The 57671-nt window shown below is 40.3% G+C and carries 38 protein-coding genes and 1 tRNA gene (2 of these 39 cut by a window edge); 10 read left to right on the top strand and 29 right to left on the bottom strand.

Annotated elements, in window-relative coordinates:
* Both HMPREF9455_RS17135 and HMPREF9455_RS17130 read right to left on the bottom strand, forming a co-directional pair.
* A protein-coding gene (locus HMPREF9455_RS17135; protein ID WP_006801003.1) for a glycoside hydrolase family 2 TIM barrel-domain containing protein crosses the window boundary here: on the bottom strand, positions 1-660 show its start. 1836 nt of this gene lie to the left of the window's left edge; the window shows 660 of its 2496 coding nt (coding positions 1-660); the start codon lies at positions 658-660; its stop codon lies beyond the left edge, outside the window.
* A gap of 645 nt (positions 661-1305) precedes the next feature.
* Complete coding sequence (locus HMPREF9455_RS17130; RefSeq protein WP_006801002.1) at positions 1306-5364, bottom strand: hybrid sensor histidine kinase/response regulator transcription factor; 4059 nt, start codon at positions 5362-5364, stop codon at positions 1306-1308.
* A 340-nt stretch (positions 5365-5704) separates the two neighbouring features.
* On the opposite strand from HMPREF9455_RS17130, the gene HMPREF9455_RS17125 reads away from it, so the two are divergent.
* From HMPREF9455_RS17125 to HMPREF9455_RS17110, 4 genes are all read left to right on the top strand, one after another.
* On the top strand, positions 5705-7171 hold the full coding sequence (locus HMPREF9455_RS17125) for a hypothetical protein (protein WP_006801001.1): 1467 nt from the start codon (positions 5705-5707) through the stop codon (positions 7169-7171).
* A 36-nt stretch (positions 7172-7207) separates the two neighbouring features.
* Entirely contained in the window at positions 7208-10246 is a 3039-nt protein-coding gene (locus HMPREF9455_RS17120) for a SusC/RagA family TonB-linked outer membrane protein (protein WP_006801000.1), read from the top strand.
* Between the two features lie 13 nt (positions 10247-10259).
* Positions 10260-11837, top strand: coding sequence for a RagB/SusD family nutrient uptake outer membrane protein (locus HMPREF9455_RS17115; RefSeq protein ID WP_006800999.1), 1578 nt, complete (start codon positions 10260-10262; stop codon positions 11835-11837).
* A 95-nt stretch (positions 11838-11932) separates the two neighbouring features.
* Entirely contained in the window at positions 11933-13546 is a 1614-nt protein-coding gene (locus tag HMPREF9455_RS17110; RefSeq protein WP_006800998.1) for a glycoside hydrolase, read from the top strand.
* A 110-nt stretch (positions 13547-13656) separates the two neighbouring features.
* Here the strand turns inward: HMPREF9455_RS17110 and HMPREF9455_RS17105 are convergent, their stop codons facing one another.
* The 10 genes from HMPREF9455_RS17105 to dxs all read right to left on the bottom strand — a co-directional run bounded on the left by HMPREF9455_RS17105 (position 13657) and on the right by dxs (position 25605).
* Positions 13657-13962 (bottom strand): hypothetical protein, encoded by a 306-nt coding sequence (locus HMPREF9455_RS17105; RefSeq protein WP_006800997.1) that lies wholly within the window; start codon positions 13960-13962, stop codon positions 13657-13659.
* A gap of 327 nt (positions 13963-14289) precedes the next feature.
* Positions 14290-14363, bottom strand: a tRNA-Ile gene (locus HMPREF9455_RS17100).
* 115 nt (positions 14364-14478) lie between these two features.
* On the bottom strand, positions 14479-15186 hold the full coding sequence (locus HMPREF9455_RS17095; RefSeq protein WP_006800996.1) for a CDP-alcohol phosphatidyltransferase family protein: 708 nt from the start codon (positions 15184-15186) through the stop codon (positions 14479-14481).
* Between the two features lie 4 nt (positions 15187-15190).
* Positions 15191-15853, bottom strand: a complete 663-nt coding sequence (locus HMPREF9455_RS17090; protein WP_006800995.1) for a phosphatidylserine decarboxylase family protein — start codon at positions 15851-15853, stop codon at positions 15191-15193.
* 153 nt (positions 15854-16006) lie between these two features.
* Positions 16007-16945, bottom strand: coding sequence for a ribose-phosphate pyrophosphokinase (locus HMPREF9455_RS17085; protein WP_006800994.1), 939 nt, complete (start codon positions 16943-16945; stop codon positions 16007-16009).
* Positions 16946-17209: 264 nt separating this feature from the next.
* Positions 17210-18904, bottom strand: a complete 1695-nt coding sequence (locus tag HMPREF9455_RS17080; RefSeq protein WP_006800993.1) for an alpha-amylase family glycosyl hydrolase — start codon at positions 18902-18904, stop codon at positions 17210-17212.
* A gap of 724 nt (positions 18905-19628) precedes the next feature.
* The gene (locus tag HMPREF9455_RS17075; protein ID WP_006800992.1) at positions 19629-20711 is read right to left on the bottom strand and encodes a CapA family protein; all 1083 of its coding nucleotides are present in this window, start codon (positions 20709-20711) and stop codon (positions 19629-19631) included.
* Between the two features lie 17 nt (positions 20712-20728).
* Entirely contained in the window at positions 20729-22186 is a 1458-nt protein-coding gene (locus tag HMPREF9455_RS17070; protein ID WP_006800991.1) for a TrkH family potassium uptake protein, read from the bottom strand.
* Positions 22187-22196: 10 nt separating this feature from the next.
* Positions 22197-23534, bottom strand: a complete 1338-nt coding sequence (trkA, locus tag HMPREF9455_RS17065) for a Trk system potassium transporter TrkA (protein ID WP_006800990.1) — start codon at positions 23532-23534, stop codon at positions 22197-22199.
* A gap of 127 nt (positions 23535-23661) precedes the next feature.
* The gene (gene dxs / locus HMPREF9455_RS17060) at positions 23662-25605 is read right to left on the bottom strand and encodes a 1-deoxy-D-xylulose-5-phosphate synthase (protein WP_006800989.1); all 1944 of its coding nucleotides are present in this window, start codon (positions 25603-25605) and stop codon (positions 23662-23664) included.
* Between the two features lie 398 nt (positions 25606-26003).
* On the opposite strand from dxs, the gene HMPREF9455_RS17055 reads away from it, so the two are divergent.
* From HMPREF9455_RS17055 to HMPREF9455_RS17030, 6 genes are all read left to right on the top strand, one after another.
* A complete protein-coding gene (locus HMPREF9455_RS17055) occupies positions 26004-28397 on the top strand; it encodes a TonB-dependent receptor (RefSeq protein WP_006800988.1) in 2394 nt (797 codons plus the stop codon).
* A gap of 229 nt (positions 28398-28626) precedes the next feature.
* Positions 28627-29751, top strand: coding sequence for a PepSY-associated TM helix domain-containing protein (locus HMPREF9455_RS17050; protein ID WP_006800987.1), 1125 nt, complete (start codon positions 28627-28629; stop codon positions 29749-29751).
* An 81-nt stretch (positions 29752-29832) separates the two neighbouring features.
* On the top strand, positions 29833-32691 hold the full coding sequence (locus HMPREF9455_RS17045) for a glycoside hydrolase family 2 protein (protein WP_006800986.1): 2859 nt from the start codon (positions 29833-29835) through the stop codon (positions 32689-32691).
* 507 nt (positions 32692-33198) lie between these two features.
* Positions 33199-35511 carry a TonB-dependent receptor gene (locus HMPREF9455_RS17040; protein ID WP_006800985.1) on the top strand — a complete coding sequence of 771 codons (2313 nt, stop codon included), beginning with the start codon at positions 33199-33201 and terminating at the stop codon, positions 35509-35511.
* Between the two features lie 5 nt (positions 35512-35516).
* Positions 35517-36338 (top strand): DUF4249 domain-containing protein, encoded by an 822-nt coding sequence (locus HMPREF9455_RS17035; protein WP_006800984.1) that lies wholly within the window; start codon positions 35517-35519, stop codon positions 36336-36338.
* A 134-nt stretch (positions 36339-36472) separates the two neighbouring features.
* Positions 36473-36706, top strand: a complete 234-nt coding sequence (locus HMPREF9455_RS17030; protein ID WP_006800983.1) for a DUF4834 family protein — start codon at positions 36473-36475, stop codon at positions 36704-36706.
* 3 nt (positions 36707-36709) lie between these two features.
* Here HMPREF9455_RS17030 and HMPREF9455_RS17025 read toward each other — a convergent pair whose 3' ends face one another.
* From HMPREF9455_RS17025 to HMPREF9455_RS16945, 17 genes are all read right to left on the bottom strand, one after another.
* On the bottom strand, positions 36710-37495 hold the full coding sequence (locus HMPREF9455_RS17025; RefSeq protein WP_006800982.1) for a polysaccharide deacetylase family protein: 786 nt from the start codon (positions 37493-37495) through the stop codon (positions 36710-36712).
* Positions 37492-38430 (bottom strand): glycosyltransferase family 2 protein, encoded by a 939-nt coding sequence (locus tag HMPREF9455_RS17020; protein WP_006800981.1) that lies wholly within the window; start codon positions 38428-38430, stop codon positions 37492-37494. Before HMPREF9455_RS17020 ends, HMPREF9455_RS17025 begins: the two co-directional genes overlap by 4 nt.
* Positions 38431-38586: 156 nt before the next feature.
* Positions 38587-39939, bottom strand: a complete 1353-nt coding sequence (locus tag HMPREF9455_RS17015; protein WP_006800980.1) for a DUF4026 domain-containing protein — start codon at positions 39937-39939, stop codon at positions 38587-38589.
* A 170-nt stretch (positions 39940-40109) separates the two neighbouring features.
* Positions 40110-41099 carry a tryptophan--tRNA ligase gene (gene trpS / locus HMPREF9455_RS17010; RefSeq protein WP_006800979.1) on the bottom strand — a complete coding sequence of 330 codons (990 nt, stop codon included), beginning with the start codon at positions 41097-41099 and terminating at the stop codon, positions 40110-40112.
* A gap of 653 nt (positions 41100-41752) precedes the next feature.
* Positions 41753-44851 carry an efflux RND transporter permease subunit gene (locus tag HMPREF9455_RS17005; RefSeq protein ID WP_006800978.1) on the bottom strand — a complete coding sequence of 1033 codons (3099 nt, stop codon included), beginning with the start codon at positions 44849-44851 and terminating at the stop codon, positions 41753-41755.
* A gap of 3 nt (positions 44852-44854) precedes the next feature.
* Complete coding sequence (locus HMPREF9455_RS17000) at positions 44855-45943, bottom strand: efflux RND transporter periplasmic adaptor subunit (RefSeq protein WP_006800977.1); 1089 nt, start codon at positions 45941-45943, stop codon at positions 44855-44857.
* 4 nt (positions 45944-45947) lie between these two features.
* A complete protein-coding gene (locus HMPREF9455_RS16995; RefSeq protein WP_044216618.1) occupies positions 45948-47240 on the bottom strand; it encodes a TolC family protein in 1293 nt (430 codons plus the stop codon).
* Positions 47241-47353: 113 nt separating this feature from the next.
* Positions 47354-48043 (bottom strand): ComF family protein, encoded by a 690-nt coding sequence (locus tag HMPREF9455_RS16990; protein WP_006800975.1) that lies wholly within the window; start codon positions 48041-48043, stop codon positions 47354-47356.
* Positions 48024-48509: a regulatory protein RecX gene (locus tag HMPREF9455_RS16985; protein ID WP_006800974.1), complete on the bottom strand. Its 486-nt coding sequence runs from the start codon at positions 48507-48509 to the stop codon at positions 48024-48026. The genes HMPREF9455_RS16990 and HMPREF9455_RS16985 overlap by 20 nt, the downstream gene beginning before the upstream one ends.
* A 5-nt stretch (positions 48510-48514) precedes the next feature.
* A complete protein-coding gene (prmC, locus tag HMPREF9455_RS16980) occupies positions 48515-49372 on the bottom strand; it encodes a peptide chain release factor N(5)-glutamine methyltransferase (protein ID WP_245532203.1) in 858 nt (285 codons plus the stop codon).
* The gene (gene hflX, locus HMPREF9455_RS16975) at positions 49347-50573 is read right to left on the bottom strand and encodes a GTPase HflX (RefSeq protein WP_006800972.1); all 1227 of its coding nucleotides are present in this window, start codon (positions 50571-50573) and stop codon (positions 49347-49349) included. The genes prmC and hflX overlap by 26 nt, the downstream gene beginning before the upstream one ends.
* A gap of 23 nt (positions 50574-50596) precedes the next feature.
* Positions 50597-52624, bottom strand: a complete 2028-nt coding sequence (locus HMPREF9455_RS16970; RefSeq protein ID WP_006800971.1) for a glycoside hydrolase domain-containing protein — start codon at positions 52622-52624, stop codon at positions 50597-50599.
* Positions 52625-52809: 185 nt separating this feature from the next.
* On the bottom strand, positions 52810-53169 hold the full coding sequence (rplS, locus tag HMPREF9455_RS16965) for a 50S ribosomal protein L19 (RefSeq protein WP_006800970.1): 360 nt from the start codon (positions 53167-53169) through the stop codon (positions 52810-52812).
* Positions 53170-53325: 156 nt separating this feature from the next.
* A complete protein-coding gene (locus HMPREF9455_RS16960; RefSeq protein WP_006800969.1) occupies positions 53326-54042 on the bottom strand; it encodes a hypothetical protein in 717 nt (238 codons plus the stop codon).
* A 5-nt stretch (positions 54043-54047) separates the two neighbouring features.
* Entirely contained in the window at positions 54048-54725 is a 678-nt protein-coding gene (locus tag HMPREF9455_RS16955; protein ID WP_044216616.1) for a M15 family metallopeptidase, read from the bottom strand.
* Positions 54715-55569, bottom strand: coding sequence for a hypothetical protein (locus HMPREF9455_RS16950; RefSeq protein ID WP_006800967.1), 855 nt, complete (start codon positions 55567-55569; stop codon positions 54715-54717). Before HMPREF9455_RS16950 ends, HMPREF9455_RS16955 begins: the two co-directional genes overlap by 11 nt.
* Positions 55541-57671: the 3' portion of a serine hydrolase domain-containing protein gene (locus HMPREF9455_RS16945; RefSeq protein ID WP_006800966.1), read on the bottom strand. The gene runs 944 nt beyond the window's last position; only the last 2131 of its 3075 coding nucleotides appear in the window; its start codon lies off the right edge, out of view — the gene reads right to left on this strand; it ends in the stop codon at positions 55541-55543. Before HMPREF9455_RS16945 ends, HMPREF9455_RS16950 begins: the two co-directional genes overlap by 29 nt.

The raw sequence follows: 57671 nt of genomic DNA, 5'->3' as shown, positions 1-57671 counted from the left end.
AATAGTCAGATTCGCATCTTTCACTGTAGAATTATCCATTTCCACAGACACAGATACAACGGCTTGTTTCTTAGTCACTGATTTAGGATATGCAAATACACCCCATTGTGCAATATGCAGAGGATTGGCATATACCATCCATACATTACGATAGATACCCGAACCGGTGTACCAGCGTGAGTCTGCCGACTGGCTATGATCTGCACGAACAGCTATTACATTATCTTCCCCATATTTAATGTAGGGAGTGGCATCGTACATAAAAGAGACATAACCATTCGGACGTTTGCCTAACGACTGTCCATTGATGAACACTTCGCTGCGATTGTACACTCCTTCGAAGTACAAGTATACTTTTTCCCCTTGTTTCGATTGGGGTACGTTGATTGTCTTGCGATACCAGCCTATACCTCCGGGCAAGTAACCCGTGGCACTGGCAAGTGTAGGACTGAGCTGACCTTTCACACTCCAGTCATGGGGTAAGTCGACAGTTTTCCATCTTTTGTCATCCAACGACGGAGTCTGGCCGTCTTTGACATCATTTAAAGTAAATTTCCAGTTGGAGTTAATCTTCTCCGGTTCACCGAAACTTACCTGACCAGCTAGCGATAACGTCAGCAGGCATAGAACGGCACTCGAAAGTAATCTTGATAATTTCATGATATATTAAATTTGTTAATTTCTGCGTTAACAAAAATACAATATATGACAGAATGCAATGGGGTATAGATAGGGCAAAATAGGATAGTAAATGAGTCATATATTATAAATCCGGTTGTTCGGATAAGAAATAGACGAAAAGCAAATACAGAAAACAATGAAAAATTAATAATTGGCTTTACAGTTAACAGTAAGCAGTCATCAGTTAACAACTTGTTTCTTGTCTACTCGTATCTCATATAACTTTCAACTTACTACTTGTTAAAAAGTAACAAAGGTAACGCATTTTTAGCTATTAGCTGATAGCTGTTAGCCGATAGCTTATGTACAAAACCTGACAAACCTGACGACTTTTTACACAATTTTTATTGTCACTTTTTCTTCTAAAAACTCCGTGCTACTCCGTTTACTCTGTGGTTAAAAATAAAAGGTAACAAAGGTTACACCTTTTTCAGTAAACAGTAAACAGTTAGCAGTAAACAATTTGTGTTTGTCTACTCGTATCTCATATAACTTTCAACTTAGTACTTAAAACTTATTACTTATACCAATACTTCAAAGAACAACAAGCTATCACCTAAAGGCTAACAGCTACATACATAGATAAACTTTCCGCGAAAAGATAAAACTTTCTTTACCCCCCGATTACTTTCTGTTCATTATCTGTTTTATATACTCGGAGGGTACCAATCCAAATTCTTCTTTAAAGCATTGACGGAAATAAGTAACACTGTTCATCCCTACCATATAGGATATTTCGGAGATAGTATATTTCCCTGTGAGAAGAAGTTGTTCTGCATTTCGTATTCTTACTTTTCTTATAAATTCGTTCGCAGACATGCCCGTCAGGGCTTTTACTTTTCGGTATAGAGTGGAATGGCTCATGTTCATTTTGTCCGCTATAAACGCAACATCTACATTGTCCGAATCCAGATTCTGCTCAATAATGGACGTTACTTTTTCTATAAACTCATTATCTATTTTGCTTATAGAGTCTATTATGATGGCATTCTTGTTTGCTGTATTATTATTTATCAATTCTGCGACCTTTCGTCTGGCTTCCAACAGATTGGTTACACGGCTATGCAGCAGGCTGGCACTGAACGGTTTTGTTATATACGACTCTACTCCAATATTATATCCTTCCGTCCGGTCCTGAATAGAATCCTTGGCAGTAAGCAGTATGATTGGTATATGACTTGTACGCACATCTTCCTTTAATATTCTGCTTAGTTCGAATCCATCCATTTCAGGCATCATGATATCGCTGATAATAATATCCGGAATATGAGTATATGCCTCTTTTAAGCCTTTCTTCCCGTTCGACGCAGTATATACTTTGTATTGCTCTGATAAGGAGTTATGGATATAATCCCTGATATCGTCATTGTCTTCGATAACCAGAATCACCTGCTTGGTATCTGTCGGCTCTGATTTTACAATCTCTCCGTTTTCTTCTATGACATCTTTGGTCGTTTTGTCCATATGTAAAGCATCCGGATAAGTATTATCCGTTACTATCCTGAAACGGAAAGACGTCCCTTCACCGGGTTTGCTTTCGACAGATATTTCTCCCTGATGTATGAAAGCAAGATTATGCACAAGAGCCAAACCGATACCTGTACCCGATACTTGCTGTTCCCTTTCGGCCTGATAATACCTGTCAAATATTTTAGGGATTGATTCCGGAGGAATACCCCTGCCTGTGTCTCTGACCTCTATTTCGGTATAGTTTACACCACTATTCTCTACGGATCTCAATATAAGGGAGATGCTACCTTTTTGGGTATATTTGAATGCGTTGGACAACAGGTTCTCCAGGATAGTCGTTATCACATCGGAATCGAAGAAAACATCTACATTTAGCGTTTCTATACTGATATTGAAAGAGATCCGTTTGTTCGTATTGAGTTCTTTATACTTCAGCCCCACTTCATGTACCAATTGAGAAATATCGCTTTTGTAGACACTTAGCCTTTTATTTTGGGTTTCTGTTTTTCGGAATTCCAGTATCTGGTTTATAAGGCTCAACAGCCGTGTAGCACTTCTGTATATGGCTGATATTTTGGATGAGTGCTTTTCCGGCAAGCCCGGATCACCATGCAGGTCTTCCAAAGGGCCTAGTATGAGAGTCAGAGGAGTACGCAGTTCATGAGTTATATTTGTAAAAAAACGAAGTCTTTCATTATTTAATTCCTGTTCTTGAAGATGGTTTTTCTTTTCCAGAGTGAGAGAATTTTCCAGATCAAGTTTACGTTTATAGAAACGGAGAATAAGAATTACTATACAAAATATCGTTATAATATACAGCGCTTTAGCCCACCATGTAAGCCACAATGGCGGATTGATATTAATTGTCAGAGAGGTAATATTCTCCGACCATTCCTGATTCTTAACCCGCGATTTGATTAACAGTTCGTATGTACCGGGAGGGATGTTGCGGAACGTTACGGAGTTTTCTCCCTGTGTATTATACCACAAATCCTCCAACCCTTTGAGCATATAAGTATAGTCTACCAGATGATTGAGAGAATAATCCAATACATTGAATGATATATTGAATGTATTTTGATTATAGTTTAATTCGATCTCGGATGTAACAGGTATATCCGTATCATTATCCGATATTTTCAACTGGTCGCTATATATCTTGAAACTGGTAATGGCTGTAGGAGGTAAATCTATTTGGGTAGGCACAGCCTCAGGTTTGAAATAACAAACTCCGTTTTGTGAACCGAAGAAAATTGTTCCTTTAGAATCTTTTGTTACCGAACCACTCATAAAATCACCGAGGGGAACCCCATTGTAATGATTGTAATTGTCAAATTTATTATTACTGTGTATAAAACGGCTGATTCCGCCATTGGTACTAATCCATATGTTACCATCCTTGTCTTCGGTAATGGCGCGTATATGGCTGTTTATCAGCCCGTCCTTTTCGTCAAAAACGGTATATTCATCCATTTTATCGGGAGATTTAAAATAGACAAGTCCTTCTCCCGTTGCTACCCACATCTGCCCTTTTGCGTCTTTATATATATGATCTACAGTATTGGACGGAAAGCCCCGGTCAGTCTTCAGAGTTTTGATGACTTTCAGATTCTTGTCAAGAATAGCCAGCCCTTCACCGAAAAAGCCGATCCATATTTGCCCTTTGTTGTCTCTCGATATGGCACGTACGAGATTATTGGGCAGTTCGGAATTTTCGGTAGAGAACAATTGCCGTTTTTGTGTGACTATATTATATTGATACAATCCATACGTGCACCCGATCCACATATTCTTTTCATTGTCTTCATAAAAACACCTGACATCTGTATTCTTTCCATCTATCATAAATTCAGAAACAGCCTTGCTTTGCGAATCAAATATATTCACACCTCCCCGGAAGGTGCCGAACCATAAGTTATTTTTAGAATCCCTGATCGCGGCTAATATAGCATCATCAGTTATTTTATTAGTCTTTTTATCAAAAATATGGGTTCTTTCTCCATTTTCAAAAACATTGATTCCCCCGCCATCGGTACCTATCCATACACGGTCTTTCTCGTCAGTGCATATCCCCCATGCTATCGGGTTATTTAAAGAATTATTCAGGGTTTGTATAGGTGAGTATGACCATGTATCGAAAAAAGGTGAGTAATGGCTGATGAAGTTTATCCCGCCTCCATATGTCGCAAACCAGGAATTATTGAAAGAGTCCTGATAAATGCACCGGATTGTCGGATTCGAGAATCCTTTGCTATCGTCCCGGTAAGTTATATTGCTGAAAGAAACATGCTGAGGTGTCAGGAACATGCTTTGCCTTATATCGAGGATACTTACCCCGCCTTTTTCTGTTCCTACCCATAATTTTCCGTCGCTGAGCTGATTAATGGTATATATGTAGTTCGAGATCAGGGAAGCCTTGTTTTGGGGGTCGTGGCTGAATACAATAAACGATTCTTTCTCCGTATTAAAAAGGGCCAGTCCATTGTTCGTCCCTATCCATACATTATCATTCTTATCTACATAGATAGTCTTTACTTCATCGCCGGGCAAACTTTCCTTATCATCCGGATTATGTCTGAAATTCCTTATCTTCTTGTCTTTCAATGATAGTATGCTCAGCCCGGACGATACATGTCCGATATATAAAAATCCCTTATTGTCTTCATTTACAGACCAGACATTATCATTGACCATCCCGGGAACCGTAGACTGATTATAGTGTTCGAACGTCTTATTCTTTTTGTTAAAATATTCGACACCTCTGTAATATGTCGACAGCCATAGGTTTCCGTCTTTAGAGTTGGTTATATCGGTAATGTCGTTTGTTATAATTCCCGATGGATTGACGGCGTCATGTTTATAATGGGTAAATGTTTCAGTATTAGAATCAAACGCATTCAGCCCTTCCCGTTGTGTTGCGATCCAGACTATATCATCATATTTGTCGGCATACACTTTATTCAGTTCGTTCCCGCTTATACTGTTACTTCCTTCAATGTTATTTTTCTTATAAACTTTACATCTATTTCCATCAAACCTATTCAATCCGGATTCGGTTGCAAACCATAAAAACCCCCTCTTGTCCTGTGTAATGCTCACAATATAATTGCTTGAAACACCATGTTCTATCCCCAGCGTTTTTATCGTATAAAGCTGAGCATAAGATGATAAAAATGACGAAAGAATAAGAAATAGTAATAAAAACGATCTCATACGGTTTATCAGACTTTGACTATTGATATCCAAATGTAATAATAATCTGATAATATAGATACCCTAATTAAGCATTGACCGATTTAGCATTCATTAATGATTAGTTTGCGTTCACATCTGTAGTCGATCAATATATACATTTGCTACGGGAATGTGGTGCTGGTACAATTAGAACAACCACTAACTGCGGTTTTAATTGTATTCTTCAAAAAATAAGCTATAGAAAATATTTAATACAACGTATTTTATTTGTAACTGACTATTGATATTGCAGATACAGAAATAACAAATAGGTCTGAGACCTTAAATTAAAAAATTTCATAAACTAAAATCTGATTTCATGAAAACAAAAAAGTGTATTAGCTTGCTGTTGATCCTTCTATTTCTATTGAATGGATGTAGCGATGATGATGGCTATTCCGATGTAGATGGGTTACCTCCTACAATTGTTATGGGCTCTTCGAATATAAAGACAGAACCCGGCAGAGAAATTACAATCAAAGCAAAAGTAGAAGATAAAGACGGGCTTCGCTCCATCAATCTGAAAAATGCGGCATTCAATCTGGATAAAACTATAGACCTTACATTAGACAGTATTGTATATTCTTTCGACCTGAACTATAAATACAAGATAGTAAAAGGCCTGGAAGGAGACAATTTCCAATTGGATGTTACCGCTACCGACCGGGGCGGACGTACCACTACAGAAACTGTACTGGTTACCATGGACGGGGATTTTACAAATCCTGTATTTACCGTATCTCCGGATGCAGCCATAACTGTTCTGTTGAAAACAGAAACACGATTGAACGTTAAATTTACAGCAGAAGATGATAAGGCATTGGATCTGGTAACAATAAACATACCTGAAATCAATTATTCGAGAGAAATCACAACCTTCACAAATTCAGGCAAGACTCTTGAATTTAATGACCCTATAACATTACCTTCGGCAGTAGCCACATATAACCTGACATTAAAAGCTGTTGACAAAGCAGGGCTGGAAACTAGCAAGACCAGTGTGATCACTGTATCGGAAATGCCGGACTTCCCTAAGATGTACCTTGCGGATGTAGCGACTGTAGCCGAGTTGAACAGTGATGTATTTGGTGTGCCTATGCGTATAGAGCGTACTGCCGCTTATGAATATAAAGCGAATTATTATTGCCAGAAAGCAGGTACTGAGATTTTCTTCTTACCTCAAAAAAGCGATTTCACTCCGATTTGTTTCGGTATCGATCCTGCCGATAACACAAAATTGACTGATGATCCCGATATTGCAGAACCTATCGTGTTAACTCAGGCGAATGTATATTATGAAATTACATTTAATGTAAAAACCGCTATTTACAAAGTCAAGACCTATGCGATTGCTGATGCGGTTGATCCTGTCCCTCATAAATTCGGTTCTATCAGTCTGGATACTTGGGGTGATGGCGGAAGCTGGCTTCAGGAGTTCTATTTTGGTTATATGACTTCCAACCCGAGAGAAGTAAGCCGGTTTACACAGGATGCGACCAATCCGCACCTCTATTACCTGGCTAATCCATTGTCTTTGGAAGCAGGACAGAAAATGAATTTTGTTTTCCACAACTGGCACTCTGATGGATGGTGGAACTATTGCTCATGGCGAGTAGATAATTCGGACGAACCGGAAATATTCAATTATTATGGCGACTATAAGAACCCTGCATGGACCAAGCCTAACGGTGCTGATAACTGGGCGAAACCGACAGTAAAACAAACAGGTTCTTATAAATTATATTTTGACGCTCATTTGGGAAGAGCTAAACTTGTCCGCGAGTAAATATAAACAGAAGTAAAAAAACATAAACAAATACTTATGAAAAAATATCTGATAATTCTATTACTAACCTTGCCTCTGTGTCTTATGGCACAGACCAGAGTTACACTTAGGGGAAAAGTTACGGCTGCCGGCAATGAGCCTCTTATTGGCGTCACTGTAATGGAAAAAGGCACAACCAATGGAACAATGACAGACATAGATGGTAATTATACGTTGTTGAATGTTCCGGAAAATGCTACGATTGTATACTCCATGATCGGCCTTATAACCAAGGAAGTGAAGATGGACAAAGGCGGGGTTATAAATGTTGTGATGGAAGATAATACAAAGATGCTCGACGATGTAGTGGTTATCGGTTATGGCGTGGTGAAGAAAAGCGACCTAACCAGCTCAATAACTACCGTAAAAGGAGAAGCATTAAAGAACATGACATCAGGAAATGCCTTATATTCCATGCAGGGTAAAGCCAACGGTGTGCAGATCACCGGTTCGGGTGGCCCGGGAGACAACCCGCGCGTGATAATCCGCGGTGTGACTACAATAAACGGTTCCGATCCGCTGTATGTAGTAGACAATGTACCTTTGGGGCAAGGAGCGAATATAAATTTCCTGAACCAAAATGATATAGAAAGTATAGAAGTATTGAAAGACGCCTCAGCCGCAGCAATCTACGGTACCAGAGGTTCTAATGGGGTAATTTTGATTACTACAAAAAAAGGATCGGAAGGAAAAACTAAATTCCAGGCCAGCGCATCTTTAGGAATGCAAACCCTGAACAAACCCGATATGGCTAATGCCGCTACTTATGAGAAAGTATTTAAAGAACGTTTCGAAAACGACAAAGCTAAAGGCGGAAGTAATGCACCCTGGGATGTTGCCGGTATCGGTTCATTCTCTGATACGGATTGGTGGGATCAGGTAGTTAACGATGTGGCATATACCCAATCATATAACTTTAGCTTTCAGGGAGGAACAGATAAATTTGTTTACAGTGGTAGTTTGGGATATTTCCGCCAGAATTCTCAGTTCGACGTTGGTTACTGGGAACGTATTACAGGTAGATTCAACACAGAATACAAATTCAACAGTGTTGTAAAGGCTGGAATAGATTTTGCCCCACGTTACGAGAACTGGACAGATACGCCTAACCTGTTCGATGCCGTTATGCGCATGGACCCGACAACACCTGTATATAGAGCCAGAGAAAACTGGGGTATAAATGAGTACAGCAATTATGCCCGTTCTTACCACAATCAGGTTTGGAATCCGGCAGGAAGCGTTGCCCGTCAGAACAAGCACAGCAATGAATACGGGCTGATGATGAATCCGTATCTGAGTATTGAGCCGATAAAAGGATTGATTGCCCGCACTCAATTCAGTGTAAATGCGCGCTTCAGAATGACCGATAATTATACTCCTCAGTTCCATATTCATGATCTTGAACAAAGTCAACAGAGCAAAATCGAACGGAATTCAAATCATTGGGTAGATTGGACGTGGACCAATACATTGAATTACATGCGTACATTCAATGAAAAACATAATCTAACCCTGATGGGTGGCTTCACTATGGAGAAGTCTGCAGAATATTGGTTGACAGGCTCTAGAGAAGCAGTACCAAACAATCATCCGAATCTTCAGTATGTAAAGGCAGGAACATTAAACCCTCAGGCAGACGGAACTGATGTATACAAATCCTATATATCTTATTTAGGACGTGTAATGTATAACTATGATAGCCGCTATTATCTTACTGCTTCGGTTCGTACCGACGGATCTTCCAGATTCCCAAAAGGAAATAAATATGCCACATTCCCTGCTGCTTCTGTGGCATGGAGAGTATCGGAAGAAGGATTCATGAAAAACCAGAATGTACTATCAAATCTGAAAGTCCGTGCAGGATGGGGACGTGTAGGAAATGATATTATAGACCTAAATGCTTACCTGAACCTGATCGATAAAGCTGATTATGTTTTCGGCTCCGACCGCTATATAGGAACCTCTGTCAGCTCTGTAGGCAATACGATGTTGAAATGGGAGATTGTAGAAGACTATAATCTGGGAATAGACGCAGGCTTTTTAGATAACCGTCTGGATATTACAGCTGATATTTTTCTGAAAAAATCGAAGGATATGTTGATCCAGAAACAAAATCTGATGGTAACAGGTTATCCGATGTGGAATGCCGAAATGTGGTCTAATATTGGTAGTATGGAAGCCAAAGGTTGGGAATTATCGGTGAATTGGAAAGACCAGATGAGAGACTTTAATTATGAAGTTGGAGTAAACCTTTCCGGTGTAAAAAATATCGCTAAAGGTTTCGGTCTTACTACAGAATACTTAAGGGGAGGGTTCTTTAATGAATACATTATAAAGAACGAAGTCGGAGGAGAGATCAGCCGCTTCTACGGCTATGTCGCAGATGGCATTTTCCAGAATTGGACAGAGATTAACAGTCATACCAGCAACACAGGAGAATTGCTTCAGCCGGATGCTGTTCCGGGAGATATCCGTTTCAAAGATTTGAATAATGATGGTGTATTCAACGAAAAAGATAAAACATATATAGGCAGCGCTTTCCCTGATCTGATGGTTGGTTTGAACATCCGTTTGGGATATAAAAACTTTGATCTGGTATCTAACTTCTACGGTACTATCGGAAACGATATATACAACAGTGCCAAGGGTGGTTTTTATGCGGGAACCGAAGGACAGAATGTATTTGCAGACGCATACGATAAAGCATGGAGAGGTGAAGGTACAAGCAACTATTACCCTCGTCTTTCATACACTGACGCTAACCTGAATTACCGCAGGGTTTCTTCATTCTTCGTTGAAGATGGATCATACTTCCGTTGCAAATTACTGCAGATAGGTTATACCCTGCCAACAAAAATGACCAAAGGATTAGGTATACGCCTTTCAGCATCAGCTCAAAACCTGTTTACTATTACCAGCTACTCAGGAATGGATCCGGAGCGCGCAGCTTTGGGTAGTGCATTGGAAGCCGGTATTGATAATCTGGGTTATCCTAACCCTCGCACATTCCTATTCGGTCTTAATATTAACTTTTAATCAGTAGCAAACAATGAAAAATATATTAAAAATATTTATTGGCGGGGCTCTAATACTTTCATTGGGAAGTTGTTCCGACTTTCTCGACAGACCTGTATTAGGACAGGAAAATCTCGATACATACTTCCAAACGGAAGAAGAGTGCCTGAAGGAGGTAGCCGGATGTTACCAAGCCATATTCTTCGACGACTGGTGGCAGGTTCAGGCTCCTTATGTAGGATTCGATATGTGTACAGACGACCTTTGGTTGGGTAATACAACCCAGTCGCAGAGTGACTGGCTTAGAATGGGTCATTACGGAAACCCTAAATTTGACGGGCCTATATCAAATTTCTGGCAATACCGTTATAAAGGTATATTGAGATGTAATATCGTTATAAACAGGGTTGCAGATTCTCCTATTAAAAATGAGACTCTCCGCAAAAGAATGATAGCTGAAGCTAAATTTCTCCGTGCGTTCTACTATTTCGATTTGGTGAAGAATTATGGAGGAGTACCTATAGTGTTGGATATGCTAATGCCCGAACAAGTACACGGTATTCAACGCAAAAGTATCGATGAAACTTATACTCAGATAGAGCAGGATCTGAAAGATGCGATAGCCGGATTGCCTCAAAAAAGCGAGTATAGCTCATCAGACCTTGGCAGGGCTACAAAAGGCGCAGCGATGGGATATCTGGGTAAAGCTTACTTATACCAAGGCAAATATAGCGAAGCCGAAAGCATATTAGGAGACTTGATAGATACTCAGGAATATGATTTGTGTACCAACTTTAAGGATGTATGGTCTATCGATCATAACAATAGCGTGGAATCACTTTTCGAAGTACAATTCAATTCCGATATCAGCTACAACTTAGGAGGCAGGCTGCCTGTGTTTACCGGTTCTCGTGACGATTCGGGATGGTCTTGGGGATTACCGACCAGTAATCTGGAAAAAGCATTTTTGGACGCAGGAGATACAGAGCGCCTTCGCTGGACTATTGTAAAGAATGGAGACGATGTACCGGGAGACGATTCCGATGAAGCTAAAGATTATTTGATAACTCCATCTAAACATAAATCGGCACGTATAAACAGAAAGTATTATATTCCTCACGCTCAGCGCACTACCCCATATGACGCTAATCATAACAATTTAAATCACAGATTGCTTCGTTTTGCAGATGTTTTATTAATGTATGCTGAAGCAGCAAATGAAGAAGGACATGATGAAAACGCCCGTAAAGCACTGAAAAGAGTACGCGACCGTGTAGAATTACCGGAAGTAACATCATCGGGTACTGCCCTTAGAGATGCGATAAGACTGGAGAGACGTCTGGAATTAGCTCTTGAAAATCATCGTTTGTATGATCTTCGCCGCTGGACGGACGACAACGGTAAAAAGGCCATCTGCAATGTATTTGGTCAGAACGGGACTTTTGTAAGATATAATCTATATGAATCTACGGATGAGTATGAGTTGACAAATCAGACGGAGAATAGTAATAAAGGAATAACATTCCAGGAAAACAGGGATTTATTATTTCCTATTCCTAATACTGAAGTTCTTTTGTCGGAAGGAAGTATTGCGCAAAACCCTAATTTCTGATTTATATATCAGACAAAAATAGTGTGCTCTTGATTCTTTATAATTTCAAATAAAGAGCACACTATTATATCTTTAATTTATTAATTAATGACATCATGAAGATTATAAAGCTGTTTTTATTTATGTGTCTGTTTCTATCATGCATTTCATGTAATGATGATCCAACCCCAACCATTGCGCCGGACACCGGAGCAGGTGAAGAAACGGAAGAAGGCAATGAAAATGTTACCATATCGCTCAGTACGACATATCAGACTATCGAAAGTTTTGCGGCTTCCGATTGCTGGGCACCTAACTATATAGGTACCTATTGGACGGAGACAGAGAAAGAGGATATTGCAAAATTATTATTCTCGAATAATATAACAGGAGGTAAGCCGGATGGCATCGGATTGTCCGGGTGGCGTTTCAATCTGGGAGGAGGTACTGCGCAACAGGGTGCAGCCAGTGGTATAGAAGATGCCACCAGACGGGCCGAATCGTTTATGAACCCGACAGATGGAACATTAGACTGGACAAAGCAAGCCGGGCAACAATACTTCCTCGAAAAAGCAAAGAGCTATGGTTGCGAACAGTTTGTAATGTTCAGTAATACTCCTCCGGTATATCTTACCCGTAATGGAAAAGGCTTTTCTGCATCGGGAGCATATTCCAATCTGAAAGACGATGCTTATGACGACTTTGCCAATTATATTGTTTCTGCAATAGATTATTTCAAGACCAATAAGGGAATCGACTTTGATTATATAAGTCCGGTAAACGAGCCTCAATACAACTGGGAAAGCGGACAGGAAGGTTCAGGCTGGCAAAACAGTGAAATTAAGAAACTTTCTGTAGAACTTAATAATGCCATAGAGAACAAAGGGCTTAATACAAAGATATTATTGGCAGAAGCTGCCGCCTGGAATTATTTATATGAAACCGATAATGATAACGGAAGAAAGAATGTGATATATAATTTGTTCGACAATGCATCATCAAGCTATGTAGGAGATTTGAAGCATGTAGCTCCTATTGTTGCCGGTCATAGTTATTGGACCGATGGTAACTGGGAAAACCTTGTAAATGTAAGAACCACCGTTGGAACGAAAGCCAGTGCCGCCGGACTGAAAGTTTACCAGACTGAATGGAGCATGCTTGGCGACGGATACAGCAGCAGTGAGTTTGTTGGTTTCGACAATGCTTCATATATGGATATAGCCTTGTATATGTCGAAGGTTATACATTGCGACCTTGTATATGCCAATGTTTCCTCATGGTCTTATTGGACAAGTATCGACCTCGAGCGTTGGAGCCATAAGAATAGATTTTTGTTGATAAAAGTGACCCCTGCTGGAGGCGATTATGGCGATATTACCCAAAGCGGGACTCATGCCGCAACTAAAACATTATGGGTGCTTGGTAACTATAGTTTGTTTATCCGTCCTGACTATAAACGCGTAGAACTAGAGATGAAGAATACATCAAAAGAATTATTCGGAAGTGCATATGTTTCGCCGGATGGAAAGAAAGTGGTGGCAGTGTACACTAATTTATCTGCAAACCGGTATGACGTGAGAGCCAAGTTGGCTAATGCGGAAATAGAATCGATAAAAACATATACGACCAGTCAGACTCAGGATTTGGAGGAAGAAAGTGTTAAAGATACGGGTAATTCTATTTTTGTAACACCGAACTCTGTTCTAACAGTGGTTTATAACTTAAAGTAAATAATAACCAATATAATAAATCTGACTTCATTGGGAATGATTCTATATCAGAATATTATTTCCCCAATGAAGTCAGATTATTTTGATACAGACTTTTCCCTTCGATAGAATTATATATTAAAAACAAATTTTCGGATAAACTCGTCTCCTTCCCATTCTTCCTTACATTTTACATGTATACCTAATATTTGCAGCAGGCGTTTTAGTTCATTGCCCATAGAATCTATATAAATCAGGCTGATCTCCTTTATCTTTAACAGCTTCGAAAAGCTACCGGTGTCGCTACTCCTTAGCTTTATACTCTCATAACCGGATACTTTATCGTTTTCCAACCTGAATACATTTACTTGCATATTCTCTTTTATTTCCTTCCCGGGTGTCCCTTTATCTGTTATTATTGCAATAGTCTTAATCATATCCTGTGTAAATTATTAAATCGTGCTTATTATTACAGACGTTTTAGCGTCCGATAATATTTTAAAGTTGTTGCTTTTTTAATAATATTTTCTTTTATCAGGCTCTATTTCTAAATGAATCTAATAAAAGCATAACAATTACTGCTAGTTTTTTAGTGCAACGCAGGGATTTTGAAAGACGGTTAGCGAGAGATAATGAATTGTTTGATAGAGTCAGGAAAGGGTTTGTAGTATGGTTTACCTCGCCCCTTGAAAACCTAGTAAATTCAGCAAAATTCAGGCAATAAAAAAGACTTACATTTTACTGCAAGTCTTTCATTTTCTATGTGGTCCCACCTGGGCTTGAACCAGGGACCCCCTGATTATGAGTCAGATGCTCTAACCAACTGAGCTATAGGACCTGATTTTCGGCGGTTATCCCGAAATCGGTTGCAATATTACTGCTTTTTACTGAAACCAGCAAACTTTTGAGCAAAAAATGCGATGAAAAATACATCTAAAATAAATACCACAGCCTTATTCCGCTTGTTTCCGGCTGTTAATGATTGACATAGCTATATATAGCAATATCCCTCCGGCAATCCCCAATATTCCAATATAAGCGACCAAAGCGATCATAAACACGATCAGAAAGTACCGATATTCGTTTCCTTTAAACTTTATGCTTTTTACTTTCAGAGAAAACATAGGAATCTCGGAGACCATCAGTGATGAGAAAACCAATATAGCTGCCAAAACGGTATACATCAACAAAGGTGTGATCATTGGAGCATCGTGAGTGAGTCCATAACAAAAACTTACCCAGAACATGGCATTCGCGGGTGTATTCAGACCTATAAAAGAGTCTGACTGGCGTTTGTCTATATTAAACTTAGCTAACCTCAACCCGGAAAAGACAGCCAGTAAAAAAGCCATATATGGCAGATATTCTATAATAACCGGATTTTGAGAAATGCGAATAGTATTCTCCGATAAGAAGTGAAATACAGCCATGCTTGGCGCCACACCGAAGCTAACCATATCGGCCAGTGAATCCAACTCCTTTCCCATAGGAGAGTATGCTTTCAGTAAGCGGGCCGAGAAACCGTCACAGAAGTCAAAGAAAGCAGCTACTATAACCCATACAACAACCCATGTATATTCTCCCTGAAAGGCCATCACTGTGGCAATACAACCGGAAAATAAATTAAAGGAAGTAAATACATTAGGGATATGTCTTTTCATTTTGTTATTTGAATTTAGCGATAACAGTTTGGTTACCTGTTACCTTCTGGTCCATTTCTACTAATATCTCGGTCCCTAAAGGAAGGTATACATCCACCCTGGAACCTAATTTAATGAAACCTAGATGCTCATCAATATGGGCGATTTCTCCTACTTGCGCATATGTAACAATACGGCGGGCCATGGCTCCTGCAACCTGGCGCAAAAGTATCTGGTGGCGGCCGTCCTCGGTTTCCATAACAACGGTCGAACGTTCATTTTCCGTACTCGATTTTGGCAGATAAGCAGCCATAAAGCGGCCGTCATGATGCTTAGACATCAGTACTTTTCCATTTATCGGATACCAATTCGCATGAACATTGAACGGTGACATAAAAATGGAAACAATTATTCGCTTATCTTTAAAATACTCACCTTCGTATACTTCTTCTATAGCTACAATTTTCCCATCTGCCGAAGCAACAATAATATCATCCGTATTTCCGGTGAATCGCCGATATGGACTTCTATAAAAGTTTAACACAATAAGGAAGAGAACGAGAGATACCCCTCCCACAAGATAAGATAGAACGGAATGATGAAAAAAATACCACAAAGCTCCATTTAGCAGAACCAATATGATAAGGTATGTTGTTAAAACGCCGCGTCCTTCGTGATGAACTTTCATTATTGTATTTTGTAAAACAATTTTATTGTAAGTTGCAAAAGTATCTTTATTTGATGATATATACAAATTTGCTATCCGAATTTTAGGGCAAACAAAAAGAGAGATTAGCTAATCTCCCTTTCTTTTAAGATTTATTAATCAGCCTTAAAGTAATTATAACACGTATAAGGAACTGATAGATTCGTTCGACAGTACACGTCGTATAGCATTAGCAAAGACATCGGCTACCGATAAAATAACAACTTTTTCGCACTTCTTAGAATAAGGAATACTATCGGTAAATACCATTTCGGTAAGCCCTGACTGATCCACACGTTCCGAAGCAGGGTCAGACATCACCGCATGACTGGCAATAGCACGTACCGAGCGTGCTCCGCTGGCCATCATAATATCCGCAGCTTTGGTTATTGTTCCTGCAGTATCCACAATATCGTCCACAAGCAAGACATCCATGCCTGCAACATCTCCGATGATCTGCATTTCTGATATTTCATTCGCTTTTTTGCGCAGTTTGTAGCAAATAACCATAGGCATGCCGAAATATTTGGCATATGAACTGGCACGCTTAGTACCTCCTACATCGGGAGTCGCAATAACAAGGTTTTCGCGATCCAATGTTTTGATGTAGTCTACAAATATTGCCGAGGCATATAAATGGTCGACCGGAACATTGAAAAATCCCTGTATCTGATCAGCATGTAAATCCATAGTTATCAGTCGGCTTATACCTGATGCAGCAAGCATGTCTGCAATAAGTTTGGCTCCTATAGATACACGGGGCTTGTCTTTACGATCCTGTCTGGCCCACCCAAAATAAGGGATGACTGCGATAATAGAATGTGCAGATGCTCTTTTGGCTGCATCTATCATCAATAAAAGTTCCATAAGATTATCCGAAGACGGAAATGTAGATTGTACAAGAAATACCTGACAACCCCTGATCGACTCCTCATAAGAGACAGAAAATTCGCCGTCAGCGAAGCGCTCGATGTTCATTTTACCAAGAGGACATCCTAAACTTGTACAGATTTTTTCAGCTAAATAACGGGATTTTGTTCCCGAAAAAATTTTGAAAGGTACACTACTTTCCATTGTTTCGTTAATCTTTTAATAAATATAGGTTATTGTTTTTGTAATAAGCCGTAAAATTAGCAAAAACAAATCACTCTAACGAGTAGTAACTGCTTAAATTTTACCGAAATTATATCTTATAAAACCTTTATACTTCTCCCTCTTCCTTTTCCCGCCACTTTTAGGCACTTATTCTTTTGGGTAATCATTAATCCGATAAGAAAAATACAAAAATCCATCTCAAACCAGAGTTCAGAAAGATATTCATACAGTCTTAACAGCGGTCTATTGTCCGACAGAAAATTTGATTATCATCCCCGAGCAGGCCTCCACATTAATATACAGGGCTTTATCCCAGCGCGAACTTAGTGGAATATTCTTCTTTGAAAATAATTCCTTTGCACTCTTTATTCTCTGCGGTTCAATACCCATATAGCCGAATGCTTCTGACGGAATATGCACTGATATTTCCGATGCATACGGCGCAAAATTAGCAACCACCAGTATAAATTCTTTTTTACATGAGCGAAGAAACGCATATTGTTTTGTGGAATCAAATTCCGGATTTTCATAATTATGATACATCAGGTCGAAGAATTTACCCGAACTGATACTTTCTTCTTCTCTCGCTATTTGTATTAGCTGGAGATAGAATTTGCGCAATTTCACTTGCCCCTGTGTCAGATTTCCGTTGCCAAAGGAACCGTTATTCCTCCATTTCCGCACAGAATCTACCGACCAGTAATCGAAAATGGTAGTTCGCCCGTCGAGCCCGCTGAAACCTTCTTTGTCCATACCGCGCTCACCCAACTCCTGCCCAAAATATATCATCACCGGATTGGTGTACATAGTAGCTGCCGTAATCATACCCGGTATAGCTTTGAATGCATCTCCGGCAAAAAAATCGGATGCTATACGCTGTTCGTCGTGGTTTTCAAGGAAATTTAGCATCTTTGGTTGTAAGTCCCCGATACGTTGCCAGCAAAAAGTAATTTCAGAGGCCGGCTTATATCCGCAGATAACATCGCGAAGTGTGTCATACAGATCGACTTTGTCATACAGATAGTCGAATAAACCCCAGTGCACATAATTGTGATATTGCGCAGGATTATACACCTCTGCAATAAAAATCAGTGATTTGTTTTTTGCCTTGACTTTAGGAATAACCCAGTTCCAGAACTCTACCGGAACCATTTCTGCCATATCGCAGCGAAATCCGTCAACACCTTTCGACGTCCAGTACAGTAGTATATCCTGCATCTTTAGCCATGTATCAGGAACAGGCATAAAACAATTGGTTTTACCATGATTATAATCCACACCGTAATTGAGTTTTACGGTTTCATACCAATCATTGATTCCGGGTTTATTTGTAAAACAATCATTTCCTGTCGCTTTTGCCGGATATTCCACGTAAGCGTCCTCTCCCTGCTGAACAGGAAACTGCAATTCGAGTTTTTGATTTGGTATATAATAAAAATTATTATCAGGGTCGAATGCAATTGTGGGATTATCATTCTCTCCGAAGTCTTTTACTTTCGGGGGTTTGGCATCCGAGTGATATTGGCGTGCAACATGATTTGGCACAAAATCTATTATCACTTTCATACCGTTTTTGTGTGTCCTGTCTACCAGATCTTCAAATTCAGCTATTCTGTCTTCAACCACATCTGCCAGATCGGGCGAAACATCATAATAGTCGCGTATTGCATAAGGAGACCCTGCATTACCTTTTATTACGTCCGGATTATCTTTAGATATGCCATGTGCAGAATAATCTGTTTTGGAAGCATGCTCCAATATCCCTGTGTACCATATATGGGTAAATCCCATTTTTTTTATCTCTTTCAGTGCCTTGTTGTCGAAGGCGGAAAATTTGCCTGCTCCGTTCTCTTCCAGTGTACCGTTTTCTTTGTTTATGTCTTTATTATTTCCGAATAGTCTGGGAAGTACCTGGTAAATAAATAGTTTTTCCTTCATTTTTGTGTATTTTGAGATACAAATATCCGAATTTTTTATCCAATAATATCATGTTCAGAGCAAATTGGCATTGTAAACGCACGAAAATTGGCAGCAATAACCACCATCAAAATTCACATTTATTAACTACATAGTATTAAAACCTGACACATCTGACAACTTTTTCTTTGTTTCACCTTGTCGTTTTCACTTTCGTTAACCACATATAGTTAAAAGGTAACACGGAAAACAATTAAGAATTAAGAATTAAGAATGAATAATTAATAATTAGCTTGTCTTACAGAGCAAAGCGAAGCATCTCGTCAGTAAACAGTTAGCAACTTGTATCTCGCGTCTTGTCGACTCGTATCTCATATAACTTTCAACTTATTACTTTCAACTTACTACTTGTTAAAAGGTAATAAAGGTAACGCATTTTTAGTTATTAGCTGATAGCTGTTAGCCGATAGCTTATGTACAAAACCTGACAAACCTGACGACTTTTTACACAATTTTTATTGTCACTTTTTCTTCTAAAAACTCCGTGCTACTCCGTTTACTCTGTGGTTAAAAATAAAAGGTAACAAAGGTTACACCTTTTCATTCATTTGCTAATCTGCTAATTTACAAATCTGCTGATTCATTTTTTCAAAGAGCCGCAAGCTAACAGCTAAAGACTATCAGCTTACCTATATAGATAAACTTTTTCAAAATGATTAAGATTCAGCACAGTATATCGTAAATCCTAATCCTTCTTCCATAGGCTCTCAATTGCATTCTTCGCATTGGTTGCAAAAGCCTTCATCTTAAGGAATGACACCTCTCCGAGTTTCTCTCGCCCCAGCTCATTATCAAAAGAGGCTACGGGGAGCAGTTCGAAAAAGGATGGAGTATCCTTGTCTTTCATCAATTTATTGACCCATACAAGAGAGTACGAACAGGAGTTTATTCTGACAGGATCATTCCCGTCTTTGCTTATATCTATCTTTACCATCATGCCACCTGTTGTATTTACAGGTTTCATGGCAGAGATAAGATTCCCCATCGAATACACGACAACATTCTTTATCTCATCGCCTTCTTTTTGTATATCTATAGGTTGCACCACATGTGGATGGCCGCCGATAACGAGGCGTACCCCATTGTTGACAAGAAAATCGGCAAGTTCTTTTTGCTCTTTATTGTGTTTCAGTACATATTCGATACCCCAATGCATATTGGCTATGATGATATCCGCTTTCATTATCTTAGCCTGTTCAATATCCTTCAGTATCTGTTTTTTATCGATATAATTGACAATATTGGGTTTTGTTACAGTATATCCGTTTGTATCATAGGTATAGTTTAACATAGCGATACGGATACCGTTCTTAATCATCATCAGGGGGTAGTATAAGTCCCGTTTTTCTTCATTGGCAAAAACCCCTGTATGCTTCACCTTTATCGAATCCAGCATTGTGATAGTACGTTCCAGTCCCTTCTTGCCTTTATCCAGAATATGATTGTTCGACAAGAGAAATATATCGAATCCGGCATCTTTCAATGCGTACGCATACTCGTCGGGAGAGCCAAACCGGGGATAACCCGTATATCTTTCACCGGGTAACGTGGTTTCCAGATTGACAACCGCGATATCCGCGTGTCTGATCTCATCTGTTACATACCGGAAATATGGAGAATAGTCATAGCCTTCACCTGTCTTCGCCACATCGAGTTGCCCTTTATGCTGCATGGCATCTCCGGCAAAGAGGAAGCTGACTTTTTGTTCTTGCGCAATAGCGGTGCAGGCAAAGAATATTACGGCCAGAAGAGTGTAGTGTTTTTTCATTTATATAGAATCGGTTATTATCTTCTCCAGAAAGCAGGCATAAATAAAGAAAGTACCGTAAACAATTCCAGACGACCTGTTAGCATCAGAAAGCAAAGATACCATTTCGAAGCCGTAGGCACATCTGAAAAATGCCCGTTATGGCCTATCTCAGCCAATCCGCCACCGACATTCCCTATACAGGAAATAGCAGCCCCCAGTGAATTCTCGAATTCCATACCTGACAAAGACAGGAGCAGGCAACTGATGATGAGTATCCCCAGATAAAGGAATATAAAGGCCAGTACTTTTGTGACAATATCGATGGATATCACCCGGTCGTTGAGACGGATGGGGAGTATGGCATTCGGGTGCACTTGCCGTTTAAATTCATTGATGGAGTTCTTAAAAAGGATAATGATACGCACTATCTTGATACCGCCCGCAGTGGAACCGGCACATGCCCCGAAAAGCATAAAGATTACTACTACAAACTGATAGAATGCTCCCCAATTCATGAAGTTCTCCGTAGAAAAACAGGTAGTTGTAAGTATAGAAACGACCTGAAACAGAGATGTGCGGAATGTTCTTTCCACACCTTCTATCTTTCCCGAAGAATATAGTCCGACAGCGATTATGGATACAAAGATAAGGATGATCAGAACATACCATTTAAACTCCTCATTCCTGAGGAGTTTTTTCGGATCGCCTTTCATAAAGAAGTAAATGAGAGGGAAGTTGATACCGCCTATAAACATAAATATGGTAATAACATACTCTATGTAAGCAGAATTCCAGTAAGCGATACTATCCTGTTTAGTAGAAAATCCGGCAGTAGATATAGTGGTGAAAGCGTGGCAGACAGAGTCAAATATATTCATCGGGCCCAACCACAGCAATAGGACAAGTATACCTGTAAGGAATATATAGACCATCCATAGCCGCTTGGCTATCTGAGAGATACGCGGGCGAAAACGGTCATACCCGATCCCCGTAACCTCAGCATCGTACAACACTGAAGCATTGCCTCCCATGGGTAAAATAGTGGCAACGAAGACCACAATACCCAGCCCTCCCATCCATTGGGTTATACTCCTCCAAAAAAGCAGGCCTTTGGGCATGCTCTCTATATCGGTAAGTATCGTCGCACCCGTTGCCGTAAAACCGGATATTGTTTCAAAATAAGCATTGCTGATGCTCGGTATTGCTCCACTAAAGTAGAATGGTAGCATACCAAAGGCTGAAAGGACGATCCACGACATGGCTACCATCAGAAAACTCTCACGTTTTCCTATCGGTTTAACATAGTCTTCGGTCCCGGATAAGCGAAGGAATACGCCTGCAAAGAAAGTTATCGTAGAACTTATCAAAATCGCATCGCCTGCTATTTCATGCGAATAGTACGAAACAACAGTTGCCGCCATCATAAACAGAGACTCTATGATGAGTAAGAAACCTATAGTTTTTAATACAAAACGATAATTGAAATTGCTCATTAGATATTGATTAATGGAATAGCTTTTCTGCTTCGCGCAACGAATCTTCGAGACAGAAAACCACTACATGGTCGTAAGGCTCGATCATGGTCTCCCCGTCAATCATCATTGGTTCTCCATTGCGAATCAGTCCTCCCAAAGTCACATTCTTGGGCAATATAATTTTTTTTACTTCTTTCTTGGTTATCCGTGAATTTGGCCGGGCTATTATTTCAGCGACATCGGCATTGGCTACAGTCAAAGATTTCACATTGGATACGTCTGCGCTGAGCAGGAAACGGTAAATATTGCTCACGGTAATAAGCTTCTTGTTGATAATACTGCCGATATCCAGATTTTCAGCCATCGAGATATAATCCATGTTCTCTATCTCTGCCACTGTCTTTCTCACGCCAAAACGTTTTGCTGCCATACAAGCCAGAATATTGGCTTCTGAATTTCCTGTAACAGCAATAAAGGCATCTATATCTTTTATACCTTCCTGTAAAAGGAATTCGGCATTACGTCCGTCGTTATGGTAGACGGTTACATTCTTCGGCAGTTTTTCCAGCAGCTGATAGGATTTTTCCTTATCTGATTCCAGTAGCTTTATATTAGTGGAGTCGGGTAAATATTGACAGGTACGGATAGCGATGCGGCTACCGCCCATTATCATCACGTTTTTTACATCAAAGGTAGCTTTACCCGCAATTTTAGGCAAATCGCCTATATTGTCTTTGGTGACGGTGAAAAAGACAATGTCACCGGACAGCACCTGGTCACTGCCTTTGGGTATGATGGTTATATTTTTTCGCTTGATGGCTACGATATGAAATATCTTATCTTCCTGTCCCAATTCATACAGATGCTTGTTTACAAGTTCGGAATTATCCCGGACTTTAATTCCGGCCAGAATAATATTGCCATCGCAGAGCTCTATCCACTGGCGCACCCACGGGCGCTTCAGAGCTGAAACGATTTCTTTGGCAGCCAGCATTTCGGGATAGACCATCGAATTCACCCCCAGTTTACCAAAGAACTCTTTATTTTTGGGTAAAAGATATTCATAATTATCTATCCGGGCGAACGTTTTCTTTGCCCCCATATTCGAGGCCAACATGCACGCTGTGATATTGACAGACTCATCGGGTGTAACCGCTATGAACAGATCGGCTTCTTCAACATCCACTTCTGTGAGGTCTTTTAGTGATGTGCACGATCCGGCCATAGTCATCATTTCCAAATTTGTATTTGAGAAATTGAGCTTATCTTTATCGGTATCCATCAGTACAATATCCTGATTTTCTACCGATAGTAGTTTTGCCAAATGTGTGCCCACTGCTCCTGCTCCTGCGATTACAATTCTCATAGACATATTATCTATTTAAAGTCTCAGACCTGTTTGACCCGCCTTCGCGTCGTCGATTGTTAATTGTTACTTTTTTATTTATAACAACAAGAGTTAGTTATAATAAAATTGCATTAAATACTTTCTCTTACTTATATATATCCACATGTTGCTGAGGTACGACATTATACCGGATTAATGTTTCGTGCATACGTTTTGCCAATCCCGGAGCGTCTATTTCACAAAGCTTATTCAACTCTTTTATTGAACCATGAGTTACAAACTCATCAGGCAAACCTACACGCGTAACATTTATATTATGATAATTATTCTCCGAAAAATATTCAAGCACAGCGCTGCCCAAGCCTCCGTTTTCGACGCCATTCTCAATGGTCATAACATTCTCATAGTTCTCGGCTACTTCTTTCAGTAATGCTTTATCTATTGGTTTCAGGAATATCATATCGTAATGGGCAATGGAATATCCCTCACCTTCTATCACAGCTATAGCTTCTCTGGCTGCATTCCCGATAGGTCCTATTGTGAGTACTGCGAGATCTTTACCGTTTTTCAGTTTTCGACCTTTACCTATTTCCAGTTTCTCCATTTTGCATTCCCAATCGCATAATACGCCCTGCCCTCTCGGGTAACGTATGACGAATGGCCCATCATAACCATAAGCTGCCGTAAACATCAAATGGCGAAGATAATGCTCATTGTATGGCGAGGCAATCACAAGATTCGGAATACAACGCATATATGCAAGATCGAATGCCCCGTGATGAGTAGGTCCGTCCTCTCCTACCAGCCCAGCTCTGTCGAGACACATTACCATATGCAGATTTTGCAAGGCAACATCGTGTATCACCTGATCATAAGCCCGCTGCATAAATGATGAGTATATATTACAAAATGGCAGAAGACCTTCTTTTGCCAGTCCGGCGGAATAAGTTACGGCATGGGCTTCGGCAATGCCGACATCGAAAGCCCTGTCGGGAAACTCCTTCATCATATACGTCATGGAGCAACCTGTTGGCATAGCCGGTGTAATACCTACTATTTTTTCATCCTGCTGCGCCAGTTCTACAAGTGTATGGCCGAATACATCCTGAAATAGTTGCGGCTGGTCTTTCGATTTTACAACAATCCGCTCTCCGGTTTCTTTATCGAACTTACCGGGCGCATGCCATACTGTAGCGGATACTTCCGCTGGTTTGAAGCCCTTTCCTTTTACAGTATGTATATGCAACATTTTAGGGCCTTTCAGATCTTTAATGTTCTGTAAAATACGCACCAAACCACGTAAATCATGTCCGTCCACGGGGCCAAAATAACGGATATTAAATCCTTCAAAAAGATTATGCTGTTTAGTCAGTAGAGACTTGAGGCTATTGTTGAAACGGAGGATAAAGTTCTTGCCTTTTTCCGTAATGAGGTTCCCTTTCTTAAATTTCTGATAAACATCATTCCTCACGCGGTTATAAGCCGGAGAGGTTGTCATCTTTACCAGATAATCCCGTATTCCGCCCACATTATCATCGATAGCCATATCATTATCGTTAAGGATAATAAGTATATCGTTAGGCTGGGAATTTGCATTATTCAATGCCTCGAAAGCCAATCCTCCGGTCATGGAACCATCACCGATAACTGCTACCACGTGCCTGTCCTCCTTTTTCAGGGCCGAAGCCACAGCCATACCTAATGCCGCTGAAATAGAATTGGATGCGTGTCCGGCTATAAAAGCATCGTATTCGCTTTCTTTCGGATTGGGAAATCCGGCTAAGCCTCCAAACTGGCGGTTGGTATGAAATCTATCTTTTCTCCCTGTGAGTATTTTATGGCTATAAGCCTGATGTCCGACATCCCAAACGATACGGTCGTACGGGGTGTTATATACATAGTGGAGGGCTACGGTTAACTCTACTGTACCCAGACTGGAACCGAAGTGCCCCGGATTATTGCTTAGTTGGTCGATAATAAAATTCCTCAAATCGGAGCAAAGAGTTTCCAACTCTTCGATGCTCAGGTTTTTCATGTCGGAGGGGTAATTTATCTTCTCTAGTATTGATATATCGTTTTGTTCACTCATAATAGTTTTCTTCAAATATAGAACCACCCTTTTATGGGTATAATAAACAGGCAAATATATAAAACAAATAGCATTTATATGTTAAGTTGCATGCAATTTAACCTGTTGAGGCAGACACTTTTTACATACCGAAAGAAAAGTATTGCTTCAGACAGAGCATTTTAAAGATAAATCTTCGATAAGCAAATTATTTGTTAATTAAATTAACACGATCAACCATTCAATCTTTACAAATAGATAAACCCTACGGAAAATAATATATCCATCAATCCCTATTTATTGTGATAATTATATAAAATTATCATTATTTTTTGCGATTGCCAGCCTAAGCAATAATCAGGACCTTTGCCCTCGATTATATTTATCTATTCACACATATACAAAATATATAATAAACTATGAGGAAAATTATTTTTCTAAGCCTATTACTTATTCTCAATATATCTTTTGTTGTTGCACAGACAATAAAGGGAAGAGTACTTGATGATAATGGACAACCTTTAGCTTCGGCTACTGTTGTTATTAAAGAATTGCAAAAAGGAGTTTCCACTGATAATGAAGGAAAATTCAGGTTCGTACGCCTGCCTAAAAGAGAACTTACTGTAGAGGTGAGTTTTGTAGGTTATAACAATAATGAAAAAAAGGTAAATCTTTCTGATGATCAGGAAATACATCTTCAATTTAACATGGTACCAAATACCAATCTGAATGAAGTGGAAGTATTCGGTGAACGATATAAACAACCTGAAAAGCTAGATGCGATTACACGTATGCCTCTTCGCCCAAGCGAGCAAATACAAAGTATATCGGTTATTTCGGATAAAGTGATAGCCGAACAGGGTGCGTTGACTATTACGGATGCAGTGCGTAATGTGCCCGGAGTAACGCTTTTCGGTTCTTATGGAGGAGTACGCGAAAGTATGTCTACCCGTGGTTATCGTGGGGTTCCCGTTTTGAAAAACGGTGTGCGTGTGGACTCGGATTTTCGTACAGCTTCACTCGCGTCTGATATGCAGGGTGTGGAAAGTATCCAGGTAATAAAAGGTTCGGCTGCTGTAACTCAAGGTATCGGTGATGATCTGGGATCTCCCGGTGGAGTTATTAATGTCGTAACTAAAACCCCGAAGTTTGTAAATGGAGGAGAAGCTGCCTTACGTGTTGGTAGTTGGGGGCAAGTACGTCCTACATTTGATGTCCAATCAGTATTGGACAATAAAAAAACGGTAGCCTTCCGCCTGAACGGGGCTTATGAAAGAGCAGACAGCTATCGTACCAAGATATCTAAAAACAGAGTATATATCAACCCATCGTTAGAATGGCGTCCGGATGACAAAACTACTGTCACATTGGAAATGGATTATCTGAATGATAACACTACTCCTGACAGAGGAACTGTAAATCTCGCAGCCGATAATGAAGAGGCTCTTTATGATATGCCGCATGATAAGTTTTTGGGATTCGAGACTGATAATGTGGAAACAAAGACATTGACATATGCTGCCCGTATCACAAGGCAGCTTGCAGATAAAGTAAGCGTGAGGGCTGCATATTTTGCATCTAGTAATAACACTGATAATACAGGTGTAGGTGCTTTAAGAACAGTAACAGATAAAGATTATAATATCCGTAGCCGTACTCTCACCCGCTCGTTAAGGGATGATAAGAACAGGACTTTCCAGCTCGATCTGATTGGCCGGGATGTATATACCGGACCAATTAAGCATACTTTCCAAGTCGGATTCGATTACAAATCGAACAATCTTGAAACAACAGGATATAATGCCATTAAAGTTGATGAAATTGATATTTTCCAGGAAATACCAAATACTCTGCCTTCATCAGTTACAGATCAGGCTATGGTGGCGCAGGATCCTGCCAAATCAAATTCTTCCGCATACGGAATCATGGCTCAGGAAGTAATGACAATCAACGAATATCTAAGAGCAATACTCGGTTTGCGCTATAGCTACGGAACAAGTAGCAGCGCTACCGGCACAGGACTAGTTACAGGTGATTCATGGAACCCTATATTCGGATTAATGGTGTCGCCTATCAAGAATATCAATCTTTTTGGTTCTTATACCACAACTACAAGTTTGCGTTCAGCATCTAATCTGCAGGAAGATGGTAGACCGATAGGTCCATCAACGACAAAGCAATGGGAATTCGGTGTTAAATCTGATTGGCTTGATAACAGACTCCGATTTAACTTTACATTTTTTGATATTAATAATGAGAATCTTTCATACTCCATTCTGGACGAAAATGGTGTGACTACTAACCGTTATGGTTTGGCCGGCGATCTGAAAAGAACGGGGATAGAGACTGAATTATCAGGAAGAATATTACCAAATTTGCAGGTAATGTTAGGCTATGCATATCTGAATGCCAGATATACAAACAGCCCTGTTTATGTAGAAGGTTCAGCTCCAATGAACGCACCGGAACATACTGCAAACGGATGGTTATATTATACAATAGATAAAGGAACCCTTAAAGGTTTATCTATAGGAGCCGGAGTTTACTACGTAGGTGAACGTCCTGTTAATGAATATCTGACAGAAAGGACCAATGCTAATATTCATGACACTAAACCCGGAGTGGAACCGTTCGATATGCCTGCCTATACAACAGTAAATGCACAGTTGGCATATTCAGTTGGGCGTGTTACTACGCGTGTATATTTTAATAATATATTTAATGAAATAGGTTATAACTCGTACTACCGTGGCGGTTACATAAATCAAACCGACCCGCGTAATTTTGCAGCAACAGTATCATACCGCTTCTAAAACGAATCACTATTTATGATTACGGAACAATAAGAAAATCATTATTTATTGGGATTGCAGGTTGTTACAATTAGTCCGAAATTTGCAGAGATGATAGTTGATTTAATCTGCTTCAATTCTCAAAAAGATATAGATTAAAGAATTACTTAACTTTGATGATAGTTGTTCCGATGAATTGTTTGATAGTCAATCCATCGGAACTTTTTTTTTAGAATACAGAAATACATTTATGCGTAAATTTCTCAAACAGCTACACAAGTGGCTTTCGATTCCGGTGGGAATCATCATTACAATAGTTTGTCTTACCGGAGCAATACTTGTATTTCAGGATGAAATACTTCAACTTTCAAATCCTTCTCATTATTTTGTAAAAGAGGCAAAAGGCAACCCTATACCATTAGATGAACTGATACCGATGGTAAATGCTCAACTGGACAGCAATACTGTGGCCAGTGTACAGATACCGGACAATCCGGAGCGTACCTATACAATGACCCTCAAAGAAGGCTTCCGCATATCGGCGTTTGTAAACCAATATACAGGTGAAGTAACCGGAATGTATAAATTCAGGGAAAGCCCGTTCTTTACCATTATGTCGCTTCACCGTTGGTTATTGGACGGCGGACGCACATGGGGAAAATATACAGTAGGTATTTCTACTTTAATATTCGTATTTATTCTTATCAGCGGTTTTATAGTATGGATGCCCCGGCGACTAAATAAGAGCCGTTTCAAAATTCAGTTTCGTAAAGGAGGGAAGCGTCTATGGTACGATCTGCACAATGTGCTGGGAGCGTATGCCTGTCTGGTGTTACTGATATGTGCCCTTACAGGAATGGTGTGGTCTTTCGAGTGGTACAGAAACGGAGTATTTAAGTTGTTTGGAGTGGAAGCGCCCCAGGAACATGGACACGGAGGAGGCAACCGCGGAGGCGGAGGAAGAGGTAAGGAAGGTAAAAAAGAAGAACTAAATGTAGCAAACTGGCAAACAGTATTCAATACATTAAAAGCAGCCAATCCGGATTATGAATACATCCGAGTACAGGACAAATCAGCAACAGTACATCTGAAGTCATCCGTCACATCGCGTGCCACTGATAAGTATGACTTTGATAAAAACACCGGAGAGATAACAAAAATCACTCTGTTTAAAGATCAGGAAGGAACAACCAAAGTGTGGGCATGGGTATATAGCCTGCATGTAGGGAATTACTGGGGCATCTGGTCGAAAATATTCACTTGTTTCTTTTCTCTTGTGGGCGCAAGTCTACCCATTACAGGCTATTACATCTTCTTTGCAAAGAGAAGGGGAAGAGCAAAAGTAAGGGCAAGAAAAGAAACACGCAAAAGTTAATTAACGTTTGAGCGTTATCTCACGGATAAAAAACAGTATCTTTGTCTGACCTATTAATCAAAAACAATAAAGTCAGAACCCATGATTAACGAACAACAAAAATTGTATCTGAAAGGTACGGTGATACTACTTCTATTTATGGTATCATCTGCAAACTTCAAAGCACAACAGTTAACTAATTTATGGACGGGACTCCGCCAAGTTCAGTCTCAATCGGAATTACCCAAAGGCAATGCTTCATTTCAGGAAACAAAAAGAATTGCAAAAGAGAACTTACCTACTAAGTTAATCCCAACCCAAGAGGGAGAATGGATTATCACTCAGGGCTGGGAAATGGCCGACGGAGCAACGGCAATTGAATCCGGAAAGTCAATCTTCGATCCGCAACTGAATACGGCAACATGGTACAACGCCACTGTTCCCGGCACAGTACTTACCACATTGGTAAATCAGGGAGTTTATCCCGATCCGTTTTTCGGATTGAATAATATGAATATCCCCGATTCGCTGAGCCGCACCGATTGGTGGTACAGATGCAAATTTACTATTCCGCAAGATATTGCTGACAGGCAGTTGCAACTCCTCTTCAATGGTATAAATTACCGGGCAGAGGTATATCTGAACGGGAAAAGGCTGGGCAGTATAAAAGGAGCTTTCATTCGTGGCGAATTTGATGTAACAAATATCGTAAACCCTAATTCGGAAAATATACTGGCCGTTCACATTCTTCCTCCCAATAATCCGGGAATACCTCACGAGCAATCGATGATTGCCGGACAAGGTTTGAACGGAGGAGTACTCAGCACAGACGGGCCAACGTTCATATCTTCTATCGGCTGGGACTGGATTCCGGGTATTCGCGACCGTAATACGGGCATCTGGCAGGATGTAAGGCTCAGGTCGAGTGGTGATGTATTGATCGGTGATCCGTTGGTGACAACGGATATTCTCCTACCTGATACTACTCAGGCAAAAATAACTATCCGTACCAATATCCGTAATATAAGTTCAAAAACAATAAACGGCACGCTCTCTGCCGATATAGAAAACATCAATATCAGCATCCCTTATTCGCTGAAAGCTAATGAGGAAAAAGTATTGGTTTTCAGTCCGGAGGAGTATAAGGAACTGAATATAAAGAATCCCCGCCTGTGGTGGCCGAATGGCTACGGCAACCCGGAATTATATGATATGAAACTAACTGCCCGGACAAATAGCAGTACCTCGGACACCAAGAAAGTACGTTTCGGCATCCGTGAGATGTCATATGAACTGATGGTGAGTGATAATGACCAAAATAAAAGAGTGCTTTATACGCCAAACTCAACAATAAATAAAGGAAATCCTATATTCGATTATGAAAAAAGGGCTTTCTTCACCAAAGATAATCAACTGCCTACAATTACCAAAGGCGCAGACGTATCCGGATTGGAAACATTGTCAGCGGACGATCCTATCGGACCTTTCCTTGCAATCAGGGTAAACGGAGTGAGGATATTCTGTCGTGGCGGCAACTGGGGAATGGACGACGGCATGAAACGGGTATCCCGAGAGCGTATAGAACCATATGTACGTTTGCATCGTGATGCCAATTTCAATATTATCCGCAACTGGACAGGAGAATCGACCGAAGAAGTATTTTATAGCCTTTGTGATGAATACGGTATGCTGGTTTGGAACGACTTCTGGATTACCACTGACGATACTGTAGAGCCAAGCGACTTCGACCTGTTTGTTAAGAATGCTGCGGATGTAGTACGCCGTTACCGCAATCATCCGTCTATAGCTATCTGGTGTCCGCGCAATGAGGGCTTTGCACCGGAGGGAATGAGCGAAACACTTACAAAAATGGTAGCGAAAGAAGACCCTACGCGCCATTATCACGGTCAATCCCGTTTCCTGAATATGGGGACAAGCGGTCCGTGGGGATACTTTAAAGACCCGTCACTCTATTATACCCAAAACGCAAAAGGCTTCAATACCGAGATGGGTAGTTATGCCATCCCTACTGCGAATACCATCCGCAAATTCATAGCCCCGGAAGACCAGTGGCCCATAAATGATGTATGGGCATACCACGACCTGCATCACACATCCCAGAATTTCGGAGACTTTATGAATGCAGTAAACCGTTATGGGAAACCTGAAAGTATGGAGGATTTTGTCCGCAAATCACAATTTATAACATACGATGCATGGCGCAATATGCTCGAAGCGTGGAACAGTAAGATATGGAATAATACGACAGGCCTTATACTATGGATGAGCCATCCGGCATGGCCGAGCATGATCTGGCAGACATATACTTACGATTATGAAACTCCGGGCTCCTATTTTGGGGCAAAGAAGGCTTGCGAACCGGTACATATACAGATGAACCTGCCTGATAATGATGTAATGATTATCAATACAACATTGCATGACTATAAATCAGTGACAGCTGGTATCAGGTATATAAGCCTGCAAGGGAAAGAGTTGTATAAGAAAGACATAAGGTTGGATGCTAAAGCAAACTCATCCGCTAAGTGTTTTGTTCCTGAAAATGTGAATAATTTGCCTAGGTTATATCTGGCTCGTTTAGAGTTGAAAGATGTAAAAGGAAAAACGATGTCGACAAATGACTATTGGATGACTGACGGCAATAATGATTCATATAAGGATATGAACACGCTACCTTCTGTAGATGTAGTTGTAAAAGCTATAAATATTAAAGGCAAAACATCGGTAGAGGTATCAAATCTGTCAAAAGTGTTGGTCGTCGCCCTAAAACTGAATGCAGTGGATAAAAAAACAAATGAGATACTGCTTCCGGCCTATTTCTCAGATGGCTATATCAATTTATTGCCCGGAGAGAAGAGAACCGTAGAATTGACATTGCCTCAGCATTTAACGGGTAACTATAAGGTTATAGCCGAAGGGTATAATGCCAGAAGCAAGTAAAGTATAAAGATTTTTATACAGAAAGATTTGCAACCGCATTTGTGTCATACAAATGCGGTTATTTTTTATAACCGGATCGCGATCAGTACAATTAATACAAGCTTAGCAAAGAAGACTTTATGTTAAAAAAGACAATCATTTTCATCTACATTTATCGATACAGAAAAACAATTAGGGTAAACATATGAAAATTATTAGGTCGAAACGGGAGGGTTCCGGCAGGAAAGAGGAGAAAGAAACGGAGAAAATAATTATTTTCTGTTACTTGTGCCACCTTTTTTTAACAGTCTTATATCTCCCGGTTACATTTGTATCAAGGATTAATTATATCTCTTAAAAATGCTAGAATTTTCGCCTAATATTTTACATTGTAGTTCCTTTTTTATCACTATTTTAACAAATAAACAATTATCTTTGTCTAAAACCTGAAAAAGGAAACACTAAATAAAACGGCAGTTTTTCCGTTGAGATTGAGTATGGCTTATTGTTAGCCCTAAAAGATAGAATATGAGATTTCTCTTTATTGCGCTTCTGCTAACTCTTACTTTGATAGCTTTAGCCCAAAACAGATATACAGTAAAAGGCCGGATAAATAATGCCGATAGTGGAGAAACTCTTGTCGGTGTCTCTGTTGGGATAAAGGAATTACCACAACAAGGCAGCTTCGGCGATGAGTCCGGAAGTTATTCTCTTACACTTCCACAAGGAGAATATAACCTGATCTTTAAACTTATCGGCTATAACACCAAACAGATTAAGATCAAGTTGAACGAGAACAAGACTCTTAATGTAGATTTGGAGCCGGAAGTAGTTTCACTTGGTGAAGTGGAAATTTCGGCCCAAAGGAGCAATGAGAATGTAAAGAGTGTTCAATCGGGAGTGGATAAACTGGAGATAGAGATGGTTAATAAGATACCTGTCCTATTGGGAGAACGCGATATATTGAAAACTATACAGTTACTACCCGGGGTAATGAGTGCCGGAGAAGGCAATACGGGCTTCTATGTCCGCGGTGGCAGTAACGACCAAAATCTGATAATGCTGGATAATGCCACGGTGTATAATCCATCGCACCTTTTCGGCTTCTTTTCCACGTTTAACTCCAGCGCAGTAGATAATATGACAATTTACAAAGGCTCTATGCCTGCGCAATACGGAGGTAGATTATCCTCCACACTGGATGTAAGCATGAAAGATGGAGACCTGAAAGGTTACCATGCCAACGGAGGTATAGGCCTAATTTCTTCAAATCTGACCTTCGAAGGTCCTATTCAAAAAGAACGGTCGTCTTTCATCGTTTCGGCACGACGTACCTATGCAGATGCTTTGGCCCGGGCAATCGGAGTGGAGCAAGTAAAAGACTCTAAACTATACTTTTACGATCTAAATGCTAAATTGAGTTACGTGTTATCGGATAGGAATAAACTTACCTTAACCGCGTATTTGGGGAAGGATAAATTAGGATTGGATAAAGTGGCTATGATAGATTGGGGAAATACAATAGCCAGTCTGAAATGGAATCATATATTCAATGCAAAAGCAGCCTCGGCTACAACCTTATCGTATACCGACTATACCTATAATGTAAGTGTAGACCTCACTACAGGCCTGAATGTAGCTTCACATATCAAAGACTTTAACCTGAACCAGGAATTCAGTTTTTATCCGAACGATAAAAATGCAATAAAGGCTGGTTTTACATCTATATTCCATCAGGTCGTACCGGGGGATCTGAGCAGTAAAGATCCATCACAATTACAGATATCCCCATACGAACACCGTAAGTCGTGGGAGAACGCCATCTTTGCCTCGAACAGTATGAAACTGCATGATAAGATGGAGTTGAGCTACGGCCTGCGCGTGTCGTCTTTCAGCGTATTAGGCGGAGGAGACTATTATGAATTCGAGAATCATACTATTACAGATACTATATCTACAAAGAACGGCCAGTTTCTTAAAACATATTGGAATATAGAACCTCGGTTGTCCGCTGCTTATCAGCTAAACGACGTATCCTCTATCAAAGCGGCATATACACGCACAACCCAGCATTTACACTTGCTTTCTACGTCAAATCTTTCCAGTCCTACCGACAGATGGATTGCGAATACCAACTATATAAAACCGGAAATAGCCAATCAGGTTTCGATCGGTTATTTCCGTAATTTCTCAAATAACATGTTTGAGTTTAGCGCTGAACTCTATTACAAAGACCTTCGGAACCAGATAGACTATAAGGATGGAGCAGATGTCCGGGCAAAAGAGATAATAGAGACTGAATTGCTATTTGGGAAGGGGCGGGCATATGGTCTGGAACTGTTCCTCAAAAAAAGATTTGGAAAGTTTAATGGCTGGGTTGGCTATACACTTGCCCGCAGTGAGAAGAAAATAAACGGCATTAATGACGGGAAATGGTATGTCGCAAATCAGGATCGTACACATGACATATCGGTAGTAGGCATCTATGATCTCAATAAGAAGTGGACATTGTCTGCGACATGGGTTTTTGCAACAGGTAATCCAATGACATACCCATCAGGAAAATACATTGTGGACGGCCATGCAATATATTACTATGAAGGCCGGAACAGTTATAGGGCGCCATCATTTCACCGGCTCGATCTTGGGGCAATATGCACACTGAAGAAAACAAAGAAGTATACATCAGAACTTGCCTTTAGTGTATATAACGCATATGGGCGAAAGAATCCCTATATGTTTGGTTTCAGGCAAAATGAAGACGAGCGGATGGTCTCGGAATCATATATGATCTATCTATTCAGCGTTATCCCTTCCATATCGTGGAATTTCAAATTTTGAACAATATGAAAAATATATATAAACTCATATTAGCCATATCGGTTCTTGGTCTATTCACTGCCTGTGAGAAGATTGTGGATTTGGATTTACGCACTGCAACACCCAGACTAGTGATAAATGCCGCTATTACAGAAGGCTCGCCGTGTACGGTATACCTGACCAAATCGCAGGCGTTCAAAGATAATAGCGCTTTCAAAACGGTTGCGGATGCGGAGATTATATTAACCGATGAAGATGGGAATACTGAAATATTGAGGGAAGCTCAAAATATGTCCGGATTGTATCTCTCCAACATGTTAGGGGCAGTAAATAAAAGGTATCACATACAAGTGACAGCAGAAGGAAACACGCATGAAGCCAGTGTAGTAATACCCAATTCTGTACCCATTGAAGAAACCTATATCTATGAGATCAAGGCCGGAAAAGATTCCTGGTACTCGCCGTCTTTCGTCTTTCACGACCCTGTAGATGAAACGAACTATTATTATACAATCCTCTATGTAAACGGCAATGCCATGAAAAGCATATATCTGGATGACGATGAATTCAGAAACGGATTGAAAGTTCACCGCATACTATACTTCGACAAAGACGACAACAATGATAATGATCTGAAAACAGGAGATCAAATCAGGATAGAGATGCAAACTCTTGATAAAGGCATGTACACATTCTATAAATCATTGTTCTCTGTTGCTGCCGATGGAGGAACTAATCCGATAACCAATTTCACGGGAGATGTATTAGGCTGTTTTAAAGGATATAATACAAGCTTTGCTGATTTTATCGTAAGTCCCGATGCCATATATTCAGAATCTGATGAATAATCTGTATATTTGCTTATCCAATTAAGTAAAAGATAGCAAATGATACATTATTTCAATCTGGCTACTTATTGTACTTTAATTTAATGAAGCAATAAAAGGGTCTGTGACCTTAATATCTGAAATTCAATTGTAATATGTTTAAGTTTCTCGGCTTTCTATTAATATTAGGCCTATTCGGTTTTCTTGTAATAGGCGTCCTTTTGGGACGTGTCATCCGTTTTTTCGGTCCTGAAGAAAAGACCAGACCCAATAAAAAACGATCAGGCAGCAAGTCTCAAAATTCGAAAACATCGAATATCTCCCAGAAAAAATTTTCAGAGAACGAAGGCGAATATATCAGTTATGAAGAGGTAAAAGATGATGAGTAAGACCTATTTAATACTCTCCACAAAATCCCATGTGCGGGAAAACTCATAACCTTTGCTCTTTCCCCATTCGATAAGCTTTCCAAATCTTTCCACCATCTTCGCATCCGTATTTTTCGTTACATAGAACGGAAAATTATACTTCTCCTTAGGGCCTATATCCATAAATTCCCAGGGATGAAAATAGACATTCAGATATCCGTCTTTTTTTAATGTCCGGTTTGCCAGGCTTGTATAGATACCTAAAGGCAGATTATGAAAAGATATCCAGAATAAAGGAAAACGGAATATCGGAGTCACCGATGCCGGCAGTTGCCATACCCCTTCACGCATAAAGCATGTACGCGGCTCACTTAGTTTGTTATATCTACCGGGCAGATATGTCGGGTTGATTGATGAATTGTACATATACCCGGCCTTGAAGACTTCTTCTTCGGGCACAGGCGCCATGCGTGCCATGCGGTAACCTCGTACAGTCACACCTCCGATTTCTTCCAATATATCTTTCGACATTTTTAGATGCGGAGGTTCGAAGTGGTCATGTACATATCCGTGCGATGCCAGTTCGTGTCCTTCGCTAACTATCCTTCTTACTATATCTTTAGCATGGCTTGCGAAATTGGCTGTAGTATAGAAGGTCGCCTTTACTCCGTGTTTTGCAAGCAAATCGAGTATACGTGTTGTACCTTGTATGGAAACATCCATCTGTTGGTCGAAAGGAATAGGGTCTCCGTATTCGCGGGGCATCTCGAATTCCTCTATATCGAAACTTAATAATATCTTTGAACTCATTTGTTACTAATATTTGTACTTCGTATAATATATGGAGGGAAACCTTTGGTCTGGGAGAATATCCGTCCTATATACAATCCGATAATCCCAAGAATGAATAGTTGCAATCCGCCCAAAAAACCCACTGTAATTATCAAAGACACCCAACCAGCCATTACATGCCCCGTCCATAGGCTGATAATAGCATATGGCACCAGCAATAGGGATAATACGGCTATGCCGAAGCCCAGATATAAAGCAAGGTGGAGAGGCTTTGTACTGAAAGAGAGTATTCCCTGTACAGCAAGGTTACGCATTTTCTTAAAAGTATACTTCGTTTGCCCCGACAGCCGCTTGTCAGGCATATAGTCCATTGCGTATTGCTTAAAACCTATCCAGTGAACGATACCTCTTATAAACAAGTCACTACCTTTAATATTGATAAGGACATTTGCCGCCCGCCGGTCCATTAACCGGAAATCGGCAACCCCCTGTTCCAGATGTATATCGGATACAATATTCAGAAATTTATAGAAAAGGCTCGAGCTTCCGCGTTTCTTCTTCGATAGTGTCGGATCATCCATACGTCGTGTATATACGATATCGTAACCCTCTTCCCATTTTTTGATAAAATCGGGTAACATTCGGGGCGGATGCTGCATATCGGCATCCATGGATATGATACAATCGCCTGTGGCATTATCCAGTCCTGCTTTCAAAGCATTCTGATGCCCGAAATTACGGGAAAATTCAATATAGAAAAGCTGCGGGTCTTCCGCACTCATTTTCTCCAGTATAGTTTGGCTTGTGTCATTACTGCCATCATTAACGGCTATAATCTCATACTGGTAGCCTGTTGTGTCCATACTGTCATGGATTGCTTTTATCACTGTAGGAATATTAGATTCCTCGTTATAACAACAGATTACAATTGAGACTTTTTTATTTAATATCATTTCTATTCTCGATCTTATGTAAAGATAAGGTTGAATTATATTATTTGTTTTCGTGACTCGGCATAATCAAAATAAATTTCGCTTCTGCTCTCGCTACTCAAAACGTTCTTATTTTATATAAAGATAAAGTTATTCGGATTTCATAATTTCCTTATATCAGTTTTCCAACAGGTAAATCGAATCACTTGTATATGTATTGTCCGGAGAATATATAATCCAGTCGGTAAGCAGGTCGAAAGGATATGTTTTTATATCTCCTTCGTTCAGCCCCGATATCCAATAAGGTTGATTGAGGAGCTTGCCTTCAATTTTTCCATTCTCTATAGATATGACATCATACCACAGATGCTCTTTTTCACTTCCCGAATCGGGATTATCTACAGTCAGCCCCAACTTTACAAGGAAAGTCCATCCGGGTTGTTCCTCTTCTTTTTTCGAACCGAAAATATTTTTGAGGAACGATTTCTTCTCCGGTTGTTTATGTTCCTTCCTGAAGACTTTCTCGAATGCAGAAAAACGCTCTTTAGCCAACGCACTCATTCTATCGGTTTCCTCATTCGTTATATAATAAATAGGATTTTCGGCCAACGTAGGCGCATATATCTCGGGAGAAACCATATTGCCATCTTCCACAGCAAAGAGAATACCCGAAGGCTCGGCATGTACATTATCTACTTCGTCCCGATCCGCCACACTACCGAGTATACCCTTGGGCAGATCTTTCAGTGCTTCCTCCCACCGGAGCCAGCACAGGTTGATTCCCATACCGTCATAACCGATTGTAAACCGTTCTTTCTCCTTTGCAGGATGCGACAGAAATTTCTTTACTGTCATGTTTATTAATGTATTCATTTGCTCTGCTCCCTGACTGAAATTAAGAATCTCCAGTTCTACAGATGCGCAGCGATGCAACCCATGCGTATGGAACCAATATCTGCGATTACCATTCTCCCCATTCTCGTCATATACACAATGCAATGTATAAAGATAATCGGGAGAAGGAGGTGTCGGTGATTTAGCGGTCATGCTCAGCCATTTGGCAGACAACAACCTGTAAGACATGAAGTCAACTACAAGGCTTGCTTCAGGGACAATAGCATCCATTATTTTCAATTGCAAATGAAATGAAGTCAGAGGCTCCAACTCGAAGTACATGGATGTTTCGAGGTAATGTTCCTGCTCCATTGCGATTTGCAGGGATTCTTCATCTATCGAATTTGCGAAACCGTAGTCGCCAAGGTTTATATTTTTGGCTTCACAGACATATAAGTCCACATTAAACACAGTCTCCTGATATTCAATCTCTGCCGCAAAACTCATAATTGAAAACTCTATATCGACTTCAGCCTTATTAAAAGAAATAAGTTTGAAATCTTTTCGAGAAGAAAGTGATTTTTCTATCTGTGCAGCATCGAACTTAAAGCTTTTGCTACGGGGATAAATACCCATTCCGGAAGCCAGCCCTGTTTCGCCTTCAGCCAGCAAGTCATATTTCTCGTTGTTATCCATATATGAGATTGATCAGATGTGTTTATAAAGATTTGTTTATAATCTACTTAGCATTTTTATATATACAAACGTAATGAAAAAAATCGGTATATTATATAAGGAAATCTTAAATATATACCGATTTCTGTATGCTTAGAGGCACAGAGTATATTGGAGGGAAGTCCCGATAATCAGAACTTATGTATCCCCATTATTTCCCTTACCTCGTTTATCGTTTTGCGTGCGCTCTCACGTGCTTTCTCAGCTCCTTCGGTGGCAACTTTATGCAAATACGCGTCATCGTTCTTAATATCGATAATACGTTCACGTATAGGAGTCGTGACCTTTATGATGTCTTCGGCCAGCTGTTTTTTCAAGTCTCCGTAACGTATCTCGCAAGTATTCCACTTGTCTTCGAAATGCTGAACAACATCTTCTGTAGAAACTACTTTCAATATTGTAAACAGGTTTTCTATATATTCCGGCTTTTCGGAGTTCGGAGCTTTAGGGCCTTCATCGGTCAGGGCACGTTTTACTTTTTTCTCTATACTTTTCGGGTCCTCGTCCAGATAGATACAGTTGCCTTCCGATTTCCCCATCTTGCCACTGCCATCCAAACCCGGTATTTTTATCAGTTCCTGTCCGAAGTTATAAGCTACGGGCTCTTTGAAGTATTCCACGCCATAAAGGTTATTGAAACGACGGGCAAACTTACGGGTCATCTCCAGATGCTGTTCCTGGTCCTTACCTACAGGCACTTTATCAGCATTGTGCAGTAATATATCGGCAGCCATGAGGGTTGGATAAGTCAATAGCCCTGCATTTACATTATCCTGATGTTTTCTTGCCTTTTCCTTGAACGAAACGGTTTTGGACAGTTCGCCCAGATACGCGTGCATATTCAAAAGCAAGTACAATTCACACACTTCGGTTACATCGCTCTGTATATATATAGTCGATATTTCGGGGTCTATACCGGCTGCAAGATATTCTGTCAATACACCCTTTACATTGCCGTGCAATATCTTAGGATCGGGATGTGTGGTCAGCGAATGATAATCTGCTATGAAAAAGAAGCATTTGTTTTCATGCTGCATTCTTGTAAAATTTCTCAGTGCACCGAAGTAATTTCCAAGATGCAGATTCCCTGTAGAGCGGATACCGCTTAAAACTGTTTCCATATGTGTTTATATTCTGTTTTTGATATGCAAAGATAGTCAAAATCTGCAAAATGCCGGATATATCTTACTTATTGTATCCGGACCGGTAAGTAGTAAACAGTTAACAGTCATCAGTTATCAGTTAACAACTTGTATCTCGTGTCTTGTCTACTCGTATCTCATATTACTTTCAACTTATTACTCAATACTTACTACTTGTTAAAAGGTAACAAAGGTTACACATATTTCAGCTATTAGCTGATAGCTTTTAGCCGTTAGCTATTTAGTTTAGTAATCCGTAATTACCCGAAGTTACTATTTCAAAAAGGTAACAAAGGTAACAGTCTTTTTAGCCTTTGTGCCCTTTGTGTATTTGGTGGTTAAAACTATTTACCACAAGGGACACAAAGATTTACACCAAGAACACTATATAAAAGGTAACAAAAGTAACAGGCTTTACATACTTTTTTCATTGCTTCTTTTTTCTCTTTCGAGAACAGGATAGGGCACGATTAGTTACAACTAAAAAAAGGTAACAAAAGTAACACATTATGTCACCTTTTTGTTGTTACCTTTTTCGTCTCAAACCTTATTAAAACACTAAAAAACTTAACACACTATATTTTCAAAGAACTTTATATATAGATAAAGATTCCGGACATTATTCACGTTCATTATTTATCCTTTAGCCGCTTATCTCTCCTGTATGCGAAATAGAACACCTGTGGCAGAACTGTAAAGGATAAAATCATACAAATAAGAATCCCTCCTACTATCATTATTGCCAACGGTCTTTGAATCTCCGAGCCCATACCCTGTGACAAAGCCGCAGGGAATAATCCCATCGAACCCATCAATGCAATCATCAGTACAGGCCTGATACGGCTTTTCACAGCATCGTCGATTGCCAGCCGTAGGTTCCGGGTACGCTGCATACGGGCTTTCATCAGGGTGATCAATAATATACTATCTATAGCCGTAATACCAAACAGAATGATAAACCCTATCCCTGCCGATATACCGAATACCGTACCTGTAACCCACAAAGAAATAAATCCTCCGATAAAGGCGTAAGGAATGGCGCTTGCTGCGATAAGCGTATCCTTGACCGTCCCAAAGTTAAGGTAGAGCAAGAAAAGGATAAGAAGCAACACCGCAGGAATGATAACCGCCAACCTTGCCGTAGCCCGTTGCTGGCTTTCAAATTCTCCGGCCCAGACCATTTTGTTTTCAGTCTTAAGCATTACACTTTCACTCACTTTTTTCTGAGCTTCGGCAATGGTAGACCCTAAATCACGGTCACGTATACTGAATCCGATGCCCACATACCGGCTGCTGCCTTCACGATAGATAAACGTCGGGCCTGTAATAAACCGGATATCGGCTATCTCTTTTAACGGAACATACTTGCCTTCCATTGTCGGGATCAGAATATTTCCTATTTTATCTTCATTGTCCCTGTACTCTTTCTGAAAACGTATCTGGACATCAAATGTACGCTCGCCCTCATAAAACGTTGTGGCGGCTTTCCCCCCGATAGCCATTTCCACTACGGCCTGCGCATCAGCCATAGATACCGCATAACGGGCCATTCGCGACTCTTCCAGCTTTATCTGTAACTCAGGTAATCCTACACTCCTGAAAACATTTACATCCTCCACTCCCCTCACATTCTTTATGGCAGCGGCAGTCTGGTCGGCCAGACCTTCCATCTGGGAAAGGTCGGAACCGAATATTTTAATCACCAGAGAACTTTTCACTCCGGCCACATATTCTTCTACATTGTCCTGAATAGGCTGACTGAATGCGAGTATAATACCCGGATATATATCGAGTGAATCCTTGATCTCGGCTAACAGCTCATCCTTTTTGATTTTTCTCTTCCATTCTTTTTCTGGTTTAAGTTGCGCATGGAATTCTATATTAAAAAAACCTGTGGCATCTGTTCCGTCGTTAGGCCGGCCGGTCTGCGACAAGATAAATTCTATTTCATCGAACCGGCGGAGTTTTTGCTTCATTTCTTTGGTGGTCCGCACCGATTCGTCAAGATTTACACTATTTGGCAATGTTGCACGGATATAAATTGCTCCTTCATTCATACTGGGTATAAACTCAGTACCCCAAAAACACATGCGAACGACACAAACAGTTAACAGCAGGCAGAAAGTTATAATTGCGCCTTTACGGTACCGGGAACTGAACAAATAGACTTTATGTAAGGCAGATGTGAAAAACCTGCTGATAAAATTCGTTTTCTCCTCAACCGGTTTATTCAATAATATCTTACACATGACCGGCACATAAGTAAGCGAAAGAATCAAAGAGCCCAATAGAGCATACCCGAGCGTGAAAGCCAATGGAGAGAACATCTTGCCTTCTACTTTCTGAAATGAAAATATAGGGAATAATGCTACTACAAGGATAACCTGTGCAAAAAAGATGTGGGACGCCACACTCCCCGCGCTTTTCTTTATAAGTCCGCTTTTCGATATTTTAGTGAAGCGCTGCCCTAGCTCTTTCGACCGTTTCTCCATCGCTACAAATATGATTTCTACGATGACGAGCGTTCCCTCCAGCAATAAACCAAAATCGAGCGCTCCCATCGAGATCAGGTTAGCAGGTAATCCCTGTATCCGCAACACAATGATAGCAAACAAAAACGATAGCGGAATCACAGTGGCTACAATTACAGTTGTACGCCAGTTGAAAAGAAATACAAATACAACTATGGAAACTAAGATAATCCCTTCCAGCAAATTTCTCATAACTGTATGCACTGTAGAATCCACTAAAGTAGTACGGTCGAGGAAAGGCTCTATCTTCACATTTTCAGGTAATATGCGGTCATTCAACTCGGTAATCTTCTCTTTCAGATGCCCGATCACTTCACTTGGATTTTGCCCTCTGAGCATAATTACAATACCCTGCACCACATCATCTTCGTCGTCCAAACCTACCTGCCCGAGTCTGGGCTTGGAGGAAACATCTACTGTTGCCACCTGCTTCACCCGGATAGGAGTCCCACCCTTTACCTCAATCAGTATATTTTCAATATCTTCCACACTCTCCAGCAAACCGATCCCCCTGACTACATAAGCCTGACTCCCTTTTTGAATAATGTCTCCGCCGACATTGATGTTACTCTTCGACACGGCTTCGTAAACCTCAAGGGGAGATAAATTATAATTATTCAGCTCTGCCGGATTTACCTTTATCTCAAACATCTTTTCTTCCCCGCCAAAACTGGCTATACTGGCTACTCCGGGCACAGAGAGCAACTCCCGCTCCACTATCCACTCGTTTATGGCAGCTACCTCCCGGATAGGCAGGTCGCTTTTTAGCACATACCTGTATATTTCACCCGTTGCACCGGATGGCGGTTCTATCGAAGGGTCTGTCCCCTCCGGCAGATCCAGATCCTGCATCCTGTTGGATGAATACTGCTGGGCAAAGAAATCATCCACCCCGTCTTCGAAAATAACAGTGACTACCGACAACCCGAATAAAGATGTGGAGCGTACATCCGTTTTACGCGGAATGGTGTTCATTTCCTTCATAATAGGAAGGGTTACGAACTTCTCTACTTCTTCTGCGCTTCTTCCCGGCCATTGCGTAATTATCCGTACGCGGGTGTTTGTTACATCTGGGTACGCTTCTATAGGGGTATGTATATAACAAACGATGCCCGCGACAAATAAAAGTGTAGTTAAGAAAAGTATGAGTATATGATTGCGAAGCGCAAATGCTATGATATTTTCTACAAACTTATGCATGATTTAATTCTCTTTAAGGCCTGAATATATCAGCAGTTGATTTTTCACGACAACATTCTCGCCTTCCGATAATCCGGATGCAATGTATGTTGTCTTGTTATTGTGACCGCGAAGGTTTACTTCTCTTATCTTAAAACTATCCGGGGACTCTTCCACTACCACAAAGTAGCGGTCGTCATCAAAAACCAGAGCATCGGAGGGTACAGACACAAACTGCTCATGCGCCTCATTTTTCAATTTAATTACAACCGACATTTCAGGTTTGAACTTCATGTCTTTATTAGGCATAATAATCCTTGCCTTCAGAACTTTCTCTTCCGGGTCAAAAACCTGCGATAATTGATTTATCTTCCCGGAGAATACCTCTCCCGGATAAGAAAGAGTAGTTATAGCTACCTCCATCCCTTCTTTCACAAAAAGGAGGTTGCTGGCATATACATTAGCCGTTATCCATACCGTGCCGAGATCGGCTACCGTAAACAAAGGTTCGCTGTCGGTCGACACCGTACTGCCCGAGGATACATTCTTATTTACTATATAGCCGGTCATCGGCGCCTTAATAGAAAAAGTACCATTTCCTTTATTTATGCCATGTACGGCGATATCACTCTGGCTTTTGTTGTACGCCGCCTGCGCCTGTTTCAGCCGTGCCTGCGCTTCCAGTAATTCTTTTTCCGACAGCATGTTGTCATCATACAGCGACTGGGCTGTCTGGAGTTCCCGTTGGGCTATTTTCACATCCGATTCCGAAACTATGGATTCTGACTGTAACGAACTGAGGTCGGAACTTCTTATATCTAACAGTGTCTGTCCTCTCTGTACTTTATCACCCAGTGAAAAATAGGTACGGTCTGCGATTCCATTCACGAGCGATACATAGTTGATCACTTTATCAGGATTATATTCTACCTTTCCGGTTAATACCAGTTCTTCGTTCTGATTATCCAGTCCGGCCCTTACTGTTCTTACGTTTTGTAAAAAGGCCTTATTTATCTTATCCGGGGTTGTCGCGCTTTCGGTTTTCCCTGAACAAGAGAATAGTAAGACGATACAAAATATCCCCAGTCCTTTCTTAATTTGCTTCTTTATCATAGTTTTATCTTATTTCTGTACCAACGGTATATTGTAGTTCCTCAAACTGTATACTTACTTTTTTCCTGGCTGTAAGCACCGTTTGCTTATTCGCTCTGTATGCATCCATAAAGTCTATATATTCGAGCATATTAATATTTCGGTTCTGCAAGTTCTTTGTGTATGTATCGAGCATATTGTCCAGTTCAGGGAGCAGACTGTCATCGTTTATCTTTTTATAGAAGGCATAAGTATAAACATAGTTGTTGTAGGATGCAGCGACTTCGTGCTGTATAACATTCTGTTGTTGCCGGGCCAGATACAGGCTTTGGTCCCTACTTATACGCGCAGCCCTGATATTCCCCTGATTACGGTTGAAGAAAGGCAGGTCTACACTGACACCAAAACCTATAAAATCCTTCCAGACTCCGCCATACCGGTCATAGTTCGCACTGATTGTCAAATCGGGCACTCTTAACGATTTTTCGTAGGCAAGTGATTTTTCGTGGTATTGTGTTTGCAGCTTGTACAATTTCATATCGGGGCGCGATTCTTCGGCTAATTCCATTAAGCGGGCTAACAAAATAGAATCGGGGCTTTTTTGAGGAATCCCATCCTCTTCTATCTCAAGATTTGTAAACGGATCTACATTCAATAATACTTTAAGTGTTTTTTGCTGTTCGTTCAGGTCAGACAGGACTTCGTTTATTTCATTCTCCAGTTCAAGGAAGGAAGACTGTAGCCGGAGTAATTCGTTTTTAGCAATATTTCCCTGGGACACCTGCTTCTTATGCGATTCGATAAGCCGGGATAATGATTCCCGCTGATTTGTCAATATAGCCAGATACGCTTGCGAATATTGTATTTCGTAAACAGAGTTGCGCAGTTCGACTTTAAGTCCCCGCAATACCTCTTCAAATTCCTGCAATGCTATTTCCTTCGAAACCTTTTCTCTATTAACGAGTTTCCATCTTTTATTTGCCGTTTGAATCAATTGGCTGAGTTCGATGCTGAATTCCGTATTTTTTGCAAACGATCCGAACAACGGGGGGATAACTTCACTTTCTCCATCCCGTTGCGATCTGGTAGACCATAAATTTACGTCACTGACAGATAAATTGGGATTGTCCCACAATTTTGCCTGTGCTATAGCGGCATCTGCAATATCGACATCGAAACGGGTTGCGATCAGTTGAAGATTGTTGGACAGGAATAATGACTCAACCTCCCCAACTGTCAATTTTATTGATTTATCCTCTTGGGCAAAAAGACATAACTCACTGAAAAAAAGCAGCAATAAATATAAATATTTTTTCATTAGGTGGAACTGATATTCTTTGCTGCAAAGATATATCTCAAAGATTAGACGCATCTTTGAGGTATATTAGATATAGGTTACAGGTACATTAGAAATGGATTAGAAAGAAACGGTCAGCCTGCTGTTCCCACAGCATAAATACTGATCCTGCAATCTTTACATTTCAGTACTTCTTTCGCACACGATTCGAGGGTAGAACCTGTAGTAATTACATCATCTACCAGCAAAATATGTTTTCCTTCAAAATTTTCTGTATCAGACAGGCTGAAGATATCCTCTACATTTTTCCATCTGTCGAAGCGGGCATTCTTTGTCTGAGACTTATTATTTACTTTCCGGATAAGAGTTTTATCATCTATCGGAATGCCTGTTATATCCGATATGCCTTTACAAATCTCAAGAGACTGATTGTACCCTCTTTCTTTCTGGCGTCCGGGATGCAGGGGAACGGGAACCAGATAATCTATATCCGCAATGAAAGCACTATCCTTGATATTCTCTCCGCACAACGCTCCGATAAAACGCCCTATTTCCGGATTACGTTTATATTTCAGTTCGTGAATTATACTTTGAATGCTTCCTCCTTTAACAAAGTAAGCGAACGCCGCTATTTGTTGGAATGGTATCCGTCCGGCAAAGAATTGTTCAAGACGGTTATCAGGCTGTAAATGAAAATTCGTTCTGGGTAATAATAGTAAACAATCGGTACATATATGCTCTTCACCTTCGCTTAATCTTTGATTACAGACTACACAAAGGTCAGGGAAAAAGAGATTAAGAAAATCACGAAATAAATTCCTCATAATCACCTCCGAGCAATTTGTCCACACATCTGATTGCCAAATCCATAGAGAACCCGCGGCCAAGAGCAAAACGGATTAGTTTTGTCTTTCGTTCATATTCTGTCTTTGCTTTTACCGATTTAGCTTTTATAGTCAGGATATGCATCAGCTGTTTTTCGAATTCATCGCCGGACAGGTCTTCCAATATCGGATTGTAAACCGATTCGGGGATATTCCGTTTTCTTAGTTCATAAACGATTTTCGTTTTTCCCCATTTATTGAATTTCAACTTATCATTAATAAAACTCCCTGCAAATCGGGTATCATCAAGATAGCGTTCCTTCTTTAGGCGGTCAAGTATCCGTTTAATGGCTTCGTCCGGTAATTCCCATGCCACAAGCTTCTTACGCACATCGAACTCACATCGTTCCGCTTTGGAACAATAGGCTGCTACACGATTGAGGGCTTGAGGTTCGGAAAGTTTCATTCGGTTTATTGTTTTAGTTCAGCTCTTATCATACGGTCTTTCTTACTTAAATCCTGAAACAAGGCAACCTCTGTAAAGCCCTTTTCTTCAAGCATTTTTACAGTCTCTGCACCTTTTGCCTGATTGATCTCAAAATAAAGCCTTCCGGCCGGAGTTAATAAATTCAACGCTATATCTGCTATCCGCTTATAGAACAAGAGCGCGTTATTGTCGGTTACAAAGAGAGCCGTATGAGGTTCATATTCCAACACATTCCGTTCCATTTGCTCCTTTTCACTTTCCAATACATATGGCGGATTGCTGACAATAATATCATACTTCTTATCTGTGGGATAATCTCCCAGCACATCTACCCTGCCAAACGAAATATCTGTTGAGTTTGCTTTTGAATTAAGTGCGGCTACATCCAATGCTTTATACGAAATGTCCCATGCCGAAACCGAAGTCCTAGCCATATTTTTCGCCAAAGCAACCGCAATAGCTCCACTACCTGTCCCGATATCTAATAAGCTTAACTCTGATTTTTTATTTTCTTTGAGAATAAGTTCAACTAACTCTTCTGTTTCAGGGCGAGGAATAAGTACATTTTCGTTCACAGAAAAGGGCAATCCGAAAAACTCAGTTTCTCCTATGATATACTGTATAGGCTCGTATTGCTTCAGCCGCTTCAGGATAACATCTATCCGGTTGTGTAATTCGGGTGTAGAAACAGGCGGATCTATAAACACCTGCGGATAAGGCATCTTTGTGATATATTCTATTATAATACGCGTAAATCCCGAAATTTCACTTTCGGGATAATACGCATTTAATGACTCTTTTATGTACGAAACTACCTTACGCATCGTTAGCTTCATCATCATACTTCTGAAAAAGAAAATCATTATACGGATAGCGCTCTATATGAATGGCTTTTACCCGTTCGTAAACTTTCTTTTTCAATTCATCAATATTGATCTTTTGTTTTGCCGAGATAAAGATGCAGTCATCATGCAACTTGTGCATCCACGATTTCTCCAGTTCTTCCAGAGATATATTCTCTTTTGTGGCAGGCGTCAGATCATCCTCATCTTTCGGCGTGTAGGTAAAAGCATCCACCTTGTTAAATACCAGAATAGTAGGTTTCTCTTCCTTGTCTATCTCCAAAAGCGTTTTATTCACCACCTCAATCTGTTCTTCAAAGTTTGGATGGGAAATATCCACTACATGAACCAGCAAATCCGCTTCACGAACCTCGTCCAGTGTAGATTTGAAAGATTCTACCAAATGAGTCGGCAACTTACGGATAAATCCTACCGTATCCGATAACAGAAACGGAAGATTGTCGATAATCACTTTGCGCACTGTTGTATCCAATGTGGCGAACAGTTTATTCTCTGCAAAAACTTCAGACTTACTCAACAGGTTCATCAAGGTAGATTTACCCACATTGGTATATCCCACAAGGGCAACGCGCACCATTTTACCTCTGTTCTTACGCTGTGACGCCATCTGTTTGTCTATATTCTTCAACTCTTCTTTCAGTAAAGCGATCTTGTTGAGAATGATACGGCGGTCGGTTTCCAGCTGGGTTTCCCCTACCCCACGCATCATCACACCTCCGCCTCGCTGACGGTCGAGGTGAGTCCACATACGGGTAAGCCGGGGCAACAGGTATTGATATTGCGCCAGTTCTACCTGAGTCTTTGCATAAGCGGTCTGTGCACGCATGGCAAAAATATCCAGAATAAGGCTGGTACGATCCAGAATCTTCACCTGTAACTCCTTTTCTATATTGCGAATCTGTTTCGGAGACAGTTCATCGTCGAAGATTACGAGGTCTATTTCGTTGTCTTCCATATACTGTTTTATCTCCTGTAGCTTTCCGGTTCCCACAAACGTAACAGGGTTGGAATGCTCCAGTTTCTGAGTGAAGTTTTTTACAGGGATAATGCCTGCTGTTTCGGCGAGGAATGCCAGTTCATCGAGGTATTCATTTACCTGTTCTTCGGTCTGGTATTGTGTAATAAGGCCTACAAGAACGGCCTCTTTATTTTTTGATTCTGATATGATAAAATCTCTCATATAAATTTATTCTGTATTAATTTTTAATACTCCAGTTCCAGTGTACCACCTTTGACAATATCATTGTGGCTGATTCTGAAATCCGGTATAATATTCCCGTTAAATGTTACCTGTCTGATTATATCCGCAGGCGATTTACGATTCTTTACTTTGATGTTCAATTTTTTACCATTATCCAGATGGATAACCACCGACTCATAGAACGGTGATGTGATTTCATACCAAGGCTCCCCTATTACGAGAGGAAAAAGACCGATAGATGAAAATACATACCATGCACTCATTGTTCCATCATCTTCATCCATCTCGGGCATAAAACCTTTAGGTTCAGCCTTGAATGGCTTGCCATAATATGGAACAGGGTATTCGGCATTCCCTCCGTAAAGATGATTCAAGTTTTCTTTTATTATCCGCCGGACTGCTTTCTGAGACTTTGCATATTGCCCTAATCTATTGAAGATATAAGGAGTATGTATCCCGACTTCATTACCCTGATTGAAAAGGTTATTAGCAAAGAAATAATCGAGCTGTTCTTCCAACTTTTCTTTTCCTCCTACACTTTCTATCATTTCGTCCAGATATTGAGGTAGTGCCCAGCGATATTGCCAGCGAGTTCCCTGATAGAGACCGCTATTGCGCATTTTCACATAAGAATCGTCAATATTTTTGAATTCTTTATTCCATGTCTGTATAAATGTATTTTTTGCTTTTTCGTTATAATATTCTGCATCACCAGTCCTTCTCAATATTCCGGCTATCTGAGCCATTGCCCACCAGTCGATGCAACTTTCGAGTGTTTGATCGGGACGATTGGCCGGAAGATTATCCATTTCCTTTTTCATCCCTTCATATGCTTCTTCCAAATGAATATTGGGTATACCTTTCTTGTATGCATCCAATAAGACTGCGATTGTATGTTCGGTACGTACAGTAGGTGTTGATTCAAATTTTGTGGCCCAGTCTTTTTTGCCATAAACATAAAGTTTGCATAAAGAATTTGCAATATCACGCATTGATTTTGTATCCAGTAATGTTATTAAGGGGAATTTTGTACGGTATGTATCCCACATAGACCATGAACTGTAATACATGAAATCTTCTTTCGGGTATATAGTGCCATCGGTACCCAAAAATCTGTTATCGGAGGAGGTAGTGTTAGCCGGACTAAGAAATGTCCTGTAAATAGAAGTATAGAACAAGGTCTTATCCTCAGTACTTCCTCCCTTCACATCCACTCGCGACAACATATCTTCCCATTTATCGGCAGCCTGCTTCTTTGCTATATCAAAAGTGAGCTTACAAGCTATGGCATTTTCTTCTTTTGCAGTGGCAATATCTATCGGCGATATGGCTATTCGCAGTTCAACAGGTTTCCCATCTGTGTTCTTAAATAGTAATTCAGTATCATATTCACTTGTTGAGACTGAGCTAAATGTCTTGTTAGTGGTTAAATAAAAATAGAGTTTAAACGCGCCATGATCGCATGTGTTTCCGGCATGAATATAGCCTTCTATCTCGGTATCTGAAATAATCTCATATTTCGCATCCAATACCTTGGTAAAAGAAGCTCCGACATTCAATGTCAGATTTGCCTCTTTGTCTGATGGATAATAAAACCGCTCGAAAGCGACATTGTTAGTTGCTGTGAATTCAGTTTTCACCCCATTATCCAAGACCACGGAATAATAACCGGGCGTAGCAGTTTCTGTCTTCTTATTTATATTCAATGTTTCTTTTTTCAGGGCGGGCCGTACACTTAAATTCCCACCCGCTCCACTGCATCCTATTCCCGAAATACGATTGATAGAGAATCCTGATATTTTAGTTACATCATAATCATAACCAACATGTGTCCTTGGGTCGGAATCGGGACAGATACGCACCATACCGTAAGGAACGCATGCGGCAGGATCAACCTGACCATTATCCCCTGCTGTTCCAATAAAAAGGTTTACATATTCACTTTTCTTTTGAGCGAGAATGAAATTGATATTGACAACAAATGTAACAACCAGAATTATAATCAAATAATAAATCTCTCTTATTTTCATAAATCAATGCCTATGGAAATGGAATATAAAAGGTTAAAGATAAAAATATTTTAGGACAAGTACAGAATCGGAATCAGGATAGTAACCATAATTAATTTCCGGGATATTGTTCCGAAATAAAAAAAGAGCCTGTTTGTAGACAGACTCTCCTATATCTTTTTCCGTGCAACCGACAGAATAAGAAATTAAGCTTGCTTTGCAACTCTTTTTTCTTTGATTCTGGCTTTTTTACCTGTAAGACCACGTAGGTAATACAATTTAGCACGACGAACTTTACCAACTTTATTTACAGTGATACTGTCAATAAATGGAGATTCGAGAGGGAAAATTCTTTCTACACCAATGTTATCAGACATTTTGCGAACTGTGAAACGTTTCTTCTCACCATGTCCCGAAATTTTGATAACTACACCGCGATACTGCTGAACACGTTCTTTGTTACCCTCTTTAATGCGGTAAGCAACGGTTACTGTATCCCCGCTTTTAAATTTAGGATGCTCTTTTCCTGTAGCAAATGCTTCTTCAGCGACTTTAATTAAATCCATGATTATATGATGGTTTTTTGTTAATATACGCAATATACACGAGCCTCTCCCGTCAGAGATTACGCAAAGCGGATGCAAAGATAAATATATTTTGCAAATATGCAAAGGTCTTACTTCCTTTATTTTAGTATAAATGCATCAACATATGGCAGATATCTATTTTAAAGAGGGATCATATATATATACATTAGCAACACCCCTCGGCGATACTTGCCACATAGCCTGATAATAATTATTTGTACTCCCATTATTTGCAACGATATATACAATATCTTTCGGCTCATTGTAATATACCACCATGTTATCAATTTCAGGCTCAAACAGGTGCTCATAAACTTTTTTAGGGAAGACAATATTTTTTCCTTTTATTGTTACCGATATAGACTGGTAGCGTAATTTAGGAGCTGCCCATCTTGAAGTTCCTTTTGCCGGTTTACCATTTACTGTATAGCCCCCATTGTTGCCAAGCTTAACAGAAGTATCTTTTGAGGTTACATTCGCTACAGCAATATGAACCCTTACGTTATCGTTCTTAAAAGAGATTGTTCCATGAGACGACAGTCTTTCTACCTCTACGATATCATAATCATCTATCCGCATCAGTTTAGTACCCTGTATATACCCCCTTCTGGTATCTCTCGATGGGAGGTAATAATCTACATAACGCCATGGGTCTGCCTCCGGAACTGGAGGAAACATGTAGAACACCGAATCGTTAGGTACAATTGTTGTATTATTCAAGTCTCCCAAACGAGGGCTGAAGTCGATCCTCCCTCTGATCGTATCCTGAGCTACAACAAATTGTGCAGATGCATTATATGCAAAAGCACTCAGGAAAAATAACATGAGTAAAATTGTGTAAGTTTTTTTCATAACCGCTATTCTATTACGTTGTACAATTGCTTAGCTTCCGTCAGCGATACGGCATTGAAATGCCACCACTCGCCCCTGATAGCCAGAAAACCCGCTTGTGTCATTACCTTGCGCAGCAATTTTCTGTTTGCTACCTGCTGCATGGTTAATACCCCCTGCTCTATCAACTCGGCCTCCTTGTTTATTCCGGCAGCACGCCCGAAAAAGTCGAAAGGAGTTCCCATATCCAGTGGTTTGCCATTTTTGTCACAGATAGTCAGGTCTACGGCCATACCGTAGTTATGCAATCCTGTGCGGGCGGGATTCGCCACATAAGCAGCATACTTCGTATTTTGTACTACTTTGTACATTTTCTTCTGTACGCTCAATGGGCGGACGGCATCATAAACCAATAGACTTAAACCGGGATAAAGCGTCTTCAGATACTTCTGTGCTTTAACCAATTTGGCTGCCGCAACGGGATGCATATATACATTAAACAAGGTATCGTAAAGAATTGTTTTGGTAAAGTTATCTGGTGTCGCATACTTCAGGTCTGCACGGATTGAAGTATCCAATGTGTGAATATTTACAAGTTCCTTTGCCTGTAAATATCTTTCGAGAACAGAAACACTCCTTTGCCCTTGTACAGAAAGCCATAGCGGGCAAAGAAATAAAAGGAAATATATTATCCTATTCGTCATCCTCCTCTTCGTCATCATCGAAATCAAATTCCTCATATTCCCGGCTTAACACCTCATCTATAACCGCACATACTCTCTCAAACTCAGATGTATCTTTCAATCTGTCGATAGAGGCATATGCTTCCCGTAAAGCCCGTAACATAACAGTATCGTCTTCATTCGCTCCCATTTCGGGACTTTCTACAAACCAGTGTAATTCTCCTTTAAGATTCTCCTTCACCAGATTATAGAAACTCAGAGCCGCGTCCCGTTCTCCTACCTTTTCCTTTATTTGTGCCGATTCGATCATGTCATGCCCCAGCACATTCTTATAGTTGCTCATAATGGCCAGTGTGATTTTAGAACGCATTACGATTACAAAATGTAAGGCTTCCGTATCATCTTTCAGGCGATAATAGTAAACAAAACTCATTAGCGCAGCCCGCAACGTAGACCCTTCTACCAAAATAGTTTCATCGACCCTTCTCATTGGGTATCCGGCCGACTCTTTCTGAATCTGCTCAACCATAACGGGTATTACATCAAACATTCTGTCAACCAATCCAAGACGGACTTCTTCGAAATTCCCGTTTATATCCAAGGAAAACACCAAACGTACCAAATCCCTGAAAAGTGCATTGTTTCCTTCCTCTATCTTTATAAAGTCATATGTTTCGAATGTCTCACTTTTGCCTGTCGACAACAGTTCTTTTATTATCGTGTCCAATATATTGTCCTCTTCACGGGGTAAGGCGGTTAATAGATCATCAATTCTATTTTCAATAATTAAGTCCCATATTTCTTTATCATCGGTTTCGAAAAAAGGTTTTACCTCATCATTCAGCGTCAGTCTGGTCGTCGTCATCAGTGTCGATATTAGTATTAGTATTTATATTAGTTGATTCTGTCAGTTCAGACAAACCTCCACCTTTTCTTGTTGCCCTGTACATTTCCTCCTGTATGCGTTCGCGGATATTCATGCTCATAAGCTGCTTATGTGTACGCTTGTCGTTTATTCTGTTAGACAAAAATATGAAAATTAAATCATTATCTGGGTCTATCCAGAAGCAAGTTCCTGTGAATCCTGTATGACCATACACACTTGCAGGCGCACTTGCCGATGTAGGGCCGGACTTATTAGTTCGCATTTCCGGTTTATCAAAGCCTAATCCCCGGCGTGAGGTCGCGCTTTTCGTTTTGGTGAATAGCTGCCAGGTTTTTTCCGACAAATATTCTTCTCCTCCATATTCTCCTTTATTAAGCCACATCTGATATAACTTAGCCAAATCATTCGCATTGGAAAACAGCCCTGCATTTCCTGAAATACCACCCATAAAAGCAGCTCCTTCGTCATGTACATATCCCTGAATTAACTGCTTACGAAGAAAATCATCCTGTTCGGTAGGTACAATACGGCTCTTATCAAACTTCTTGAGAGGGGTATAAGTCGATGTAACAGATCCCAGTTTGCTAAAGAAATTATCCTGTACAAAAGAATTCAAATCTTCCTTCGACACTTTTTCCACCACTTCTTTCAATAACATAAAATTGAGGCAGCTATACAAATAGGTTTTCCTCGGCCTTAACTTAGAACTAGCTATAGCCGCTATAATCGTATCGTTATAAGCCTTATTTACAAACAATCCGTCAGCCAGAGGGACATAACCTGCTTTTTCGGTTGTGGATACTAAATTAGATTTATATTTATAATCTGTACGCGCCCATGTATTGGAATCGAATAATGCAGAATAAAGGCTCGTGCGGTTCCGGTTAAACAGCTTCCCGTCATAGCTCGATTTATCAATGGCATCCATATAGTACGGAATGAAAGATGTAAGACCTGTCTCATGCAACAACGCCTGACGAATGGTTATCTGTGACTTATCCGTCCCCTTCAACACAGGCACATAGGTGCTGACCGGCGTACTCAGTTTTATCTTCGATTCGTCATACAGCTTCATAATAGCGGGCACTGTAGCAGTAGCCTTGGTCATAGATGCCAAATCGTAAATATCATCATTTGTCACTTTACGGTTTCCGTTATATTCGAACGAACCGAACGAGCGGTTATATACCACGATACCGTCTTTGGCGATCAATACCTGACAACCGGGGTAAGCCTGCGCCTTTATCCCTTCCTGTACTATTGTATCTATTTTGCTAAACCGCCCGGAAGAGATCCCGGCAGCTTCAGGCATATCATAGCTAAGCCTGGTCTTTTTTATATCGATACCCTTTCCTTCTTTAAACAGCCCTTTTACCGTTACAGGTATTTTACCATCGACCTTATTCCCGCCAAATATCGCCTGAGCGGCATAATCCTGCGCCAGATCAGAGTTTTCATAGGCAAGGATAACCCCATCGGCAGCTTTGGCAGACGCAGCATAAGAAGACATACGGTAGGGAACAATAAAGAATGCCATAATTGTCTCTTTTCCCTGGCCAACAGACTGAATCGCAGTATTCGCGTTCCCCCTGTTATTATAAACAGAAACAATAATCGTATTGAACGGTGCTAATTTATCTTTCAACTTTAATAACTCGTCACCATTGGCTACACTAAAACAAGTTACATCCGCATATAACTTCAATGTATTATGAAAAGTATTATCCGCCCGTTCCCCGATCGAAACAGCCACAATCTTTCGCTTATCCAGTTCTTTCAGGGGGATGATCTTCTGATCATCTTTCAATAATGTTACAGCACCCTTGTGCAACTCCCGGTTGATCCATTCGCCATGGGATGTATTCAAATGTTGTATCAGTCCGTTTGTATCTATAGGTCTGGTATCTTTCACACCTAAAATATATTTATAAGCCAGAATCTTTTTACACTTGACAGCTATTAAGTCTTCGCTGAGGACTTTATCTTCCACGGCTTTTTTTACGGATTCATAATCCTTTACCGGGTTCAGCGGCCCTACTAATATATCATTTCCTGCCTGCAATGCCCTTACACAGTAATTT

This window comes from Dysgonomonas gadei ATCC BAA-286, from assembly GCF_000213555.1.
Lineage (GTDB): Bacteria > Bacteroidota > Bacteroidia > Bacteroidales > Dysgonomonadaceae > Dysgonomonas > Dysgonomonas gadei.
This window is presented reverse-complemented; position numbering and strand designations above follow the sequence as displayed.

Excerpts from the sequence above, each read along its gene's own strand:
- HMPREF9455_RS17130 (WP_006801002.1), bottom strand. The coding sequence starts at position 5,364 with ATGAGATCGTTTTTATTACTATTTCTTATTCTTTCGTCATTTTTATCA.
- HMPREF9455_RS17125 (WP_006801001.1), top strand. The coding sequence starts at position 5,705 with ATGAAAACAAAAAAGTGTATTAGCTTGCTGTTGATCCTTCTATTTCTA.
- HMPREF9455_RS17120 (WP_006801000.1), top strand. The coding sequence starts at position 7,208 with ATGAAAAAATATCTGATAATTCTATTACTAACCTTGCCTCTGTGTCTT.
- HMPREF9455_RS17115 (WP_006800999.1), top strand. The coding sequence starts at position 10,260 with ATGAAAAATATATTAAAAATATTTATTGGCGGGGCTCTAATACTTTCA.
- HMPREF9455_RS17110 (WP_006800998.1), top strand. The coding sequence starts at position 11,933 with ATGAAGATTATAAAGCTGTTTTTATTTATGTGTCTGTTTCTATCATGC.
- HMPREF9455_RS17105 (WP_006800997.1), bottom strand. The coding sequence starts at position 13,962 with ATGATTAAGACTATTGCAATAATAACAGATAAAGGGACACCCGGGAAG.
- HMPREF9455_RS17095 (WP_006800996.1), bottom strand. The coding sequence starts at position 15,186 with ATGAAAAGACATATCCCTAATGTATTTACTTCCTTTAATTTATTTTCC.
- HMPREF9455_RS17090 (WP_006800995.1), bottom strand. The coding sequence starts at position 15,853 with ATGAAAGTTCATCACGAAGGACGCGGCGTTTTAACAACATACCTTATC.
- HMPREF9455_RS17085 (WP_006800994.1), bottom strand. The coding sequence starts at position 16,945 with ATGGAAAGTAGTGTACCTTTCAAAATTTTTTCGGGAACAAAATCCCGT.
- HMPREF9455_RS17080 (WP_006800993.1), bottom strand. The coding sequence starts at position 18,904 with ATGAAGGAAAAACTATTTATTTACCAGGTACTTCCCAGACTATTCGGA.
- HMPREF9455_RS17075 (WP_006800992.1), bottom strand. The coding sequence starts at position 20,711 with ATGAAAAAACACTACACTCTTCTGGCCGTAATATTCTTTGCCTGCACC.
- HMPREF9455_RS17070 (WP_006800991.1), bottom strand. The coding sequence starts at position 22,186 with ATGAGCAATTTCAATTATCGTTTTGTATTAAAAACTATAGGTTTCTTA.
- trkA (WP_006800990.1), bottom strand. The coding sequence starts at position 23,534 with ATGAGAATTGTAATCGCAGGAGCAGGAGCAGTGGGCACACATTTGGCA.
- dxs (WP_006800989.1), bottom strand. The coding sequence starts at position 25,605 with ATGAGTGAACAAAACGATATATCAATACTAGAGAAGATAAATTACCCC.
- HMPREF9455_RS17055 (WP_006800988.1), top strand. The coding sequence starts at position 26,004 with ATGAGGAAAATTATTTTTCTAAGCCTATTACTTATTCTCAATATATCT.
- HMPREF9455_RS17050 (WP_006800987.1), top strand. The coding sequence starts at position 28,627 with ATGCGTAAATTTCTCAAACAGCTACACAAGTGGCTTTCGATTCCGGTG.
- HMPREF9455_RS17045 (WP_006800986.1), top strand. The coding sequence starts at position 29,833 with ATGATTAACGAACAACAAAAATTGTATCTGAAAGGTACGGTGATACTA.
- HMPREF9455_RS17040 (WP_006800985.1), top strand. The coding sequence starts at position 33,199 with ATGAGATTTCTCTTTATTGCGCTTCTGCTAACTCTTACTTTGATAGCT.
- HMPREF9455_RS17035 (WP_006800984.1), top strand. The coding sequence starts at position 35,517 with ATGAAAAATATATATAAACTCATATTAGCCATATCGGTTCTTGGTCTA.
- HMPREF9455_RS17030 (WP_006800983.1), top strand. The coding sequence starts at position 36,473 with ATGTTTAAGTTTCTCGGCTTTCTATTAATATTAGGCCTATTCGGTTTT.
- HMPREF9455_RS17025 (WP_006800982.1), bottom strand. The coding sequence starts at position 37,495 with ATGAGTTCAAAGATATTATTAAGTTTCGATATAGAGGAATTCGAGATG.
- HMPREF9455_RS17020 (WP_006800981.1), bottom strand. The coding sequence starts at position 38,430 with ATGATATTAAATAAAAAAGTCTCAATTGTAATCTGTTGTTATAACGAG.
- HMPREF9455_RS17015 (WP_006800980.1), bottom strand. The coding sequence starts at position 39,939 with ATGGATAACAACGAGAAATATGACTTGCTGGCTGAAGGCGAAACAGGG.
- trpS (WP_006800979.1), bottom strand. The coding sequence starts at position 41,099 with ATGGAAACAGTTTTAAGCGGTATCCGCTCTACAGGGAATCTGCATCTT.
- HMPREF9455_RS17005 (WP_006800978.1), bottom strand. The coding sequence starts at position 44,851 with ATGCATAAGTTTGTAGAAAATATCATAGCATTTGCGCTTCGCAATCAT.
- HMPREF9455_RS17000 (WP_006800977.1), bottom strand. The coding sequence starts at position 45,943 with ATGATAAAGAAGCAAATTAAGAAAGGACTGGGGATATTTTGTATCGTC.
- HMPREF9455_RS16995 (WP_044216618.1), bottom strand. The coding sequence starts at position 47,240 with ATGAAAAAATATTTATATTTATTGCTGCTTTTTTTCAGTGAGTTATGT.
- HMPREF9455_RS16990 (WP_006800975.1), bottom strand. The coding sequence starts at position 48,043 with ATGAGGAATTTATTTCGTGATTTTCTTAATCTCTTTTTCCCTGACCTT.
- HMPREF9455_RS16985 (WP_006800974.1), bottom strand. The coding sequence starts at position 48,509 with ATGAAACTTTCCGAACCTCAAGCCCTCAATCGTGTAGCAGCCTATTGT.
- prmC (WP_245532203.1), bottom strand. The coding sequence starts at position 49,372 with ATGATGATGAAGCTAACGATGCGTAAGGTAGTTTCGTACATAAAAGAG.
- hflX (WP_006800972.1), bottom strand. The coding sequence starts at position 50,573 with ATGAGAGATTTTATCATATCAGAATCAAAAAATAAAGAGGCCGTTCTT.
- HMPREF9455_RS16970 (WP_006800971.1), bottom strand. The coding sequence starts at position 52,624 with ATGAAAATAAGAGAGATTTATTATTTGATTATAATTCTGGTTGTTACA.
- rplS (WP_006800970.1), bottom strand. The coding sequence starts at position 53,169 with ATGGATTTAATTAAAGTCGCTGAAGAAGCATTTGCTACAGGAAAAGAG.
- HMPREF9455_RS16960 (WP_006800969.1), bottom strand. The coding sequence starts at position 54,042 with ATGAAAAAAACTTACACAATTTTACTCATGTTATTTTTCCTGAGTGCT.
- HMPREF9455_RS16955 (WP_044216616.1), bottom strand. The coding sequence starts at position 54,725 with ATGACGAATAGGATAATATATTTCCTTTTATTTCTTTGCCCGCTATGG.
- HMPREF9455_RS16950 (WP_006800967.1), bottom strand. The coding sequence starts at position 55,569 with ATGACGACGACCAGACTGACGCTGAATGATGAGGTAAAACCTTTTTTC.